Origin of the sequence: Bradyrhizobium sp. AZCC 1693 (assembly GCF_036924745.1) — a bacterium.
GTDB lineage: Bacteria > Pseudomonadota > Alphaproteobacteria > Rhizobiales > Xanthobacteraceae > Bradyrhizobium.
The window spans coordinates 6,753,079-6,809,518 of the sequence record NZ_JAZHSD010000001.1; the positions used below are offsets into that span (position 1 = coordinate 6,753,079).

54 protein-coding genes, 1 other RNA gene and 1 pseudogene (2 of these 56 running past the window's edge) are annotated in these 56,440 nt (G+C 63.2%); 36 read left to right on the plus strand and 20 right to left on the minus strand.

The features are described 5' to 3' along the window. Both V1293_RS32135 and V1293_RS32140 read left to right on the plus strand, forming a co-directional pair. Window positions 1-296 carry the 3' end of an AsmA family protein gene (locus V1293_RS32135; protein ID WP_334515295.1) on the plus strand. Its footprint begins 1,051 nt before the window's first position, so only the last 296 of its 1,347 coding nucleotides appear in the window; its start codon lies off the left edge, out of view; it ends in the stop codon at window positions 294-296. Then, complete coding sequence (locus V1293_RS32140) at window positions 211-2,604, plus strand: AsmA-like C-terminal region-containing protein (RefSeq protein WP_334515297.1); 2,394 nt, start codon at window positions 211-213, stop codon at window positions 2,602-2,604. Before V1293_RS32135 ends, V1293_RS32140 begins: the two co-directional genes overlap by 86 nt. A 35-nt stretch (window positions 2,605-2,639) precedes the next feature. Here V1293_RS32140 and V1293_RS32145 read toward each other — a convergent pair whose 3' ends face one another. Both V1293_RS32145 and V1293_RS32150 read right to left on the minus strand, forming a co-directional pair. Then, entirely contained in the window at window positions 2,640-3,350 is a 711-nt protein-coding gene (locus tag V1293_RS32145; RefSeq protein ID WP_334515299.1) for a hypothetical protein, read from the minus strand. A gap of 230 nt (window positions 3,351-3,580) precedes the next feature. Further along, window positions 3,581-5,158 carry an ABC-F family ATP-binding cassette domain-containing protein gene (locus V1293_RS32150; protein ID WP_334515301.1) on the minus strand — a complete coding sequence of 526 codons (1,578 nt, stop codon included), beginning with the start codon at window positions 5,156-5,158 and terminating at the stop codon, window positions 3,581-3,583. A 291-nt stretch (window positions 5,159-5,449) separates the two neighbouring features. On the opposite strand from V1293_RS32150, the gene V1293_RS32155 reads away from it, so the two are divergent. Beyond that, a complete protein-coding gene (locus V1293_RS32155; RefSeq protein WP_334515303.1) occupies window positions 5,450-6,025 on the plus strand; it encodes a tetratricopeptide repeat protein in 576 nt (191 codons plus the stop codon). 56 nt (window positions 6,026-6,081) lie between these two features. On the opposite strand, the gene V1293_RS32160 is transcribed toward V1293_RS32155, so the two are convergent. The 5 genes from V1293_RS32160 to ssrA all read right to left on the minus strand — a co-directional run bounded on the left by V1293_RS32160 (window position 6,082) and on the right by ssrA (window position 9,332). Continuing rightward, on the minus strand, window positions 6,082-6,339 hold the full coding sequence (locus V1293_RS32160; protein ID WP_334515305.1) for a ribbon-helix-helix domain-containing protein: 258 nt from the start codon (window positions 6,337-6,339) through the stop codon (window positions 6,082-6,084). Further along, window positions 6,336-6,554 (minus strand): DUF4169 family protein, encoded by a 219-nt coding sequence (locus V1293_RS32165; protein ID WP_334517007.1) that lies wholly within the window; start codon window positions 6,552-6,554, stop codon window positions 6,336-6,338. The genes V1293_RS32160 and V1293_RS32165 overlap by 4 nt, the downstream gene beginning before the upstream one ends. 272 nt (window positions 6,555-6,826) lie before the next feature. After that, the gene (fumC, locus tag V1293_RS32170; protein ID WP_334515306.1) at window positions 6,827-8,242 is read right to left on the minus strand and encodes a class II fumarate hydratase; all 1,416 of its coding nucleotides are present in this window, start codon (window positions 8,240-8,242) and stop codon (window positions 6,827-6,829) included. 72 nt (window positions 8,243-8,314) lie between these two features. Next, complete coding sequence (locus V1293_RS32175; RefSeq protein WP_334515307.1) at window positions 8,315-8,830, minus strand: SspB family protein; 516 nt, start codon at window positions 8,828-8,830, stop codon at window positions 8,315-8,317. A 144-nt stretch (window positions 8,831-8,974) separates the two neighbouring features. After that, window positions 8,975-9,332: a transfer-messenger RNA gene (gene ssrA, locus V1293_RS32180) on the minus strand. 153 nt (window positions 9,333-9,485) lie between these two features. Between ssrA and V1293_RS32185 the strand changes: the two genes are divergently transcribed. The 11 genes from V1293_RS32185 (at window position 9,486) to V1293_RS32235 (ending at window position 19,116) form a co-directional block, all read left to right on the plus strand. Further along, window positions 9,486-9,626: a hypothetical protein gene (locus V1293_RS32185; RefSeq protein ID WP_334515308.1), complete on the plus strand. Its 141-nt coding sequence runs from the start codon at window positions 9,486-9,488 to the stop codon at window positions 9,624-9,626. Between the two features lie 77 nt (window positions 9,627-9,703). After that, a complete protein-coding gene (locus V1293_RS32190) occupies window positions 9,704-10,204 on the plus strand; it encodes a tripartite tricarboxylate transporter TctB family protein (RefSeq protein ID WP_334515309.1) in 501 nt (166 codons plus the stop codon). 7 nt (window positions 10,205-10,211) lie between these two features. Further along, on the plus strand, window positions 10,212-11,777 hold the full coding sequence (locus tag V1293_RS32195) for a tripartite tricarboxylate transporter permease (protein ID WP_334515311.1): 1,566 nt from the start codon (window positions 10,212-10,214) through the stop codon (window positions 11,775-11,777). Between the two features lie 111 nt (window positions 11,778-11,888). Then, window positions 11,889-12,872: a tripartite tricarboxylate transporter substrate binding protein BugD gene (locus V1293_RS32200; RefSeq protein WP_334515313.1), complete on the plus strand. Its 984-nt coding sequence runs from the start codon at window positions 11,889-11,891 to the stop codon at window positions 12,870-12,872. Between the two features lie 174 nt (window positions 12,873-13,046). Next, window positions 13,047-13,841: a thymidylate synthase gene (locus V1293_RS32205; protein WP_334515315.1), complete on the plus strand. Its 795-nt coding sequence runs from the start codon at window positions 13,047-13,049 to the stop codon at window positions 13,839-13,841. Window positions 13,842-13,863: 22 nt separating this feature from the next. Further along, window positions 13,864-14,349, plus strand: coding sequence for a GNAT family N-acetyltransferase (locus tag V1293_RS32210; protein WP_334515316.1), 486 nt, complete (start codon window positions 13,864-13,866; stop codon window positions 14,347-14,349). Further along, the gene (locus V1293_RS32215; RefSeq protein WP_334515317.1) at window positions 14,349-14,861 is read left to right on the plus strand and encodes a dihydrofolate reductase; all 513 of its coding nucleotides are present in this window, start codon (window positions 14,349-14,351) and stop codon (window positions 14,859-14,861) included. Before V1293_RS32210 ends, V1293_RS32215 begins: the two co-directional genes overlap by 1 nt. A gap of 184 nt (window positions 14,862-15,045) precedes the next feature. After that, on the plus strand, window positions 15,046-16,185 hold the full coding sequence (gene hflK / locus V1293_RS32220; protein WP_334515319.1) for an FtsH protease activity modulator HflK: 1,140 nt from the start codon (window positions 15,046-15,048) through the stop codon (window positions 16,183-16,185). Beyond that, window positions 16,182-17,081 carry a protease modulator HflC gene (hflC, locus tag V1293_RS32225; RefSeq protein ID WP_334515321.1) on the plus strand — a complete coding sequence of 300 codons (900 nt, stop codon included), beginning with the start codon at window positions 16,182-16,184 and terminating at the stop codon, window positions 17,079-17,081. Before hflK ends, hflC begins: the two co-directional genes overlap by 4 nt. A gap of 94 nt (window positions 17,082-17,175) precedes the next feature. Further along, window positions 17,176-17,376 carry a DUF2065 domain-containing protein gene (locus V1293_RS32230; protein ID WP_334515323.1) on the plus strand — a complete coding sequence of 67 codons (201 nt, stop codon included), beginning with the start codon at window positions 17,176-17,178 and terminating at the stop codon, window positions 17,374-17,376. 267 nt (window positions 17,377-17,643) lie between these two features. Continuing rightward, window positions 17,644-19,116 (plus strand): Do family serine endopeptidase, encoded by a 1,473-nt coding sequence (locus tag V1293_RS32235; RefSeq protein ID WP_442894386.1) that lies wholly within the window; start codon window positions 17,644-17,646, stop codon window positions 19,114-19,116. A 212-nt stretch (window positions 19,117-19,328) separates the two neighbouring features. On the opposite strand, the gene V1293_RS32240 is transcribed toward V1293_RS32235, so the two are convergent. Both V1293_RS32240 and serB read right to left on the minus strand, forming a co-directional pair. Beyond that, complete coding sequence (locus V1293_RS32240) at window positions 19,329-20,231, minus strand: restriction endonuclease (RefSeq protein WP_334515327.1); 903 nt, start codon at window positions 20,229-20,231, stop codon at window positions 19,329-19,331. A 97-nt stretch (window positions 20,232-20,328) separates the two neighbouring features. Continuing rightward, window positions 20,329-21,231: a phosphoserine phosphatase SerB gene (serB, locus tag V1293_RS32245; protein WP_334515329.1), complete on the minus strand. Its 903-nt coding sequence runs from the start codon at window positions 21,229-21,231 to the stop codon at window positions 20,329-20,331. On the opposite strand from serB, the gene miaA reads away from it, so the two are divergent. From miaA to ilvC, 10 genes and pseudogenes are all read left to right on the plus strand, one after another. Next, entirely contained in the window at window positions 21,230-22,165 is a 936-nt protein-coding gene (gene miaA, locus V1293_RS32250; RefSeq protein WP_334515331.1) for a tRNA (adenosine(37)-N6)-dimethylallyltransferase MiaA, read from the plus strand. The two genes, serB and miaA, sit on opposite strands and share 2 nt — an antisense overlap. Window positions 22,166-22,233: 68 nt before the next feature. Further along, window positions 22,234-22,536, plus strand: coding sequence for a type II toxin-antitoxin system HigB family toxin (locus V1293_RS32255; protein ID WP_334515333.1), 303 nt, complete (start codon window positions 22,234-22,236; stop codon window positions 22,534-22,536). Next, complete coding sequence (locus V1293_RS32260; protein WP_334515335.1) at window positions 22,536-22,919, plus strand: helix-turn-helix domain-containing protein; 384 nt, start codon at window positions 22,536-22,538, stop codon at window positions 22,917-22,919. Before V1293_RS32255 ends, V1293_RS32260 begins: the two co-directional genes overlap by 1 nt. Window positions 22,920-23,287: 368 nt before the next feature. Then, the gene (locus V1293_RS32265) at window positions 23,288-25,063 is read left to right on the plus strand and encodes an acetolactate synthase 3 large subunit (RefSeq protein ID WP_334515338.1); all 1,776 of its coding nucleotides are present in this window, start codon (window positions 23,288-23,290) and stop codon (window positions 25,061-25,063) included. A 201-nt stretch (window positions 25,064-25,264) separates the two neighbouring features. Continuing rightward, window positions 25,265-26,251, plus strand: coding sequence for a threonine dehydratase (locus V1293_RS32270; RefSeq protein ID WP_334515341.1), 987 nt, complete (start codon window positions 25,265-25,267; stop codon window positions 26,249-26,251). 26 nt (window positions 26,252-26,277) lie between these two features. Beyond that, window positions 26,278-26,820: an acetolactate synthase small subunit gene (gene ilvN / locus V1293_RS32275; protein ID WP_334515343.1), complete on the plus strand. Its 543-nt coding sequence runs from the start codon at window positions 26,278-26,280 to the stop codon at window positions 26,818-26,820. A 2-nt stretch (window positions 26,821-26,822) separates the two neighbouring features. After that, the gene (locus V1293_RS32280) at window positions 26,823-27,518 is read left to right on the plus strand and encodes a class I SAM-dependent methyltransferase (RefSeq protein WP_334515345.1); all 696 of its coding nucleotides are present in this window, start codon (window positions 26,823-26,825) and stop codon (window positions 27,516-27,518) included. Between the two features lie 6 nt (window positions 27,519-27,524). After that, window positions 27,525-28,397, plus strand: a pseudogene (locus V1293_RS32285) (EamA family transporter); the annotation flags it as partial. 9 nt (window positions 28,398-28,406) lie between these two features. After that, window positions 28,407-29,009, plus strand: a complete 603-nt coding sequence (locus V1293_RS32290) for a LysE family translocator (RefSeq protein WP_334517009.1) — start codon at window positions 28,407-28,409, stop codon at window positions 29,007-29,009. 146 nt (window positions 29,010-29,155) lie between these two features. Further along, window positions 29,156-30,175, plus strand: coding sequence for a ketol-acid reductoisomerase (ilvC, locus tag V1293_RS32295; RefSeq protein ID WP_334515347.1), 1,020 nt, complete (start codon window positions 29,156-29,158; stop codon window positions 30,173-30,175). A gap of 242 nt (window positions 30,176-30,417) precedes the next feature. Here the strand turns inward: ilvC and V1293_RS32300 are convergent, their stop codons facing one another. Together V1293_RS32300 and V1293_RS32305 are read right to left on the minus strand one after the other, a co-directional pair. Further along, window positions 30,418-30,744 carry a hypothetical protein gene (locus tag V1293_RS32300; protein ID WP_334515348.1) on the minus strand — a complete coding sequence of 109 codons (327 nt, stop codon included), beginning with the start codon at window positions 30,742-30,744 and terminating at the stop codon, window positions 30,418-30,420. Window positions 30,745-30,754: 10 nt separating this feature from the next. Then, complete coding sequence (locus V1293_RS32305) at window positions 30,755-31,009, minus strand: PaaI family thioesterase (protein ID WP_334515349.1); 255 nt, start codon at window positions 31,007-31,009, stop codon at window positions 30,755-30,757. 388 nt (window positions 31,010-31,397) lie between these two features. Between V1293_RS32305 and V1293_RS32310 the strand changes: the two genes are divergently transcribed. Beyond that, window positions 31,398-33,428, plus strand: coding sequence for a beta strand repeat-containing protein (locus tag V1293_RS32310; RefSeq protein ID WP_334515350.1), 2,031 nt, complete (start codon window positions 31,398-31,400; stop codon window positions 33,426-33,428). Next, window positions 33,370-37,245 (plus strand): beta strand repeat-containing protein, encoded by a 3,876-nt coding sequence (locus V1293_RS32315; RefSeq protein WP_334517011.1) that lies wholly within the window; start codon window positions 33,370-33,372, stop codon window positions 37,243-37,245. Before V1293_RS32310 ends, V1293_RS32315 begins: the two co-directional genes overlap by 59 nt. Before the next feature lie 48 nt (window positions 37,246-37,293). Here the strand turns inward: V1293_RS32315 and V1293_RS32320 are convergent, their stop codons facing one another. Continuing rightward, on the minus strand, window positions 37,294-38,379 hold the full coding sequence (locus V1293_RS32320) for a DUF2336 domain-containing protein (protein WP_334515354.1): 1,086 nt from the start codon (window positions 38,377-38,379) through the stop codon (window positions 37,294-37,296). A gap of 457 nt (window positions 38,380-38,836) precedes the next feature. Between V1293_RS32320 and V1293_RS32325 the strand changes: the two genes are divergently transcribed. The 4 genes from V1293_RS32325 (at window position 38,837) to V1293_RS32340 (ending at window position 41,494) form a co-directional block, all read left to right on the plus strand. Next, window positions 38,837-39,688, plus strand: coding sequence for an SDR family oxidoreductase (locus V1293_RS32325; protein ID WP_334515355.1), 852 nt, complete (start codon window positions 38,837-38,839; stop codon window positions 39,686-39,688). 2 nt (window positions 39,689-39,690) lie between these two features. Continuing rightward, window positions 39,691-40,062, plus strand: a complete 372-nt coding sequence (locus V1293_RS32330) for a lysozyme inhibitor LprI family protein (protein WP_334515356.1) — start codon at window positions 39,691-39,693, stop codon at window positions 40,060-40,062. After that, on the plus strand, window positions 40,059-40,301 hold the full coding sequence (locus V1293_RS32335) for a hypothetical protein (RefSeq protein ID WP_334515357.1): 243 nt from the start codon (window positions 40,059-40,061) through the stop codon (window positions 40,299-40,301). Before V1293_RS32330 ends, V1293_RS32335 begins: the two co-directional genes overlap by 4 nt. A gap of 68 nt (window positions 40,302-40,369) precedes the next feature. After that, on the plus strand, window positions 40,370-41,494 hold the full coding sequence (locus V1293_RS32340) for an alpha/beta hydrolase family protein (protein WP_334515358.1): 1,125 nt from the start codon (window positions 40,370-40,372) through the stop codon (window positions 41,492-41,494). A 110-nt stretch (window positions 41,495-41,604) separates the two neighbouring features. Here the strand turns inward: V1293_RS32340 and V1293_RS32345 are convergent, their stop codons facing one another. After that, entirely contained in the window at window positions 41,605-42,222 is a 618-nt protein-coding gene (locus tag V1293_RS32345; protein WP_334515359.1) for a hypothetical protein, read from the minus strand. Window positions 42,223-42,455: 233 nt separating this feature from the next. On the opposite strand from V1293_RS32345, the gene V1293_RS32350 reads away from it, so the two are divergent. The 3 genes from V1293_RS32350 to V1293_RS32360 all read left to right on the plus strand — a co-directional run bounded on the left by V1293_RS32350 (window position 42,456) and on the right by V1293_RS32360 (window position 46,896). Beyond that, on the plus strand, window positions 42,456-43,142 hold the full coding sequence (locus V1293_RS32350; protein WP_334515361.1) for a TetR/AcrR family transcriptional regulator: 687 nt from the start codon (window positions 42,456-42,458) through the stop codon (window positions 43,140-43,142). A gap of 285 nt (window positions 43,143-43,427) precedes the next feature. Next, window positions 43,428-45,137 carry a sulfatase-like hydrolase/transferase gene (locus V1293_RS32355; RefSeq protein WP_334515363.1) on the plus strand — a complete coding sequence of 570 codons (1,710 nt, stop codon included), beginning with the start codon at window positions 43,428-43,430 and terminating at the stop codon, window positions 45,135-45,137. A 34-nt stretch (window positions 45,138-45,171) separates the two neighbouring features. Further along, window positions 45,172-46,896: a sulfatase-like hydrolase/transferase gene (locus V1293_RS32360; RefSeq protein ID WP_334515365.1), complete on the plus strand. Its 1,725-nt coding sequence runs from the start codon at window positions 45,172-45,174 to the stop codon at window positions 46,894-46,896. Between the two features lie 157 nt (window positions 46,897-47,053). Here the strand turns inward: V1293_RS32360 and V1293_RS32365 are convergent, their stop codons facing one another. From V1293_RS32365 to V1293_RS32385, 5 genes are all read right to left on the minus strand, one after another. Further along, on the minus strand, window positions 47,054-48,613 hold the full coding sequence (locus V1293_RS32365) for an ABC transporter permease/substrate-binding protein (protein ID WP_334515367.1): 1,560 nt from the start codon (window positions 48,611-48,613) through the stop codon (window positions 47,054-47,056). Beyond that, window positions 48,610-49,398, minus strand: coding sequence for an ATP-binding cassette domain-containing protein (locus V1293_RS32370; RefSeq protein WP_334515369.1), 789 nt, complete (start codon window positions 49,396-49,398; stop codon window positions 48,610-48,612). The genes V1293_RS32365 and V1293_RS32370 overlap by 4 nt, the downstream gene beginning before the upstream one ends. 117 nt (window positions 49,399-49,515) lie before the next feature. Then, the gene (locus tag V1293_RS32375; protein WP_334515370.1) at window positions 49,516-49,785 is read right to left on the minus strand and encodes a hypothetical protein; all 270 of its coding nucleotides are present in this window, start codon (window positions 49,783-49,785) and stop codon (window positions 49,516-49,518) included. Between the two features lie 286 nt (window positions 49,786-50,071). Beyond that, a complete protein-coding gene (locus V1293_RS32380; RefSeq protein WP_334515372.1) occupies window positions 50,072-50,914 on the minus strand; it encodes an amidohydrolase family protein in 843 nt (280 codons plus the stop codon). A gap of 34 nt (window positions 50,915-50,948) precedes the next feature. Continuing rightward, on the minus strand, window positions 50,949-51,287 hold the full coding sequence (locus V1293_RS32385; protein WP_334515374.1) for a monooxygenase: 339 nt from the start codon (window positions 51,285-51,287) through the stop codon (window positions 50,949-50,951). A gap of 188 nt (window positions 51,288-51,475) precedes the next feature. On the opposite strand from V1293_RS32385, the gene V1293_RS32390 reads away from it, so the two are divergent. The 3 genes from V1293_RS32390 (at window position 51,476) to V1293_RS32400 (ending at window position 54,135) form a co-directional block, all read left to right on the plus strand. Further along, a complete protein-coding gene (locus V1293_RS32390) occupies window positions 51,476-51,835 on the plus strand; it encodes a hypothetical protein (protein WP_334515376.1) in 360 nt (119 codons plus the stop codon). A gap of 117 nt (window positions 51,836-51,952) precedes the next feature. Beyond that, window positions 51,953-52,498 (plus strand): peptide-methionine (S)-S-oxide reductase MsrA, encoded by a 546-nt coding sequence (gene msrA / locus V1293_RS32395; protein WP_334515379.1) that lies wholly within the window; start codon window positions 51,953-51,955, stop codon window positions 52,496-52,498. Further along, on the plus strand, window positions 52,495-54,135 hold the full coding sequence (locus tag V1293_RS32400) for an acetolactate synthase large subunit (RefSeq protein ID WP_334515381.1): 1,641 nt from the start codon (window positions 52,495-52,497) through the stop codon (window positions 54,133-54,135). Before msrA ends, V1293_RS32400 begins: the two co-directional genes overlap by 4 nt. Before the next feature lie 126 nt (window positions 54,136-54,261). On the opposite strand, the gene glgA is transcribed toward V1293_RS32400, so the two are convergent. Both glgA and glgC read right to left on the minus strand, forming a co-directional pair. Continuing rightward, window positions 54,262-55,722, minus strand: coding sequence for a glycogen synthase GlgA (gene glgA, locus V1293_RS32405; RefSeq protein WP_334515384.1), 1,461 nt, complete (start codon window positions 55,720-55,722; stop codon window positions 54,262-54,264). After that, window positions 55,719-56,440 carry the 3' portion of a glucose-1-phosphate adenylyltransferase gene (gene glgC / locus V1293_RS32410; RefSeq protein WP_334515386.1) on the minus strand. 541 nt of this gene lie beyond the right edge of the window, so only the last 722 of its 1,263 coding nucleotides appear in the window; its start codon lies beyond the right edge, outside the window — the gene reads right to left on this strand; the stop codon is at window positions 55,719-55,721. The genes glgA and glgC overlap by 4 nt, the downstream gene beginning before the upstream one ends.

Genomic DNA, 56,440 nt, shown 5'->3' on the forward strand with positions numbered 1-56,440 from the left:
CTTCCGAGCAGGTCATGCTGGGCGGACGCCCGTTGCAGGACATCGCGGCCGAGCTGCATGGCGACGACAAATCCTGGAGCCTGCGAAGACTGGAGTTCCGCGCGCCCGGCGCGACCAGGGTTTCGCTCAGCGAGGCCAGTGAGAAGAGCGTTTCGCTGGACCGCTTCAAGGCCGCGCTCAGCGTCGAATCCTCCGATCCCGAGGCGCTGCTTGACCTGGCTGCAGGGCCGCGGCGAGATCGCTTATCGCAGCCAGAGGCCGCTTCGGCTGCGCGGCGATGTGACCGTGGCGCCTGAGGGCTTTGCCATCGACGCCATGAAAGCCGACATCGAGGGCGGCACGGTGGAGGGGCGGGTGGTGGTGTCGCACCGGCAAGCCATTCACGGCTCCCGGGTCGATGCGGAACTGAAGGCCGAGCGGCTCGATCTCGATGCCGCCACGGCCTTTGCGCGGTCGCTGGCTGGGCCGCAAGGCGAGTGGCCGGATGAGGCAAGGCTTTCGCTCGACATCGGCCGCGCCACCTCCGCCGGCCAGGAGCTGAGTCCGCTGCTCGCCAGACTGGCCTACTCGCCGACAAAAATATCGCTCGAGCAGTTGAAGATCGGCCAGCTTGAAGGCGTGACGCTGGATGGCGCGGGCAATTTCGACCGCGTCAACGCGACCGGATGGTTCGCGCTCAATTCGAGCGCCGCCTCGCTCAGCCGGTTGACCAGTCTGATCGTCCCCTTTTCGCCGGCGCTGGCCGCGCGGCTCAATGCGATGGGGGCCGGCCCGGGCCCGGCGCGCCTGAAACTGGCGCTCGACCTCACCAGGAATGCCGGGCAGTCCGATCGCGTCCAGGCGCGCGCCACAGCCGACCTCGACTCGGCGCTGCTCAAGGGCGTCACCACGATCACCGCAAGGCCGGCGGTTGCGGCCATCCAGGGCATCGATCTCACAGCGCTCCGGAGCAGCGACGTCGGAATCGAGTCGAAATTGTCGTCCGAGCAAGGCCGCGCCCTGCTGGTCCTGCTCGGCCTCGATCGCACGGTGGCGGCGGGCGACGGCCCGGCGCAATTCGAAGGCGGCGCTGCGGGTGCGTGGGGCGGGCCGTTGCGGCTCAAGGCAAAGATCTCGGGAACGGGACTTGAGGCCGAAGCGGAAGGCTCCGCCGAGCCTTGGGCACAGGAGGCCAAGGCCAGTCTCTCCTTGAAAGTTCGCCGCGCCGATTTCGGGCCGCTGCTCGATCTCAAGCCGGCGGACACGCTGGCGCAGAACATCGGCCTGTCGTCGCGCGTGCAACTCGCCGGCAACAGGCTGACGTTCGACGACCTCGACAGCAGCCTCGGCGGTTCGCGCCTGCGCGGCGGCCTGGCGGTGACGCTCGGCGAGGAGAAGGAGATCGAGGGCGAAATCGGCACCGACCAGCTCGCGCTGGCGCCGGCCTTTGCCCTGGCGCTCGGCGCCGCCGGACACGATGCCGCCGAGCCGCTCGGCACCGGGCTGGCGAAGGGCTGGCGCGGCAGGATCGCGTTTCAGGCGTTGCGCGGCCTGCTGCCGGGCGGAAGCGAGTTGCGGCCGGTGAGCGGCGTGGTCAAGAGCGACGGCCACTCGCTGACCTTCGATGCCATCAAGGGCAAGATCGGCGGCGGCGATGTCACGGCCAGCATGGATGCGAAGCCAGGCGCGAACGGCATTGCGTTGAACGCGAGCGTCCAGCTCTCTGATGTCGACGGCACGGCGCTGCGATATCGCAATCTCGCGATGCCCGCCGGCCGCGCGTCGATGCAGATGACGCTGACGAGCCAGGGCCGCAGCGCCTCGGCGCTGGCGGGCGCGCTGTCCGGCAGCGGAACGCTGACACTGGAGGCGGCCAGGATTTCAGGCCTCGATCCGCGCGCGTTCGAGGTCGCGGTCCGCGCCAATGACAGCGGGCAGGCCAAGGACGATGTCCGGCTGAAGCAGATCGTCGAAGCCACCCTGCCGGCCGGCGCGCTTGCGGTCCCTTCCGCGCAAATTCCGTTCACCGTCAGGGACGGCCGGCTTCGCGTGGGCGCCACGACGCTGGACGGCAACGGTGTAAAGGCCATCGTCTCCGGCGGATACGATATCGCCGCCGATCAGGCCGATATCCGCGCCGCCCTTTCCCTGACGATGACGACCGGGCGTCCGGAGATTCAACTGCTTGCCGTGGGCACGCCCGACGCGCTCAGCCGCAGCGTCGACGTTGCCCCCTTGTCGTCGTGGCTGGCGGTGCGCGCGATCGATCACGAGACCCGAAGGCTCGATGCCATCGAGCGTGGCGAACCGCCGCCGCCGGCGCCGCCGCCGATCGTGCTGCCCGCGGATGGACAAGCGCCGCTTCCGGAGGCGGCGCTCCCGCCTGCGCCGGCGACCACAAAGGGTCGCGAGCCACGGCGGCCGCCGGCAAAGAAGGCGGTCGCGCCGCGTCCGCCCGTGGTCAATGCGCCGCCGGCGCCCGTCGCCGGCCAGCCGCAGGTTGCGCCGCTGCCGCCGCCGATCGACGTCAGGCCCGCGCCGGGCACAGCCAAGCAGAAGCCGCCGCCGCGTCCGCCGCTGGCGCTGACCCCGCAGGTCGCGAATCCGCCGCCGCGCTCCAACTAGGGCGGGACACATTGGCGTGCAGCCCTACGCGAATTTCACCTGATGCCTTGAAATACGAGGTTTCGGATATGACGCGTCAAGGCAGGACCTTCACGTAGGAAGCATTCGCGCGACGAAAACTTCACCCGCATTTCGATTTCTGGAGGAATGATGATGTCCATCAGTATCACTGATGGCGTATCGGGAAACACGTTCTTGGCGTCTATGAACACCTGCTTCCGGTTCACATGGTCTCGCAGATCGTCGCTTTCAAATTGATAGTAATCAATTTTTTGATTTTCCTCTGGGGGAGTAATGAACTTCACAATTTCTGGATTTTCTGTTCGCGATTGCTCCCAATCGCGAAAAGCCCCCCGACCAGGAGGCATATCAACGGGCCGCCTGTGCTTAAGAAAGATCGTCTTCAGATACTGACGGCAGCCAAGCGCCGGTGGAATTGTCTCGCCAAGCCTCAGCGCAATTGTATTCCCGTGGGCGACTTCGTACTCAGGCGTAGCGGACCAAGCAATGTCGGCGAGTTTCCTGGGACTGGACGCATAATCGATCAGTGCCCGATCGATCGTGAAGGACGTCCCGCCGAAATGCAGCTTGATTACCCGGCCGTACTCTACCTGTGCGTAGGCGCCAAAAGAGAATGCAATCAGGATCAACGCCACGAGAACGGCAAGCGACCACATGGGACGAGAGAAATGCCTACTCGCCTCGTGCGCTGAAGCTACATTTTTATTCTGACTGACGATCATCATCTGTGCACTGAACTTTGGATCGGATGGCTAGGCTAAACCGCCTCCCTTGCACAAGGCCTATGGCTACCGGGTTTCGTTCGCACGATAGTTTACGGCCGGTAAAGGGCAGCAGATTGCTTTGGCCGCATTCTGGCCCTTCGCGTCGTTTCGCTGCCGTGAGGTAACAGCGTCGCTCTAAGGGCAGAGCAGGCATTGCTTTTGTCCGTCACGCCGGTTTGTGAGTACACGGCCTAGCCAAGTGCAATCTCTCGGCTGATCCCGATCGCCCGCATGAACGCCTCGTCGTGGCTCACCACGATCAGCACGCCGTCGAATCCTTTCAATGCATTTTCCAGTTCCTCGATGGAAGCGAGATCGAGATGGTTGGTCGGCTCGTCGAGCAGCAGGACGAACGGCGGCTGCGGACGTGCGAACACGCAGGCGAGACCCGCGCGCAGCCGCTCGCCGCCGCTAAGTGTTCTCGCGATCTGCAGCGCCGCCCGGTTACGGAACGCAAACCGCGCCAGCGCCGCGTGGGCCTCGTTGGCGGTAAGCTCCGGATTCAGGCGACGCAGATTGTCGAGAATGCTTAAGCAGGGATCGAGCAGGCCGATGTGCTGATCGAGCACGGCAATGCGGTCAGTGCGGCGGCCGATGTCGCCGCGCGCAGGTTTCTCTTCGCCGGTGATCAGGCGGAACAAGGTGGTCTTGCCACTCCCGTTGGCGCCGCGGATGGCGATCCGCTCGGGTCCGCGAACGTCGAATGACAGCGGTCCGAACAGATGGCGCTCCCCGATGGCCATCACCACTTCCTTGAAGGCGATGAGTTCGCGCCCGCCGGGCAGGTGGGTGCGCGGCAGATCGATCGAAAGCGGCGTCAGGATCTCGACTTGGGCCTTGGCCATCTCCAGCGCCTCGGCGCGCTCGCCGATCAGGCGGGCGGCGAGTTGGCTTGCGCGCGCGGCGCTGTTCTCGGCGCGCTCCTTCTCGCGGTCCATGAACATCTTGTCCTCGATGCCCTTGGCGCGCCAGGCGCGGCCGGCCTTGTCGCGGCGCGCCTTCTTTTCCCGCGCCTTCTGCAGCGTGCGCTCGGTATTGCGCAAGGCATCCGAGGCGCGCTCGAGATCGTCAGCGGCGCGGACGCGGGCCGCCTCGCGCGCTTGCGTAAAGGCCGACCACGCGCCGCCGAACAGGCTGATACCGATCGGCGTCAGCTCGACGATGCGGTCGACGCGTTCCAATAGCGCGCGGTCGTGGCTGGCGACGAGGACGCCGCCCTGCCAGCGTTCGAGCAACTGCGCCACGGCCTGCCGTCCGTCCGTGTCGAGATTGTTGGTGGGCTCGTCCAGCAGCAGCAGGTCCGGCGCCTCGATCAGGAGGCGCGCCAGCGCGACCCGCGTTCGCTCGCCGCCGCTCAAGGAGACGATCGGGCGGTGCAGGGGCAACGACGGCAACCCGGCTTCGGCCAACGCCGCCTGTATCCTCGTTTCAAGCATCCAATCCGCGTGCGTAGCGTCATCAAGCGAACCTTCGCCGCGTTCGAGCCGGCGCAGGCGGGCAAGGCCGCCGGCGACGCCGAGCACCTCGTCGACCGTCAACCGTTCATCGGTCAGTTGCGCGAGCATGCCGATCGAGCCGATGCGTTGCAGCGATCCGCCTGCCGGTTCGATCTCGCCCGCGATCAGGCGAAGCAATGTGGATTTGCCGCAGCCATTGCGGCCGACAACGCCGGTGCGCTCGCGCCCGATCGCGAGCGTCAATCCATCGAACAGCGAGCGTCCGTCAGGTGTGGCGAGGGAGATGGAATCCAGAACGAGAAAGGCAGGCATGGAGAGCTTCCGAAAATGGACTGAGTTCGCGAGGCGCGGTCAGCTTTGCGATGTCCATTTCTCTCTCCAGGGCTTCCAGGTTAAGGCTTCTCTGCGACTTCGTCGGGTTCCAGCCGCCGCGTGTGCGGGGAACTGCAACGATCAATCAATTAGATACGGGTTGCCGTCATTCGTCCAGCCACCGCAACGTGCGCTGCTTCTGCGCGCCTGGCGGGAATACTTCCCGCCCGGCGGGGTCTGTACCTGCGGCTGGACCATGGACTCGCTCAGGCAGGAAAACCGGAGGTTCGCATGAAATCGGCAATCAAGCTCGCAACGCTGGCACTGTTTTCGGTGGCTTTGACCGCTTCGCCGCCATCCGTTCCGGCCTTTGCCGCGGGCGGCGGCAGCGATCCGCCTTCGGCCAGCCCGCCGCCGCCGGACACCAGGCCCGCTCCCCGGTCGAGCTCCAAATCCAAGAAGAAGCCCACCAAGCAGTCGAGCGCCGACGATGCCGCGTTCCGGCAGGGATACCGTGCCGCTCACGCGACGATCTACGAGCGCAACGATTATGCTGCCGCTATCGAGCAGCTAAAGGCGCTCGGCCACGACGACAACGCTGGCGTCGCCAACCTGATCGGCTACTCCTACCGCAAGCTCGGCGACTACAAGCTGTCGCAGACCTGGTACGAGCGCGCGCTGAAGGCGGACCCGAACCATGTGCTGACCTGGCAGTATTACGGGCTGTGGCAGATCGAGCAGGGCAATCGCGATCAGGCGTCGTATCATCTAAGCCGGATCGCGGCGATTTGCGGCACGGGCTGCGAGGAGTATCGGTCGTTGGCTGCGGCGCTCGAAAAGCCGCCCGGCACCGGACTCGTTTATTGAGCGTTGCGATGAAGCAGGGCGGGCGCGCCTGCGACGCGCTCGCCCTGATCCAAGCCTTAAGCTTGCGGCCGCGGCCCGTCCGGCGCGGTGGTCGGCATGGCGCGGGTGCGGAAATAATCGAGCACGAAGAGACGGATCGCCGAGGACAGATTGCCCTGCTGGCGGTTACTGTCGATCTCGCCGACCAGCTCGGACAAGGTCATGTTCCGGAGCCCCGAGATTTCCTTCATGCCGTTCCAGAAAGCCTCTTCGAGGCTGACGCTGGTCTTGTGGCCGGCGACCACGATCGAGCGCTTGACGACGGGTGACTTCATGACGCGTCTCCGTCATCGAGCTTGTGCTGGTCCAAGAAATGCTGATCCAAGAGATGCTGATCCAAGAGATCGCCGGCGCGATCCTTGCGACGTCCATCGAGCGCGCGTTCGGCCTTGGTCCGGCCGAACCGTGCGCGGTTGGCATCGGCCTGCCTTGCCGATTGTTCCCGTTCGCTACGCTTCTTGAATCGCTTCAGGTTGATCACGTCTCCCATGTTCGCCTCCATCATCCGGCGGCTCGAAGGCATGATAATTCATAGGCTGGAAAAATGTCGTCGTGTCGTGCGCAGGCAAATTGGATGGTCATTCGGAATCCCCGTGTAGCGCTCTTTGATAGCATCAAAAAATAAATTTCACTCTGCGAAAACCGAATAATTCATGCTCCTACCATGCGTCAACGCAACCACAATAGATGATCAACCTCATTCTCTACGTATGATCCATAATAAATATCTCTGACCCGTAGTTTCCCGGGGGCGGCTTGCGATCAGCCCGGGTGTGTCATTTTGTCCGGCTGCACCAGGCGTTCGAATTCGGCGGCGTTCACAAAGCCGAGGCGCACGGCCTCTTCCTTCAATGTTGTTCCGCGCGCGTGCGCCGATTTGGCGACCTTCGCCGCGTTGTCGTATCCGATCTTCGGAGCCAGCGCGGTGACCAGCATCAGCGAGCGCTCCATCAATTCGCGAATTCGCTTTTCGTCGGCGCGTATGCCCACCACGCAATGTTCGGTGAACGAGCGCGCCGCGTCCGACAGCAGTTGAATGGAATGTATCATACAATATGCCAGCACCGGCTTGTAAACATTCAATTCGAAATGTCCCTGGCTCCCGGCAATGGTGACGGCTGTCTGGTTACCGAACACCTGGCAGCAAACCATGGTCATCGCTTCGCACTGGGTCGGGTTGACCTTGCCGGGCATGATCGACGAGCCCGGTTCGTTTTCCGGCAGGATCAATTCGCCGAGACCGGAGCGCGGGCCCGAGCCCAGCAGGCGAATGTCATTGGCGATCTTGAACAGTCCGGTCGCCACTGAATTGATCGCGCCATGCACCATGACATAGGCGTCGTTGGAAGCCAGTGCCTCGAACTTGTTGGGCGCGCTGCTGAACGGCTGTCGTGTGATTTTGGCGACGTGCCTGGCGAACAGTTTTGCAAATCCCGGTTTCGAGTTGAGGCCGGTGCCGACGGCTGTTCCGCCCTGCGCCAGCGGGAACAAATCCTTGACCGCGATGCGCAGCCGCGCGATGCCGCTTTCGACCTGCGCGGCGTAGCCCGAGAATTCCTGTCCCAGCGTCAGCGGCGTCGCATCCTGGGTGTGGGTGCGCCCGATCTTGACGATCTTTGCGAACGCCTTTTCCTTCTTGCGCAATTCGCGATGCAGTTCGCTGAGCGCCGGAATCAGGTCGGCGATGATGCGTCCCGCGGCAGCGATATGCATCGCCGTCGGAAATGAATCGTTCGACGACTGACTCATGTTGACGTGGTCGTTGGGATGAACCGGTTTCTTGGCGCCGAGTTCGCCGCCCAGCATCTGATTGGCGCGGTTGGCAATCACCTCGTTGAGGTTCATGTTGGTCTGGGTGCCGGAGCCGGTCTGCCAGACGACCAGAGGAAAGTGATCGTCAAGCTTGCCTTCGATCACCTCGCGTGCGGCGCGGATGATGGCGCCGGCGCGGCGCGCATCGAGCAATCCGAGTTCCCGGTTGGTCTGGGCGGCGGCGAGTTTGACGATGCCGAGCGCATGGACGATCGCGATCGGCATGCGATCCTGCCCGATCTTGAAATTCTGTCGCGAGCGTTCGGTCTGCGCGCCCCAATAGCGGTCGGCGGGAACGTCGATCGGACCGAAGCTGTCGGTCTCGCTGCGGGTGGATTTGTTTCCAGATGTTTCTGATCGAGCCATGCGAAGTGTCCGTTGCGCCGTGAAATGGCGGAACGTGTACACTACAGCGTAGCCGATTTTCTCGCGCTTGGATTATTTCTTGCGGAAACGATCCAGCCGCACCACTTCCGCGCCTTCGCCAGTCTTCGCCGGCTCGTCCTTGCTTTCCGCGGCGGGCTCCGGCGCGGCGACGGGCAGGGCGGAGGGAGCGGGAACGGCCGGCAGCTTCGCCGCCGACGCCTCGGCCGCTGTTTCTGCCGGTTCGAATTGCAGTCCGAACTGCACCGAAGGATCGAGGAAGCTCTTGATCGCCGCGAACGGAACCACCAGCCGCTCGGGGATGCCGCCGAACGACAGGCCGACCTCGAAACGATCCTCCGTCACCACAAGGTCCCAGAACTGATGCTGCAGGATGATCGTCATCTCTTCCGGATATTGCGCCAAAAGCCGCGGCGACAGCTTCACTCCGTCGGCGGTGGACAGGAAGGTGATGAAGAAATGATGCTCGCCCGGCAGGCCGTGTTCGGCGGCGTCGGTCAGCACGCGGCGCAGCACCCCGCGCAGCGCGTCGCGCGCCAGCACGTCATAACGGATGTGATCGGTCGCCATGGTCGTCCTGTTACGTTGAATGGCCGCCGGTCCCCCGACTCGCCCCTTTGTCCATGCTACCCCGGCGAGAGCCGCAGGTCAGCAGGCGCGACGGAGCGAATTTGCGGCAGAACGGCGTCATCGGCCGGAAATAAAAAAGAATAAAGTGGAGGCTTCTGTTGCCAGGTGCCTCCGAACCCCGCCTAGCGGAGCTTAACCCACCAGGACTTTAGACTTGGTCTTTCAAACTGCGTTACGCAGCCTGAGCAACCGGAGCATAGTTGTCGTTTGCAACTATTGCATAGCCCGATAACGGCGGAACCATACCGGGAAAAAACTCGCCCTTTACGCCCTCGTCGATCCTGGTTCGCCCCCGCCGAAACCCATCCTGAAAGGGTGGGCTTGGGTGGAGGCGCCGGGTACTGCCCCCGGGTCCGAATGGTTTATTACGACGGTCATTTATTTCCATAGCCGGCGAACCGGCACCCCCAATATAGGGTGCAAGTTTGGAGAAAAATAGGGCCGGGGGCGCTGAACGGGTGGGGAACGCGGGGTAATACTTTCGGTTTGATGTCGCCCAGTTGCGGTTTCGCCACGGAATCGACCATTCCCGAACCCGGCGTTTGCGGTCGCGTCCCGGCGCTGCATGATTTTTAGCCGCGCCAAGATGCGGGTCGTGGCGCTGATCGGCTATTTGTTCGAGAGTGCTGCGGCGCGCCAATCGCAAAAGTTGCGATCTGTGGCTTTGAGACTTGATTTGCCATCCGGCTCGGAAGCGTTTTGGGTTTTGCTGGCGTTGTCTGAGGAAACTCGCTAGGCAGTTTCCGGGACAAGCATCCAATCCAGGTTATCCAAGCAACGGGCTCGAAGCCCGCTTTGGGGGGAGGAGTATCCATGAACGACTCGCCGGGCCATACGCCGGTTGAATCTATCCTGCCGAAATGGGTCCGCGGCCCGCAGGATTTTATCGGCGGCCTTGCGCTGATGGGCATCGCGCTGTTCGCCCTTTGGGCGTCCAGCGACCTGCAGGGCATGCGCGGATTCTCGTTCGGCGCCGGCACCGCGCCGCGGATGTTCGGATTTCTGCTGCTGGGCCTGGGCGCTGCCGTCACCGCCGTCGGTGTTTTGACCGAAGGCACACACCTTGCGAAATACCACTGGCGGGGTCCGCTGTTTGTGTCGCTGGCGATCCTGTCGTTTGCCCTTACGATCCGGCCGATGGGAATGATCTTCGCCGCCATGACAAGCTTTATGATCTCGGCATGCGGAACACCGGAGACACGGTGGATAGAAACGCTGATCGTCGGCGCCTGCCTTACGACGTTCTGCGCCCTGTTGTTTCCTTACGCGCTCGGTCTGCCTTTGCAGCTCCTGCCGACATTCATGATCCGGTGAGGGCGTGATGGGTGATATTTTCTCAAACCTTGGACTCGGCTTCGGCGTCGTTTTCAACCTCGTGCAGTGGACGCCGGCCTTTCTCGGCGGGACGTCAATTCCGATTCCCGTCAACATTCTGCTGTGCCTGATCGGCGCACTGGTCGGCACGCTTGTCGGCGTGTTGCCGGGCATCGGCACCATCGCCACAGTGGCCATGTTGCTTCCGATCACGTTTGGCCTGCCGCCGGTGGGTGCGCTGATCATGCTGGCCGGCATCTATTATGGTGCGCAGTATGGCGGCTCGACCACGTCGATCCTGGTCAACATCCCCGGTGAGGCCGGGTCTGTGGTCACCGCGCTCGATGGCTTCCAGATGGCCAAACAGGGCCGCGCCGGTCCGGCGCTGGCGATCGCAGCCATCGGATCGTTCTTCGCCGGCTGCGTCGCGACCGTTCTGATCGCCGTGCTGGGCGCGCCGCTCACCAAGCTGGCGCTTGCCTTCGGACCTGCCGAATATTTCTCGCTGATGGTGCTCGGCCTGATCTTCGCGGTCGTGCTGGCGAAGGGTTCGGTGCTGAAGGCGATCGCGATGATCGTGCTGGGCTTGCTGCTGTCGATGGTGGGATCCGACATCGAAACCGGTGCCTCGCGCATGGCCTTCAACATTCCCGAACTGGCCGACGGTCTCGGCTTCGCCACGGTGGCGATGGGCCTGTTCGGGTTTGCGGAGATCATCCGCAATCTCGATGCCGGCGGCGAAAGCGATCGCGAACTGGTTCAGCAGAAGGTCACGGGCCTGATGCCGACCAAGAAGGACATGATCGATTCCACGCCGGCGATCCTGCGCGGCACCGTGCTCGGATCGATCCTCGGCATCTTGCCGGGCGGCGGCGCCGTGATCGCATCGTTCGCGGCCTATACGCTCGAAAAGAAGGTTTCGAAAACGCCCCAGAAGTTCGGCCGCGGCGCGATCCAGGGTGTTGCGGCGCCTGAAAGCGCCAACAATGCCGCCGCCCAGACCTCGTTCATCCCGCTCTTGACGCTCGGCATTCCGCCGAACGCGGTGATGGCGCTGATGGTCGGCGCGATGACCATTCACGGCATCGTGCCCGGTCCTCAGGTGATGCAGAAGCAGCCGGAACTCGTCTGGGGCATGATCGCCTCGATGTGGGTCGGCAATTTGATGCTGCTCATCATCAACCTGCCGCTGGTCGGCATCTGGGTGCGGCTCTTGCGCGTGCCGTATCGCCTGATGTTCCCGTCCATCGTGATCTTCTGTTCCATCGGCATCTACTCGGTGAACAACGCCCCGGTCGACGTCGTGCTTGCCGGTGCGTTCGGGCTGGTCGGCTACTGGCTGATCAAGCACGATTTCGAGCCGGCGCCGCTGTTGCTCGGCATGGTGCTCGGGCCGTTGATGGAAGAGAACCTGCGACGGGCGCTTCTGATCTCGCGCGGTGACTGGTCAGTGTTCCTGACCCGCCCGTTGTCGGCGGTGCTGATGGCGATTGCCGCCGCCCTGCTCGTGCTGGCCGTTCTGCCAACGCTGCGCAAGAAGCGCGACGAGGTGTTCGTCGAGTCCGAGAACTAACCTGCGGCGGTGCGCCGCAGGCCGAGGTCTGTTCGACCCCGGGTGAAATGCTAAAGAGCAAATGCCGGCTTGGGAGAGCCGGCATTTGTTTAAGGGCTGAAGGATTTCATCATGAACTGGTATGGACGCTCGCTTGCGAGCGGTTGCCTGGCTGCGCTTGCCGGGTTGGCATTGATGGCGACGCCGGCGCTGGCGCAGGCCTATCCGACGCGCAGCATCACCATGATCGTGCCGTTCGCGGCAGGCGGTCCGACCGATGTCATCGCGCGCATCGTCACCGGCCATATGGCGCAGACGCTCGGTCAGGCCATCATCATCGAGAACGTGGTCGGCGCCGGCGGCACCACCGCCACCACGCGAGCGTCGAAGGCTACGAATGACGGCTATACGCTGATCACCGGGCATATGGGCACGCATGCGGCGTCGGTGCCGCTTTATCCCAAGCTCGCCTATCACCCGGAGAAGGACTTCGAGCCGGTCGGATTGCTCGCCGGCACGCCGATCCTGATCCTGGCGCGCAAGGATCTGGCGCCAAAGGACCTCAGGGAATTCATCGCCTACGTCAAGGCGAATGAGACCAAGGTCAACGCGGCGCATGCCGGCGTCGGCTCGGTCTCGAACGTATCGTGCGAACTGCTGAACTCGGTCCTCGGCGTCAAGCCGATCGGCGTTCCCTTTAACGGCACGGGACCTGCGATGAACGCGCTGGTGGCGGGGCAGGTCGACTACATGTGCGACCAGATCGTCAATGCCGTGCCGCAAATCAACGGCGGCACCATCAAGGCCTATGCCGTGGCGACGCCCGAACGTAACCCGTCGCTGCCCAATGTTCCCACCACCACGGAGGCTGGCCTGCCGGCCTTCCAGGCCCAGGCGTGGAACGCAATCTTCGCGCCGAAGGGAACGCCTGCGGATGTCGTCGCCAAATTGAACGCCGCGGTCGTCAAGGCACTGGATGACGAGGGCGTGCGCAAGCGCCTGCTCGATCTCGGCAGCGTCATCCCGGCTACCGCGGATCGCACCCCAGCGGCGCTGGGAACCCTGGTGAAGAGCGAAATCGTGAAGTGGACGCCAGTGCTCAAGCCGGTGAATTAATCCCAACAATCAAGCGGATAGGCGAGGGGCGGGACGCGGGTTCCGCCCCTTGTCGTTTGCGCAAGGGATGATCATTTTTCCGGGTATAATCGGTGCGCGAAGCCGAATCGGCGTGTCGATCGGATGTCCCGGCCGCTAAATTCGCCGTTCTGATAAAGGCCTGAAGCACCAGCCATGAACCAGTACCACGACCTGCTCGAACGGATCCTCTCTGACGGCGCGGAGAAGCACGACCGCACCGGCACCGGCACGCTGTCGATCTTTGGTCACCAGATGCGGTTCAACCTGGCGGCCGGGTTTCCGATGCTGACCACCAAGCGGTTGCCGCTGAAGGCGATCGTGCACGAATTGCTGTGGTTTCTCGCCGGCGACACCAACATCAAATACCTCAAGGAAAATGGCGTTTCGATCTGGGATGAATGGGCCGACGCCAATGGCGATCTGGGCCCGGTCTACGGATCGCAGTGGCGCTCCTGGCCGGCGCCTGATGGCCGCAGCATCGACCAGATTTCCAACGTCATCGACATGATCAGGCGCAACCCGGATTCGCGACGGCTTATCGTGAGCGCGTGGAATCCGGCCGACGTCGACAAGATGGCGCTGCCGCCCTGTCACTGCCTGTTTCAGTTCTATGTCGCCAACGGCAAGCTTTCCTGCCAGCTCTATCAGCGTTCCGCCGACGTGTTCCTCGGCGTGCCCTTCAACATCGCGTCCTATGCGTTGCTAACCATGATGGTCGCGCAGGTGACGGGATTGAAGCCCGGTGATTTCGTGCACTCGCTCGGCGACGCGCATCTCTACTCCAACCACCTCGAACAGGCGCGGCTGCAACTGACGCGGCCGACGCGCCCGTTGCCGGTCATGAAGATCAATGCTGACGTGAAGGACATCTTCGCGTTCCGTTACGAGGATTTCGCGCTCGAAGGCTACGATCCGCACCCGCACATCAAGGCCGAAGTCGCCATATGAGCAGCAGCGGTGTGAGCATCTGATGTCCCTTCTGATCCGCCGCGCGCGGCCGGACGAAGCAGGCCTAGTCCTGTCCTTCGTGCGCGAACTCGCCGAATACGAAAAGCTGCTTCACGAAATGGAGGCGACGGAGGCCGACATCGATGCGGCGCTGTTTGGCGCCAATCCGCGATTGTTCTGCGAGATCGCCGAATGGGACGGCGTCCCCGCAGGCTTTGCGGTCTGGTTCGTCAATTTCTCGACCTTCAGCGGCCGCTCCGGGATCTACCTCGAAGATCTGTTCGTTCGCCCCGCGCTGCGCGGCAAGGGTATCGGCAAGGCGCTGCTGGTGCATCTCGCCAGGAAATGCGTGGCGAACGGCTGGTCGCGTTTGCAATGGTCGGTGCTGGACTGGAACACGCCGTCGATCGAATTCTATAAATCGCTCGGTGCGGAACTGATGGACGCGTGGACGGTTTGCCGGGTCGGCGGTCCCGCGCTGACGGCGCTGGCGCAAGGGGCGCGGTAATGGAGATCGTTCTCATCGTTGCGGTCGCGGAGAACGGCGTGATCGGGGCAGGTGGCGCCATTCCGTGGCGGCTGAAATCCGACATGGCGCGGTTAAAGGCGCTGACAATGGGAAAGCCCGTGGTGATGGGACGCAAGACCTTCGCCTCGATCGGCCGGCCGCTTCCGGGGCGGACCAATATCGTGGTCACCCGCGACGCGGGTTTTCGCGCCGATGGCGTGGTGGTTACCCATTCCTTCACCGATGCGAAGGCGATCGCTACCGGCGATGCGCTGCGACGTTTCGCCACTGAAATCGCCGTGATCGGCGGCGCGGAAATCTATGCCCAATGGATGGACAGCGCCGATCGCCTGGAGATCACCGAGGTGCATGCCCGGCCTGACGGCGACACGCGTTTCCCGGCCGTCGATCCTGCTGCATGGGAGGAGGTGGCGCGCGTGCGGAATCCGGCCGGTTCGCACGACAGCGCCGATTTCTCCTATGTGACATTTCGTCGGCGCAGGAAGCGCTAATCGCCGCATTAACCTCGCCAACCAATGTTTGCATTGACAATTGTGGCGTCAGGCATAGCTGCTTCGAGAGGTAAGCTTGCGTTGTAAGGGACCTAGCGGTCCCCTATAAAGCCGGGCGGATATGCGAGGCTTAAGGCATCCTGCCCAACAGGCGGACCCGGGCCCCCCGCAGAGGAGAGTTTATATGCCGTGGAAGAATCAAGGCGGGGGCCCATGGGGCCAGGGTCCCAAGGGACCATGGGGCGGCGGTCCGCAATCGGTCGGGCCAAGGCCCCCCGATCTGGAGGACCTTCTGCGGCGCGGCCAGGACAAGCTGCAGCAGCTTCTGCCGGGCGGCCATTTCAGCGGCATGGGCATCGCGCTGGTGCTGGTCGGCGCGCTGGCGATCTGGGGATTGTCCGGATTCTTCCGCGTGCAGTCGGAAGAACTCGGCGTCGTGCTGCGCTTCGGCAAGCACGTGCGCACCGTTGACCCCGGCCTGAATTATCATCTGCCCTATCCGATCGAAAGCGTGCTGCTGCCGAAGGCGCTGCGCGTCTCCACCATCTCGATCGGAATGACGCTGATCGACGATCCGGCGCGGCGCGGCCGCACCATGCGGGACGTGCCGGAAGAAAGCCTGATGCTGACCGGCGACGAAAACATCGTCGACGTCGATTTCACCGTGCTGTGGCGGATCAAGCCCAACGGCGTCGGCAATTTCCTGTTCAACATCCAGAATCCCGAAGGCACCGTGAAGGCGGTGGCCGAAAGCGCAATGCGCGAGGTGATCGGGCGCTCCTTGATTCAGCCGATCCTCACCGGCGCCCGCACCACGAACGAGCAGGGCGTGCAGGAATTGATGCAGCGGACGCTGGATCACTACGGCTCCGGCGTTCAGATCACGCAGGTGCAGATGCAGAAGGTCGACCCGCCCGCGCAGGTCATCGACGCGTTCCGCGACGTGCAGGCCGCGCGCGCCGACTTCGAGCGGCTGCAGAACGAGGCGCAGACCTATGCCAACCGCGTCGTCCCCGACGCGCGCGGCCGCGCTGCGCAGATCCTGCAGGTTGCCGAAGGTTACAAGGAACAGGCGGTCGCCGAGGCCAAGGGCCAGAGCGCGCGCTTTACGAAGGTCTATGACGAATACAAGAAGGCGCCCGACGTGACGCGGCAGCGAATTTATCTGGAGACGATGGAGCGGATTCTCGGCGGGTCCGAGAAGCTGGTCTATGACGGCGGCAACTCCGCACAGAGCATCGTGCCGTATCTGCCGCTCAGCGAATTGACGCCGCGCCGTCCGGCGCCCACGGCTGGCCAGCAGCAGAGCGGAGGCACGCGATGAGGTCTCCGGTTGCAGGTGTTGTCACCCTGATCCTGCTGTTCCTCTTGGTGATCGTCGGCTACAGCTCGATCTTCACGGTGTCGCAGACCGAGCAGGCGCTCGTGGTCCGGCTCGGCCGGCCGGTCGACGTCGTGTCGGAGCCGGGCCTTAACTTCAAGGCGCCGTTCATCGACACCGTCATCAGCATCGACAAGCGCATCCTCGATCTGGAAAATCCGTCGCAGGAAGTCATCGCTTCCGACCAGAAGCGGCTCGTGGTTGACGCCTTCGCCCGCTACCGGATCAAGAACCCGTTGCGCTTCTATCAGAGCATCGGCTCGATCCAGGCCGCCAACATCCAGCTCACCACGCTCTTGAACGCGGCGCTGCGCCGCGTGCTGGGCGAGGTCAACTTCATCACGGTCGTGCGCGACGAACGCGAGGGCCTGATGACGCGCATCCGCGACCAGCTCGACAGAGAGGCCGATCAGTACGGCATTCAGTTGGTCGACGTGCGTATCCGCCGCGCCGATCTGCCGGAGGCCAACAGCCAGGCGGTCTATCAGCGCATGCAGACCGAACGGCAGCGCGAGGCGGCTGAGTTCCGCGCCCAGGGCGGCCAGAAGTCGCAGGAGATCCGCTCCAAGGCCGATCGCGAGGCCACCGTCATCATCGCCGAGGCCAATTCGACCGCCGAGCAGACCCGCGGCGTCGGCGACGCCGAGCGCAACCGCCTGTTCGCCGAGGCCTATGGCAGGGATCCGGAATTCTTCGCCTTCTACCGCTCGATGACGGCCTACGAGACCGGGCTTCGCTCCAACGACACCCGCTTCCTGCTGCGGCCGGATTCCGAGTTCTTCCGCTTCTTCGCCAATCCGTCGGGCCATCCGCCGGTGGCCGCGGCGCCGAAGCCTTAGAATTTCAGGCCGGAATACACGCGTTACGGCGAAGCGGGCCCGCTTCGCCGGCATAAAAACAAAAGGCGCTTGAATAGCGGGGGGTTGTTTTCCGATGAGGTCCATAGCGTTCACCGACTTCCTCATCGGTGTGGCCCTGCTTTTCGTGTTCGAGGGCCTGATGTTCGCCGCGAGCCCGGCCTGGATGCGCCGGGCGATGAAGAGCGCGCTGGCAACGCCGGACAATATCCTGCGGATCGTCGGCATCGTCTCGGCGATCGTCGGCCTGCTCCTGATCTGGTTCGTGCGGCGGTAGATATTCACCGCCATTCCGGGTTCGCTTCGCGCCCTCAGCGACAAGCGCTACGCGCTTGCGCGGGGAATGGCGGCAATAAACGGCCCGCAACTAGCTGTGGCGTCAACGCAATCGTGAGCCGCCGGGGGCCGGTTTTTCGCCGGAATATCAAGCGCAGATGCTTGCGCCTCGGACCCGTTCGGGCGCACTGTGGACCCGAATTCGACCCTTTGGAGACAAGCCGACATGACCGGTGCCAGACCCGCCTTGAGCCGCCGCCTGTGCCTGATGGGGATTGCGATCTCGCTCAGTGCCGCCAGCTTGCTGGCGTCGGCGCCGGCCAGCGCGCGCGGGCCGGACGGCATCGCCGACATTGCCGAGAAGGTGATCGACTCGGTCGTCAATATCTCGACCTCGCAGAGCGTGGAGGTCAAGGGCGGTGGCAGCGGCAGGGAGGCGATGCCGCAATTGCCGCCGGGGTCGCCGTTCGAGGAATTCTTCGACGACTTCTTCAAGAACCGCCGCGGCGGTTCGCCGAAGGGCGGCGACAAGAGCGGCGACATGCAGCCGCCGCGCAAAACCAATTCGCTCGGCTCCGGCTTCATCATCGATGAAACGGGCGTCGTCGTCACCAACAATCACGTCATCGCGGATGCCGACGAAATCAACGTGATCATGAACGACGGCACCAAGATCAAGGCCGAGCTGGTCGGGGTCGACAAGAAGACCGATATTGCGGTCCTGAAGTTCAAGCCGGTGAAGCCGCTGGTCGCGGTGAAGTTCGGCGATTCCGACAAGCTGCGGCTCGGCGAATGGGTGATCGCGATCGGCAACCCCTTCAGCCTCGGCGGCTCCGTCACGGCCGGTATCGTATCGGCGCGCAATCGCGACATCAGCCAGGGCCCGTACGACAACTACATCCAGACCGACGCCTCCATCAACCGCGGCAATTCCGGCGGACCGCTGTTCAACCTCGAAGGCGAGGTGGTCGGTGTCAACACGTTGATCATTTCGCCGACCGGCGGTTCGATCGGCCTCGGCTTCGCGGTGCCGTCGAAGACGGTGGCGGGCGTCGTCGATCAGCTCCGGCAGTTCGGCGAACTGCGCCGCGGCTGGCTCGGCGTGCGGATCCAGCAGGTCACCGACGAGATCGGCGAAAGCCTCAACATCAAGCCTGCCCGCGGCGCGCTGGTGGCCGGGGTCGACGACAAGGGGCCGGCCAAGCCCGCCGGCATCGAGCCCGGCGACGTCGTCGTCAAGTTCGACGGCAAGGACGTCAAGGACCCGAAGGATCTCTCGCGCGTCGTCGCCGACACGGCGGTCGGCAAGGAAGTCGACGTGATCATCATCCGCAAGGGCAAGGAGGAAAGCCGCAAGGTCACGCTCGGCCGCCTCGAGGATACCGAAAAGGTGCAGCAGGTCGCCGCCAAGACCAAGGAAGATCCCGCCGAAAAGCCCGTGACGCAGAAAGCGCTCGGCCTCGATCTCGCCGCGCTGAGCAAGGATCTGCGCACCAGGTACAAGATCAAGGACAGCGTCAAGGGCGTGATCGTCACCGGCGTCGATGGCAACTCCGACGCCGCCGAAAAGCGCCTCTCCGCCGGCGACGTCATCGTCGAGGTGGCGCAGGAAGCGGTCACTAACGCGGCCGACATCAAGAAGCGCATCGATCAGCTCAAGAAGGACGGCAAGAAGTCGGTGCTGCTGCTGGTCTCGAACGGCGAGGGCGAATTGCGCTTCGTCGCGCTGAGCGTGCAGTAGGGCGCTAACGTCGACGTGACTTTGCTGGCTGCTCCGTATGATGGCGTCGTCCCTGCGAACGCAGGGACCCATAATCACAAACCTGTGTTGTTGAGAGAAAGCCGTCGACCATCTTTCCAAGATAACATCCGCCGCGGCGTATGGGTCCCTGCGTTCGCAGGGACGACGTAGAGTCTTTATCCCCCACGAACTCCCCGCGTACTCAAAGTGCCTCACGTCAGCGAAACCACGGCCAGAAAGTGGATTGGTTCAAGGCGAAGCTTCGATCGCTTGACTTCAGGTATCTTGCTGTAGTGCTGCAGCCAGAGTTCAAGAAAGCGATCGAGGTCGACGAGCTCAATGTGAACGGCGCCATTGCCGGCTTCGCGGCGCGCCTCTCTTGAGAAGCCACCGGAAGAAACAAACAGGCCGATTTCCCGATCGCCCCGGATGATGCCTCGAAGTGCCGCGACATCTTCACGCGAAGCTGTCTGAACTCGATGCTTCACCTGAACCCGGATGTGCGGCGTCTTCGCGCCCAGCGGATCGATATAGGCAAGGATATCCGTCCCTCCGTCCGAGCCCGGTTTTGAAACGGTGCTGGTGGCGTATCCCATGCCTTCAAGCAGTGCCGCAACGAGGTTCTGAAATTCGTAGCCCGAGAGGGTGTCGAGATAGGTGTCTATCTCTTCGCGGGCCTTTTCCTTGGCATCTTCGAACAGAACCGAAGTGTCGAGTGGCGGCGTTTCGTCGACTGCGTTTGCAATTCCAGCGTCCGTCTTTGCCTTCTGATGGCTCCAGCGCCATTCGCGGTAGCGGGATCGCATCAGCCGCTTGAGTTCGTAATCCGGCAGGGTCACAAACTTCTGACCCTCGTCCGTCACCCGCCACCGTCCGTCTGACTTGACGAGCAATACGGCTTTCGTCGCGGCGACAGAGTGGAAATGCAGGGCGGCTCGCCACCGGGGTAACCCCGACCCTTTCATCGTCTCCTTGTCGAAGTCATCCAGGGGCAGCTTTGATTCGATCTCAGCGTAGATGTCGCGGGGACGCATGCCGTCCGGGTGAGCCCTTAGAAGTCCAAGCACGAATTTGATAAATGAAACGCCACGATCAACCGTCTTAGGTTGGCTCATTGCGACCCCTTAAGATGCCCTTTTGTGCAAGCTACTTAAGGTTGCTCATCGTCGCAATAGGTTCACGTTGCTGGCGTGAGCAGCAAACCAATTTCAATTAGTCCGCGAACTCCTCGCGCCGATAGCCCTGCGCATATAACAGCGCGGTGAGGTCGCCATAGTCGATCCGCGCGGCGGCGGCGGCGGCGACCGCGGGCTTGGCGTGATAGGCGACGCCGAGCCCCGCCGCCTGGATCATGCCGAGATCGTTGGCGCCGTCACCGGTCACCAGCGTGTCGATTTCGTCGAGGTCGAAGGATTCGCGAAGCTCGATCAGCGTTGCCAGCTTGGCGGCGCGGCCGAGAATCGGCTCGGCCACTTCGCCGGTGAACTTGCCGTCGCGAACCCCGAGCTCGTTGGCGCGGTTCTCCTGGAATCCGATTTTTGCGGCGACCGCATGGGTGAACAGTGTGAAGCCGCCCGAGATCAGGCAGGTGTAAGCGCCGCTGGCACGCATGGTCATGACCAGCTCCCGGCCGCCCGGCGTCGGCGTGATGTGTTTTGCCAGCACCTCGTCGACCACACTGACCGGCAGATCTTTCAGGAGCGCAACGCGCTCGCGCAGCGCCGGCTCGAATTCGATTTCGCCGCGCATCGCCCGTTCGGTGATCCCGGCGACATGCGCCTTCAGCCCGGCGAAATCGGCCAGCTCATCGATGCATTCCTGGACGATCATGGTGGAATCCATGTCCGCCAGAAAAAGCTTCTTGCGCCGTGCCGCGACAGGCTGCACCACAATGTCGATCGGCAGGTCACCGCGCGCCGCTTGCAGGCGGGTTTCGATCGCCTTGATGTCATCAGGGCTCTTGATCTGATAGTCGAAGGGAATGTCGACCGCCACTTCGTCGAACAGCCATTGCGCCGTTCCGGGCGAGGGGAGAACGGCCAGCGCGCCGTCGACAATGGTACTGTCGAGCGCGGGATTGGCCGGGTTGCAGATGAGGGTGGCGACGAGGGACATGCAGGCGTATCAGCTAGATTTGAGCAAGGCCGTGCTTATCGCAGGGCCGACCGCCAGCGGCAAGTCGGCCCTGGCGCTCGAATTGGCGCAAAAGACCGGGGGAATCGTCATCAACACCGATTCCATGCAGGTCTATCGCGATCTCCGCATCATCACGGCGCGGCCGACGGTAGAGGAAGAGGCGCGCGCCCCGCACCGGCTCTATGGCCATGTCGACGCATCAGTCAATTTCTCGGCCGGCGCCTGGGTGGCGGATGCCGCAAAGGTTCTGGCGGACGCACGCGCGGCAGGACGCCTGCCGATCTTCATCGGCGGCTCCGGCCTGTACTTCAAGGCGTTGACGCGCGGCCTCTCCGCGGTGCCGCCGATCCCGGCGGAAGTACGCGATGCCGTTCGCGCCCGGCTGGAACGCGATGGCGTCGAGACGCTGCATGCCGAGCTGGCGCGGCGCGATCCCGTCTCGGCCGAACGCCTGAAGCCGCGCGACCGCACGCGGATTGCCCGCGCGCTGGAGGTCGTGGAGGCCACCGGCCGCGCGCTGCCGGACTGGCATGGCGAAGGCCTGCCGCCGCTGCTGCCGCCGGGTGAGTTCACCGCGCTGTTCCTCGCGCCGGAACGCGATCAGCTTTATGCGCGGATCAATGCGCGGTTCGGCGCGATGCTGGACGCCGGCGCGCTGGAGGAAGTCGCCGCGCTGGCCGCGCGAAAGCTCGATCCGCTGCTGCCGGCGATGAAGGCCCACGGCGTGCCCGCCCTGATCCGCTACCTCGGCGGCGAGATCACGCCCGAACAGGCCGCCGAAATCGGCCGCGCCGACACCCGCCATTACGCCAAGCGGCAGTTCACCTGGTTCAGGCATCAACTGCCAGAATTCGAGTGGGTGAAGCCGGAGGCGGTGAGGGGGTGGGTGGAAGGTATCGTTCCGCGAGGCTAAAGGCGCGGATTGTTCTAATCTGTTCCCATGGTGGGAATTTTTGATTGATCCCATGACGGGAACATGCTATGGCTACGAACGTAATAGCAAGGAAGGCACTTCAGGTCTTTTGGAAGCGTTACCCTCAGGCCGAGATACCGCTCGGCACCTGGTATCAAATCGTTTCCAAAGGCGAGTGGAGTGGGCCTGCAGACCTGAAGAGAGCGTTCGGAAATAATGTGGACTTTGTCGGAGACAACAGAGCCATCTTCGATATCGGCGGGAACAAGTATCGCCTTGTCGTCCACTTTTCCTACAAGTTCAAAACCGCCCTCATCAAGTTTGTCGGTACGCATGAAGAGTATGACGGCATAGATGCGGAGACGGTGTGATGATGGATGTAAAACCTCTCCACAATGAACGGGATTACGACTGGGCGATCCGCGAAGTATCCCGTTATTTCGAATCCGAACCCGAGCCCGGCACCGCCGATGGCGATCGCTTCGAGGTTCTATCCACCCTCATCAAGGCGTACGAAGACAAGCACTTCGCAACGAAGCATGGCGATCCCGTCGACATTCTGCATTTTGCGATCGAATCCATGGGCAGGTCGCAAGCGGAATTGGCCGGCTTGATTGGCCGAAATCGCGCATCCGAAATATTGAATCGCGTCCGCCCCTTAACACTGGATATGATCCGCGCCATTGGCCAGGAATGGAATCTTCCAGTCGAGGCCTTGGCAGCTCGGTATGATTTGGCCCCGACCTACGCTTAGTTTCGGGTGCGCCGGAGGTTCGCTCTCAAGGACGGCACGCAGCCTCCCCGCATGGCCGTACGCATAAAATTCCCCCTCGCCGAACGGCCGGAACGCCGCTAAGCTGTAAAAATCGCGCTGAAAGCGTCCTTCCCTTGACTTCCGGGGACCGGGCGGTATAACCGCGCAACCTTTGGGAAGTCCGAGACGTCGAATGCGCAATATTATTACCAAACTCCTTATCGTAGTCGTAGCCAGGCGCACCGCCGGGGGTGGCTGAGGCCATCCCAAATTCAGGCGGTGTGCATGGGGCCTCTCGGGCCCTTTTTTTATTCCCTTAAAAATCGAAACCGAAGAAAGCCGCGCCAGCAGCGCATCCGGAGCAGACCATGACCGACAAGAGCCACGATCCCAATCAGATGACCGGCGCCGCGATGATCGTGCGCGCGCTCATCGATCATGGCGTCCAGCATCTGTTCGGCTATCCCGGCGGCGCGGTGCTTCCGATCTATGACGAGATTTTCCAGCAGAGCGACGTCGAGCACATTCTGGTGCGGCACGAGCAGGGCGCGGGCCATGCGGCGGAGGGTTATGCGCGCTCGACCGGCAAGCCCGGCGTGGTGCTGGTGACGTCGGGTCCCGGCGCCACCAACATGGTGACGCCGCTGACGGATGCGCTGATGGATTCGATTCCGCTGGTCTGCATCACCGGGCAGGTGCCCACGCACTTGATCGGCAATGACGCGTTCCAGGAATGCGACACCGTCGGCATCACCCGTCCCTGCACCAAGCACAACTGGCTGGTGCGCGACGTCAACGATCTCGCAAAAGTGCTGCACGAGGCGTTCTATGTCGCGACCACGGGTCGTCCCGGACCGGTGCTGGTCGATGTCCCTAAGGACGTGCAATTCGCGGTCGGCACCTATCATCCGCCGCGCAAGGACGACGTGCACGTTTCCTACACGCCGCGCGTGAAGGGCGATGCCGCGCAGATCCGGAAAGCCGTGGCCCTGTTGGCTTCCGCCAAGCGGCCGGTGATCTATTCCGGCGGCGGCGTCATCAATGCCGGGCCGGAGGCGTCCAAGCTGTTGCGCGAGCTGGTCGAGGTCACGGGATTCCCGATCACCTCGACCCTGATGGGCCTCGGCGCCTATCCGGCCACGGGCAAGAACTGGCTGGGCATGCTGGGCATGCACGGCACCTACGAGGCCAACATGACGATGCATGGTTGCGACGTCATGCTGTGCGTCGGGGCGCGCTTCGACGACCGCATCACCGGCCGCGTCGATGCGTTCTCGCCGGGCTCGAAGAAGATCCACATCGATATCGATCCGTCCTCGATCAACAAGAACATTCATGTCGATGTGCCGATCATCGGTGACGCCGGCAATGTGCTTGGCGACCTGCTGCAGGTGTTCAAGGCGGAAGCGAAGAAGCCCGACATCAAGAGCTGGTGGCAGGAGATCGCCACCTGGCGTGCGCGCAATTCGCTCGCCTACAAGAAGAGCAACGACGTCATCCTGCCGCAACACGCCATCCAGAAGCTGTTCGAGGCGACGCGCGGCCATGACACCTACATCACGACCGAAGTCGGCCAGCACCAGATGTGGGCGGCGCAGTTCTTCGGCTTTGAGGAGCCGCACCGCTGGATGACGTCGGGTGGTCTCGGCACCATGGGCTACGGCCTGCCGGCCGCGCTCGGCGTGCAGGTCGCGCACCCCGATAGCCTCGTGATCGATATCGCAGGCGACGCCTCGGTGCAGATGACGATGCAGGAGATGTCGACGGCGGTTCAGTTTGAACTTCCGATCAAGATCTTCATCCTGAACAACCAGTACATGGGCATGGTGCGGCAGTGGCAGCAGCTCCTGCACGGCAACCGGCTGTCGCACTCCTATTCGGAAGCGCTGCCGGATTTCGTCAAGCTGGCGGACGCCTTCGGCTGCGTCGGCCTGCAGGCGATCAAGCACGGCGATCTCGACGGCGCGCTCAAGGAGATGATCAAGGTCAAGCGCCCGGTGCTGTTCGATTGCCGCGTCGCTGCGCTCGAAAACTGCTTCCCGATGATTCCGTCCGGCAAGGCGCATAACGAAATGCTGCTGCCGGCGGAAGCCACCGACGAAGCCACCGCCGCGGCGTTTGCCGGCGGCAAGGCGCTGGTGTGAGGACGACGATGAAGCAACAGCGAGCGCTCTTTCTTTGCCTCTCCCCGCTTGCGGGGAGAGGTCGCGCCGAAGGCGCGGGTGAGGGGGACTCTCCGCGAGTCCGTCTCTCACCGTCCTCGCGGAGGCTGCCCCTCACCCCAACCCTCTCCCCGCAAGCGGGGCGAGGGAACTTATCGCGCACGCGGATAGTGCGGGGCTCCCATGTTTGACCTCAAAGAGCTCGAACGCGCGCACGAGATCGTGGGGCAGGCGGTGCCGCAGACGCCGGCGCATGCCTGGCCGCTGCTTGGCGACCGGCTCGGCGCTGATGTTGTGGTCAAGCATGAGAACCACACGCCGACCAGCGCTTTCAAGGTACGGGGCGGACTGGTCTACCTCGACCGCCTGAAGCGTGAACGGCCCAACACGCCCGGGATCATTTCGGCGACGCGCGGCAATCACGGACAGAGCCTTGCGTTTGCGGCCAGCCGTCACGGCGTGCCGGTGACGATCTATGTTCCGCACGGCAATTCGGTCGAGCAAAATCGCGCGATACGCGGATTTGGCGCCGAGCTTGTCGAATACGGCGAGGATTTTCAGGCGGCACGCGAGGAAGCCTATCGGCGCGCGGAGACGAATGGGTTGGAAATCGTGCCGGCCTTCCATCCCGATCTTGTCCTGGGTGTCGCGACCTATGCGCTCGAACTATTGCGAAAGGCGCGTGATCTCGACGTTCTCTATGTTCCGATCGGGCAGGGCTCCGGCATTTGCGGCTGCATCCTCGCGCGTGATCTGCTTGGCCTGAAAACGGAAATCGTCGGCGTGCAGTCGACCGAAGCGCCGTCTTACGCACTGTCGTTCGCGGCCGGCGCCGTCGTAACGACCAAAACCAGCAACACGCGCGCCGACGGCGTGGCGACACGCATTCCTGATGCCGATGCGGTCGCGATCATCTGCAAGGGCGCTTCCCGCGTCCTGCAGGTGACTGACGACGAAATCGCCTCGGCGATGCGGGCTTACTGGACCGATACCCACAATCTTGCGGAAGGCGCCGGTGCGGCTGCGCTGGCGGCGGCTCTGCAGGAGAAGAAGAAACTTCAAGGTAAGCGGGTCGGCCTAGTGTTGAGCGGCGGCAACATCGATTTTGACCGGTTTCGCCATTGGCTCGGGCCGGATGCCGTTACCGCAGATCAACGGGCGATGACGTGACCGAGAAAGAATCCAAGGGGACGACAATGAACCAGCCCGCATCCGCCTACTTCCTGGAAGAGCGGCACGATCCCAACGAGACGCACACGCTCTCGGTCCTGGTGCAGAACGAGCCGGGCGTGCTCGCGCGCGTGATCGGGTTGTTTTCCGGCCGCGGCTACAACATCGAAAGCCTCACGGTCTCTGAAACCGAAAGCCAGAAACATCTCTCCCGCATCACCATCGTCACCACGGGTACGCCGATGGTGATCGAGCAGATCAAGCACCAGCTCGATCGCATGGTGCCGGTCTATCGCGTGGTCGACATGACGATCACCGGCCGCTCGATCGAGCGGGAACTCGCCATGGTGAAAGTGCGCGGCGGCGGCGACCACCGGGTCGAGGCGCTGCGGCTGGCGGACGCCTTCCGCGCCCGCGTGATCGATGCCACCACCGAGAGTTTTGTGTTCGAGATCACAGGCAATTCTTCCAAGATCGATCAATTTATCGACCTGATGCGCCCGCTCGGCCTTGTCGAAGTGTCGCGCACCGGTGTTGCCGCGATCGGGCGCGGGCCTGAGGGGATGTGAACATGCTGGCGCGTGACTGGTATTACACTCAAAGGCGGCAGCTCGGGCTCGATTCTGCGGTCGCCTCGATCTACGACCGGCATGACGACTCTGACCTTCGCGCCCGCGCGGCGCTGACCATGCTCGGCGTGCAGAAGGGCTGGCGGGTGGCCGATATCGGCTGCGGCAACGGCGTGCTGGCCTGCGAGGCGGCGCTGATCGGCGCCGAGGTCGACGCCATCGATATTTCGCCCGCGATGCTGGCGCTCGCCAACATCCAGGCCCGCGACCGCAAGGTCGCGATCCGCACCCAGCCGGCCGGCATGCTGAGCTTCGCCTATCAGCCGAATTCCTATGATCTGATCGTCAGCGAATTCACGCTGCATCATTTGCCGGATTTCTGGAAGGCGGTGGCGCTGGCAAGAATCTACGCGGCGCTGAAGCCCGGCGCCAATTTCTACCTGCGCGACATCGTGTTCGTCAGCACGCCCGACGGCACCGAGCGCGATGTCGAGCAGTGGGCCGATTTCACCATCAAGAACCACGATTTCCAGCGCGAGGGCGTGGTCACCCATATGCGCGACGAATACTCGACCTTCGGCTGGGTGATCGAGCGCATGCTGACCGATGTCGGCTTCACGCTGGAATCGGTCGACTATCACGCCCCTCTCCACGGCACTTACCTCCTGCGCAAACCAAAGCCGGACCAACAGAGCTAGAAAAAAATGAAACCGGCCGATGTCTGCATCGCCGTGCTGGTCGCGGTGATCTGGGGCCTTGCCTTCGTGGCAAGCCGGATCGCGCTGAACGAATTTTCGCCGGAACTGATGACGACGCTGCGCTTTTCCATCGCGGCCTTGCCGTGCCTGTTCGTGGCGCGGCCGAAGGTTTCATGGACGGTATTGGCCTCGATCAGCTTCACGCTGTTCCTCGGCCAGTTTCTCGCCCAGGCCTTTGCCATCGCCCACGGCGTTCCCGTCGGCCTTTCCAGCGTGATCGTGCAGAGCCAGGCGCTGTTCACCATCGGCTTTGCCGCCTTGTTGTTCCGTGAACGGCCGAGCGCGTGGCAGACGGTCGGCATCGGTGTTGCCACGATTGGCTTGCTGATGATCTGCGGCACCGTCGGTTACGATTTCAGCATCAGTGCCTTCGCCATACTGATGATCTCGCCGCTCAGTTTTGCGGCCGGCAATCTGCTGCTCCGGCGCGCGCCTGATGTGCCGATGTTCGACCTGTTCGCGTGGCTGTGCCTGGTCGCGGCGGTGCCGTTGCTGGCGCTGACGCTGGTCGGCAACGGCCCGCAGCCGACCTGGCATGCGCTGACCCATATGTCGCTGACCGGCCTGATCTGCATGATCGGCCTCGGTGGCGTCTCCACCAGCATCGCCTACTGGCTGTGGGGCAGGCTGCTGCGGGATTACCCGGCCGCGCAGGTGGTGCCGTTCGCGCTGCTGGTGCCGTTCGTCGGCTCGGCTGCGTCGAGCGTGGCGTTCGGCGAAACCTTCGGGCCGCTGCGGCTCGCCGGAATGGTCACCGCCGTTGGCGGTATTGCCATCATGCTGCTGTCGAAGCGGCCGAAGATGATGCCAAAGATCGCGCGAGGCCCCATGTCACATTCGCTTTTGATCGCCTTCGTCATGTTCGCCACGGTGATGTTTTTCACGCCGGGCCCGAACAACATCATGCTGCTGTCGTCGGGGCTGACCTACGGCTTTCGCCCCACCATCCCGCACATCATGGGCATCACGGTCGGCTTCGCGTTCATGATCGGCGCTGTCGGCCTCGGGCTCGGAACCATCTTCATCGCCTACCCGGTGCTGCAGACCATCCTGAAATATGCCGGGGTGGCCTACCTGGTCTATCTGGCCGCCCATATCGCGATGTCCGAGCCGCCGTCGGCGGAGCAGGACGACAGCCGCCGGCCGATGACGTTCTGGGGCGCGGCCATGTTCCAATGGGTCAACGCCAAGGGCTGGGTGATGGTGATCGGCACCATCACCGCCTATGCGGCGATCGCCGCCTACCCCTGGAACATCGCGATCCAGGTCGGTTTGAGCCTGCTCCTGGGCATCCTGTCCTGCACCGCCTGGGCCCTGTTCGGCACCGCGCTGCGGCCGGTCCTGACCTCCCGGCGGGCGGTGCGGGCCTTCAACATCGTCATGGCGGTACTGCTGCTGGCGTCGCTCTATCCGGTCTTCATGGACGCATGATGCCGCACCGCGCCATGCATAAACGGGTTTCCTTTGACGCGGAAAATGCTCTAGACAACGCCGGAAATTCGCGGGCGACCGGCGGTCCTATTCCTCCAAATGCCTGATTAACCGGCCGTTTTGGCCATCGATTAAGGAAACGACCCATGCGTGTTTATTACGATCGTGATGCCGACCTGAACCTGATCAAGGGCAAGAAGGTCGTCATCGTCGGCTATGGCAGCCAGGGCCACGCCCACGCGCTGAACCTGAAGGACTCCGGCGTCAAGGAAGTGGCCATTGCGCTGCGCAAGGGTTCGGCCTCGGCCAAGAAGGCGGAAGCCGCCGGCTTCAAGGTGATGGAAGTCGCCGAAGCCGCCAAATGGGCCGACCTCGTCATGATGCTGACCCCGGACGAACTGCAGGGCGACATCTACCGCGAGCACCTGCACGACAACATGAAGAAGGGTGCGGCGCTCGTCTTCGCGCACGGCCTCAACGTCCATTTCAACCTGCTCGACCCGCGCGCCGACCTCGACGTGCTGATGATCGCGCCGAAGGGCCCCGGCCACACGGTCCGCTCGGAATACCAGCGCGGCGGCGGCGTGCCCTGCCTGATCGCGATCGCCAAGGACGTCTCGGGCAACGCCCATGACCTCGGCCTCAGCTACGCCTCGGCGATCGGCGGCGGCCGCGCCGGCATCATCGAGACCACCTTCAAGGAAGAGTGCGAGACCGACCTGTTCGGCGAGCAGGTGGTGCTCTGCGGCGGCCTGGTCGAGCTGATCAAGGGCGGCTACGAGACGCTGGTCGAAGCCGGCTACGCCCCTGAGATGGCCTATTTCGAGTGCCTGCACGAGGTGAAGCTGATCGTCGACCTGATCTATGAAGGCGGCATCGCCAACATGAACTACTCGATCTCCAATACCGCCGAGTACGGCGAATACGTCACCGGTCCGCGCATCGTGACGTCAGAGACCAAGGCTGAGATGAAGCGCGTCCTCGCCGACATCCAGGGCGGCAAGTTCGCCCGCGACTGGATGCTGGAGAACAAGGTCAACCAGACCTCGTTCAAGGCCACCCGCGCCAAGCTCGCCCAGCATCCGATCGAGGAAGTCGGCGCCAAGCTCCGCGACATGATGCCGTGGATCAAGAAGGGCGCGCTGGTCGACAAGACCAAGAACTGATGGTGTCGTTCCCCGGATGCAGCGCAGCACGCAAGTGATGCGCTGCTGGTCCGGGGTCCATCTCGCGAAGCGGTCCCGGCTCTGCGGCGCATCGCTAACGCGCTGCACCGCGTCCGGGACACGGGAGCATCCAGTGGCCGGTTCGACAATGCACTACCGGCATACCAAATCTTAAACCTTGATCGGCATTATCCGGCGAGATCGCGAACGCGGTCTCGCCGTTTCTTCGAAGAATTGCTGGCTCAATCATATTCTTCAACGCGCCGCGCCGAGTGCGCCGCCGAGCCGAAACGAAGAACTGACGCTTCATGCACATTCTTGGTGCGAAGCAATTCAACAAATACATTAGCGACGGAAAAGCCAGCGTTTACCGACTCAAAGCTCGGTTGCTTAATCCGCATTCTGGTCAGCGAAACGAGATCGACAGCCGTTGAGCCGCGGGGCTGGCTATTGGCTTTCGCGCTTCCGAACATCTCGTGTGCTGGATCAGCAGCGAACCGAACCTCAACCTTGCATCTCCTGGCAGCGATGCGCGTTCCGTCGTCGGAACATGCCGCACTCTCCAGCATTGCGTGGCTTTTATTTGGCCGGGAAGTCGACGCCGCGAAGCGTCACTGTCGCGATAGCGCACGCCGTCTCCACCTCATCGGCCACCGACACCACATCAACACGCGCCACGCCAATCGTGCTTCCAACCTGAAGCGCGCGGGCGCGCGCGATCAGCGCGGTGCCCTTCGCCGGGGCGAGGAAGCTGACCTGCAGGTTGACGGTCACCGCAAACCGGCCGGACGGCATGGCGGTGGTGGCTGTCTGATGCCAGACAGCTTTGAACACCCGGAGGTGCGAATGCTTCGCCCAGAGGGCGTCGATCTGCCCCGGCGGCTGGGTTTTGAATGGGTCAGGGGCGGCGGCGATGGCTGGCTGGATCGTGCGCTGGATCGTTTGTGACCGGTTCGGACCTTGCGCCGCGAGGACCGACTCCGGTTACGCGCCTTGGCGCGCCCACAAGTCGGGCACGGTCCTCAATGCGCCAATGCCGCTTGACGGTGAGAAAGTGTTTTAATACTATTACAAGTAGAGACTAGAAATGGTGTTTAGAACTTTTTTCTAGAGCCTGCTTCGGCTCGTTGCCAGCCACTGCACTTCCAATCCCCACCCGCTCGTCAGCCGTGTTCGCGCCGCGTCACGGCACGCATTTCCACGCCCATCTCAGGAGATTGCAATGGCTATCATCAATGGCACCAATGGAAGCGACACGCTCAACGGCATGCCCGGCGACGATTTCATATTCGGTCAGGGTGGCAGTGACGTTATCGCGGGCCTGGGCGGCGCGGATTTTATCGACGGCGGCGCGGGTGCCGATACGGCGACCTACGCGGCGTCGCTGGCAGGGGTCAATGTCAGCCTGGCGACGGGGCAAGGCAGCGGAGGCGATGCCGAGGGCGATACGCTCGCCAATATCGAGAACCTGACGGGATCTGCGTTTGACGACACGCTCGAAGGCAGTAGCGGCAACAACGTGCTCGCGGGCGGTGACGGCACGGACACCGTGTCCTATGCGCATGCCGCGGCCGGTGTCACGGTCAGTCTCGCGCGCACGACGGCGCAGAATACCGCCGGCGCCGGCAGCGACACGCTGAGCGGGTTCGAGAACCTGACCGGCTCCCATTTCGACAATAGCCTGACCGGTTCATCGACGGCGAATACGATTCTGAGCTTTGAGGGCAATGACGTCCTTGCCGGTCTCGGCGGCGCGGACATCCTGGACGGCGGCGCCGGCAACGATACGGCGACTTATGCCGCGTCGCAGGCGGCGGTCGATGTCAGCTTGATGACCGGCATTGCCACCGGCGGGGACGCGGAAGGCGATACGCTCGTCAATATCGAGAACCTGACCGGATCAACTCACGACGACGTGCTGGAAGGCGACGACGGCAACAATGTTCTCGCCGGCGGCGGCGGCAACGACACGGTATCTTACGAGCATGCTGCGGCCGGCGTCACGGTCAGCCTGGCGCTGACGACCGCGCAAGACACCATCGGTGCCGGCAGCGATACGCTGAGCGCGTTCGAAAATCTCACCGGCTCTCATTTCGACAACATCCTGACCGGCTCGTCCCAGGCAAATGTCATCGTCAGCTTCGAGGGCAACGACACGCTGGACGGCGGCGCAGGTGCGGACACGCTGATCGGCGGCGCGGGTAACGATATCTACATCGTCGACAGCGCCGGTGACGAGGTGACGGAAGCCGCGGATGAGGGAACCGACACAGTTCGATCGTCGATCAGCTACACAATCGGCGCCAATGTCGAGCACCTGACCCTGACCGGGGCAGGGAATGTCAGTGCGACCGGCAATGCCGCCGGCAACATCATTGTCGGCAACAGCGGCAACAACACGCTTGCGGGTCTTGGAGGGGCTGACGCCCTCGACGGCGACGCCGGCACCGACACCGCCACTTACGCAGCGTCGGCTGCGGGGGTGAATGTCAGCCTCGCGACGGGACTGGGCGTTGGCGGCGACGCCGAGGGCGATACGCTGGTCAACATCGAGAACCTGACCGGGTCGGGCCAGAACGACATCTTGGAAGGCGACGGCGGCAATAACGTTCTTGCCGGCGGCGGCGGCAACGACACGGCATCTTACGCGCATGCCGCGGCCGGCGTTACGGTCAACCTGGCACAGACGACCGCGCAGAACACGATCGCTGCCGGCATCGATACGTTGACCGGGTTCGAGAACCTGACCGGATCCGCATTCAACGATACGCTCACCGGAAGCAGCATCGCCAATATCCTGATCGGCGGTCTGGGCAACGATATCATCAGTGCGAGCGGCGGAGCCGACCGGCTCGACGGGGGCGGCGGCAACGACAGCCTGACCGGCGGTACCGGAGCGGACGTTTTTTTCTATGCCTCCGGCGGCGGGGCTGATGTCGTCACGGACTTCAGCCACGGTCAGGGCGACCGGATCGACGTGACGGATGTGATCGGCATTCTTAGCCTGGCGGACATCCAGTCGCGCGCCACCCAGCAGGGGCGCCAACACGGTCATCGATTTCGGCAATGGCGATACCCTTACATTGCAGAATTTCACCTTGGCTGCGCTTGTCGCCGGCGACTTCGTATTCCCGAACAGCATCGTCGGCACGCCTGCGCGGGATACGCTGATCGGGACCAGCCAAGCGGATGCGATCTTTGGTCTTGGCGAGAACGACCGGCTCCAGGGCCTCGGCGGCAACGACCAGCTTGATGGCGGCACCGGCTTCGACCGGGCGATCTACACCGATGCCGCCGGCGGCATCACCGTTAACCTGGCTGCCGGCTCGGTCTCCGGCAACGGTGTCGGCGTTGACACACTGACCGCGATCGAGGGGATCGTCGGAAGCGACTTCGCCGACACATTCAATGCCGTGGGATTCACCGGTTCCAGCGAAATCCCCGGCGTGCAAATCGGCTTGAGTGAGTTCGAGGGGCGCGGCGGCGATGACGTGATCCTCGGAAACACGAACATTCAAGGCTTGCGGCTGACGCGGGTGAGCTACCTCAGCGCGACCGCTGCCGTAACTGTCGACATTGCCGCAGGAACGGCGGACGGTAATGCCTCCGTCGGGCACGACACGTTTTCCAATGTCTATGCAGCCTGGGGATCGGCCTTCAACGACGCGCTGCGCGGCAGCGACAACGGAGCCGGCACCTTCGAGCTGTTCGAGGGACGAGCCGGCGACGACTTTATTGACGGTCGCGGCGGTTACGATCGGGCCGACTACACCAATGATCTCGCGACGACGTCGGGCATCACCGTTCATCTCGCGGCGGGGACCGTAACAGGCGACGCCACCGTCGGAACCGACACGCTTCGCGCGGTGGAGGCGGTCCGCGGTACCAATTTCGACGACCTCTTCGATGCGACCGGCTTCGGCGATGCCGGCGCGGTCAATGTCGGCTCTCTCGGAACGTTCAACGACTTCGCAGGCGCGGGGGGCAACGATACCATTATCGGCAACGGCAACACCCGCCTCAACTACCAGCTTGCCGCGGGACCTGTCACGGCCGACCTCGAGACAAGCGCGATCGGCACGACCAACGCCATCACCGTCGCCGGCAGCGCCACGGCGCTTGGCGAGGGGACCGACAGCTTCACCGGTGTGAACGCGGTCCAGGGCTCGATGTTTGGCGATACGCTGTTGGGCAGCAGTTTCAGCAACACACTTATCGGTCTTGGCGGCGACGACTATCTCGACGGCCGGGGTGGATTCGATACGGCAGGATACAACAGCCTATCCACCGTGACCGGCGGGATCAGTGTCAATCTGGCGGCGGGAGTAGTGACGGGGAATGCCTCGGTCGGCACGGACACGTTGCGTTCGATCGAGAGCATCCAGGGGACCGGCTTCGCCGACGTTTATAACGCTGTTGGATTTGGTCAAGCCGGCGCGCTGAACGTCGGCAACAACGGCACCTTCAACCAGTTCGAGGGCCTCGCTGGCGACGACATCATCACCGGCAATGGCAACACGCGGCTGATCTATTCCAATGCGACTTCCGGCGTCACGGTCAATATGGCGGCGGGCACCGTGACCGGCGATGCCTCGGTCGGCACCGACACCTTCACCGGCGTCAACAGCGTGACAGGAGGTAACTTCGTCGATACCTACAATGCGACCGGCTTTGTCGGCTTCAATTCGTTCCAGGGCCAGGGCGGCAATGACACCATCACCGGTAATGGCAACACGCAGATCTTTTTCGTCAACTCCACGGCCGGCGTGGCGGTCGATCTCGCTGCCGGAACGGCCAATGGCGACGCCTCGGTCGGCACCGACACCATTAGCGGCGGCGTCAATAATGTCTTCGGGTCGAACTTCAACGACACGCTACTGGGCAGCAGCAGCAATGACTTCCTTAACGGGGGTAACGCCGGCAACGACACGCTTGACGGCCGCGGCGGCAACGACAACCTGACCGGCGGCGCCGGGGCGGATACGTTCGTCTATGCGATCGGCGGCGGGACGGACTTCATCACCGACTTCAGCCACGCCCAGGGTGACAGGATCGACGTGACCGGGGTGCCCGGCATCTTCAGCCTGGCGGATATCCAGTCGCACGCCACCCAGCAGGGCGTGAATACGGTCATCAACTTCGGCAACGGCGATATCATTACATTGCAGAACGTGGTGCTGGCCAATCTTGTGGCCGGGGATTTCGTATTCCCGAACAGCATAACCGGTACTCCTGCTCCGGATGTGCTGATCGGAACCAGCCAGGCGGATGCGATTTTCGGTCTGGCGGCGAACGACCGGCTTCAGGGGCTCGGCGGCAACGACCAACTCAATGGCGGGCTCGGCTTCGACCGGGCGGTCTACACGGACGCCACCGGCGGCATCACGGCCCATCTCGGCGCCGGCACGGTCTCCGGTGCCGGCGTGGGCAATGACACGCTGACCGATATCGAGGGTATCGTCGGCAGCGACTTCGCCGATAGCTTCACTGCGACAGGTTTTACGGGATGGAGTGCGATTCCCGGCACCCCGGTGGGCCTGAGCGAGTTCGAAGGGCGAGGCGGTGACGACGTGATCACCGGGTTGGTCAATGCGTCAGGCCAAACCCTGGGCCGCATTTCCTACGTGAGCGCGACGGCTGGGGTTACGGTGGACCTGATCGCCGGTACTGCCGATGGCGATGCTTCCATCGGTCACGACACCTTCTCCCTCATCAACGCGGTCGTCGGGTCGGCATATGCCGACATCATGTATGGCAGCAATAATCCGAACGGCACGTTCGAGCAATTTGAAGGTCGCGGCGGAAACGACTTTTTCGATGGTCGTGGCGGATTTGACTATGCCGTGTACAACAATGATCCCCTCACGGGTGCGGGGATCACCGTCAACCTCGCCTCCGGAACAGTGTCCGGCGACGCGAGTATCGGCACCGACACGTTGCGCGCAATCGAGGCTGTGCGCGGCACCAGTTTCAACGATGTCTATGATGCAACCGGTTTTTCGGGTTCGAGCGCCAATGCCGGCTCCTCTGGCACGTTCAACCAGTTCGAAGGGATGGCCGGCGACGACACCATCACCGGCAACGGCAATACCCGGCTGCAGTACATTCTGGCCGCGGACGGGGTGACCGTCGACATCGCGGCAGGCACAGCACATGGCACGGCGCCGGGAGATGTTGCAAACGTCGGCACCGATACGTTCACCGGCGTCATTGCCGTCATGGGCTCGATGTTCGGCGACACGCTGCTGGGCGGCAGCGGTAACGAACAGTTCCTCGGCCTTGCCGGCGATGATTACATCGATGGCCGCGGTGGCTTCGATTTTGCGCAATACAGCAACCTCACAAATGTGACGAGTGGAATCAGTGTCGATATGGCCGCCGGCATCGTGACCGGTGATGCCTCGAGCGGCACCGATACGCTGCGCTCGATCGAAGCCGTGCAGGGTACCATCTTCAACGATGTCTACGACGCGACAGGCTTCGGTGGCGGCGGTGCGCTGAACGTCGGCAGCAACGGCAGCTTCAACCAGTTCGACGGTATGGCGGGCAACGACACCCTCACCGGCAATGGCAACACCCAGATCGTGTACGCCAACGCAACCGCCGGGGTCAGCGTCGATTTGTCCATCGGCATCGCCGCTGGCGATGCGTCGGTCGGTACCGATACCATTACCGGCGGCGTCAACCGCGTTCTTGGTTCGAATTTCGGCGACACTCTCATCGGTACCGGAGGGACCGAGTTCCTGAACGGCAACGGCGGCAACGACACGATCAGCGGAGGTGGCGGCAACGATGTCCTGACCGGCGGCAGCGGCAACGACAACTTCGTCTTCACGTCAGGTTCAACCGCCGGCGCGACCATCACGGATTTCGCCGGCAACGGCGCCGCGGTGGGGGATACGCTCGAATTCCACGGCTTTGGCGAGGCCTCAGACGGCGCAGCCCTGACCTGGCTTTCGGGCAACCAATGGCAGGTTCATTCCGGGCTGGACGGTCACGACGAAATCATCACGATCAATGGAGCCACCGCCAGCAGCATCCATGCCAATGATTATCAGTTCCTGACGTAGGCGTCATTGCAACGGAAACGCCGGTCGGCGTTTCCGTTTGCGGCGCGGCTACTTCTCGATCCTGTTGTGGAGTTGCCAGAAGCGCACGGTGCGCTGGGCCGTCTCCATCGACAGTTTGCGGTAATCGCGCTCTGCGATCTCCAGCGTCTGCTCGTTGACCGAAGGCATTACCGGCCGGTTGCGCAGGATCGACTCGACCGTCGGCCAGTTCAGGCGGGCCGACCGGCAGGGAATGAGGAGCAGGTCGGCGCGGGGGCCTTCCATCAGCCGGGCCATCATTTCGACTGGCATCTCATTGAGAAGTGCGATCGCAACCGTGACCTCGTCGAACTTCTTCGATTCGGCGAAACTATAGACCGCCGCGTCGTCCAGCTCGTTCAGCCCCTTCATCAGCTTCACGTACTCCTCGGCGACGCCGAAGCTCCGCCCCGGGGGCGGCGCCTCGCGGGCGATTATGTTCAAGACCTTCTTGATCTCTTCCTGAAGCGCAGGCGGGGCGATGGCCAGCAGGCGGGCGCGAACCGCATCCTTGGCGCGTCGCAGCAGATCGCGCATGCAATTTTCCGGCAAATCGCCGCGAAGGCCGAGAATCTCGACCAGTTCGTCGTCGGCGGAGGCGCGGGCGACGATGTTGGAATAGCCCCCTTCGGAAAACTGCGCGCCGGCATTGTTGGCCAGTTTGCGGATCACCTGGCCTTCGCCGCGATCGACGATGACGTCGGTCACCGCCGCGGGCAGGTTGGGCCGGCCGGAAATGGCGAGCAGGTGATCCTGCCCCTTGCTGCTGGCGATCTCGACCAGCACGTCGGTCCCGAGCCGGCTGGAATTGGCAAGCACATTGCCGGCGACCTCGATCTCGTCGTCCCAGGCCAAATGCTGGATCACCTCGAACGGCGCGTAGTCGAGCGGCGCCAGCCGCTTGGAGAGTTCGGCCTTGGCGCGCGTTTCGACGCGCGCGATCAGGAGGCAGAGCACGTCGTCGAAGACCTTGACCTGGTCGTCGCTGAGGCGTTCTGCGTCATTGAGGAAGAGATCGGTGACCTGTCGCAGGGTTTCCACCCGTTTGGCGGATGAACCGCCTCTGACGGCGTCCTCGAGTTCGGCGATGATTGAATGCGCCGGCTGTTGCACCATTGTGGGCAGCCTGTTGGTTGTTGAAGGGTTGGCGCCCACAATGACGAACCGAGCCTTACGCTCGCGTTAAAGGGCGGAACCGGTACAAATACAGATCGACTGCACGTGAAACAGGCAATGGATTGGCGGCGGCCGTCGTGGGCACACCGGCATCGAAGCACGCCGCGCATTGCAAATGCCGCGTTCCGAATTGCTTTACCAATGCGATCGGGACGCATGCGGGCGATTTCACGCGATAAATCGCCGATGTCGAACCGGATCGGGCATGTGCCGCGGCTTTCGGTATTCCGGTCCGGCTGCTATCCTCTCCAAACAGTTCCCGGGAAAAATCGAATAGCAACTTGCCGAACAAGATGCCGTCAAGGCTGGCCGTACCCGCGGAGGAAGCTCACGAAGCGGGCGCTTAAGCATTCCTTCACGACGAACTTCATTAAACCTCTCACAAGGGCTCAAGGTCATGAGATCTGTTGTCATCACCGGCGCGTCCACCGGCATCGGCTGGGCCAGCGCCAAGCTGTTGCTCGACCGCGGCTTTCGCGTGTTCGGCAGCGTGCGCAAAGAGGCCGATGCCGACCGCCTCAGGCGCGAGTTCGGGGCAAACTTCACGCCATTGATCTTCGACGTCACCGATGAGGCCGCCGTGCTGGCCGCCGCGCGCGAGGTCCGGGGCGCCCTCAATGGCGAAACGCTCGCCGGCCTCGTCAACAATGCTGGCATTGCTGTCTCGGGCCCGGTGCTCGAACTCGCCGCCGACGAATTCCGCCGCCAGATGGAGGTCAATTTCATCGGCCCGATCATTGCGACCCAGGCTTTCGGGCCGCTGCTCGGCTCCGATCCGGCCCTGAAGGGACCGAAGGGACGGATCGTGATGATGTCCTCGGTCGCCGGCAGGAACGAGAATCCGATGACCTCGGCCTATTCCGCCTCCAAGCACGCGATCGAGGGGCTGTCGGAGAGCCTGCGCCGCGAACTGATGCTGTTCGGAATCGACGTCATCATCATTGCGCCGGGCGCGGTAAAGACGCCGATCTGGGACAAGGCCAAGGAGGTCGATATCTCCGCCTACAAAAACTCGCCGTATTTTCCGGCGCTGGAGAAAACCCGCGCCTTCATGCTCGCCATTGGCGCGACCGGATTGCCGGCCGAGACAATTGCCGAAAAAGTGTTCGGGGCATTGACGCTGCCGAACCCCAAGGTGCGCTACATGATCGCGCCGGATCCGATGCGGCAGTTCATGGCGGCGGTGTTGCCCAAGCGCACCCTCGATCGGATCATCGCCAAGCGCCTCGGGCTGACGCCGCAGGGATGAGCATGATCGGAAGAATGGCGCTTGGCGCCGCTGTGATGCTTGCGCTGGGCTTAATCGCCCATGCCGGCGATCAGGGCGACCCCGAACAATCCTGCGACGGTAACACCTACCAGATGGTCGAATGCCTGAAGGCCAAGACGGCGCAATGGGACAAGCGATTGAACATCGCTTACCAGAAGGCGCTGCAGGATGCGGTGCCGGCGCAGCGCGATCCGTTGCGCGCCGCGCAGCGGCTGTGGATCCAGTATCGCGACGCCAATTGCCTGTATTACGGGATGGGCGAGGGCACCATCGCGCGGCTCGACGCCGGCGAATGCATGCGCAGCATGACGGAAGCGCGCGCCAAAGAGCTCGAAGGCCTCGGCCACCGGTGACGACGGGAAAGAGCAGAGCGGAGCTGACGCAAATCGCCGACGACGCGCTTCGCAGCCAGCCGGGATGCGAAACGGCGTCCGTGCCCGCCGTGCGCGGGCTTCCCAACATTCGCGAGGGCCGCAACTGGGAAATCCCCAATGTCGTTCTCGGCGACAGCCTGATCAGCGACGTCGACCGCGCCGTCATGTCAGTGCATCGCCGGCTGGGGCGGAAATACCACCTGCTTGCGGGCGACTAGTTTCGTTCGTGCTCGCTAACCGAGTAATATGATAGGGCTAGAGAGGGACCTCAGCTCTGGAGCCTCACGTGCGAATCTTGATAGCGCTGCTTCTGTCGTTCGTCACCAGTGCGCATGCCGATGACCGCGGGCTCTTGCCCGGCCTGATCAGCGCGCCCATGCTGTTGCCTGTCAGGATTTCCGGCAACGATTTGACGCTGGACAGCTACGTCATTCGCCCGGATCGTCCCGGCCGATTTCCGTTGGTGATTATGACTCATGGCACCCCAGGCGGATGGGACGACGCGTTCTTCCGCAATATAGCCAGACGTACTCCCACTACCTTCAACGCACCGGCCGTCGCCCTGGCCCAGCGTGGCTATGCGACCTTGTCCATCATGCGTCGTGGCTTCGGCCTGTCCGGAGGGGGCTATTCCGAGGAACTGCTAAGGCCCTGTGACTACCTTGCGGCCGAGCGCGTTGCTGCGGATGATATCGTTGTGGCGATTGCGACGGCCCGACGTGAGTCCTGGGTCGACCCTGACCACATCCTGCTGCTCGGCCACTCGACCGGCGGACTAGCCGTGCTCGCCGTAGCGGAGCGAAACCCCGTGGGAGTGGTGGGCATTCTGAACTTCGACGGCGGTTACCGCTCGATGGCCAAGCCGGGCGAAGCCTGTAGCCCTGATCGTCTCGTCGGCACGGTGGCGGCTCTCGGCCGCACCGCCCGTGTGCCCGCGCTCTGGCTCTATGCCGAAAATGACCGATCATATAGTCCCGAGTTGGCGCACCAGATGCTCGCCGCATACACGGCCGGCGGCGCGCCAGCGCGATTGCAAATCCTGCCGCCCTTTGGAGCAGACGGTCACGACCTCATCATCAGGGCTGCGGCAGACACTTGGCTCCCCGTGGTCGAGACGTTCCTTGCCGAGCTAAAGCTGCCGACCGCGGTTACAATCGATCTGCCGGAGCCTGCCCCGCTTCCCTCACCGGCAGGTCTTTCGCCCGCCTGCCAGAAGGCGTTTGCCGGCTACGTGACCACTCGCAGCGACACCAAGGCATTTGCTATTGATGACAAAGGAGGCTGTGGCTTGGCCCCCGCCAGCCGGACGGCTGCGGAAGCGCGCGACAAGTCCGTGGCGGAATGTCAAAGCAACAGCCCCGGCACAACGTGCCATGTATATGCTGTCGGCCAGCGCGTTGTCGAAAACTGAGCGACGCGATATGCGGCGACCGTCACAAGTCGCCTTACGATGCGTCTGAATCTGGCCCTTCGCGATATATGTTGCGCCAGCACACCAGCTTGGTCGCTTGGGGGTCTGGATCATCCGGTCCGCACGGTCCGTTGCGCCCGCGGCGCCATTGCGATCATCCGCAGCGCGAACACGGCCAGTAGCGGAATCAGGAACAGCGCGTAAAGCGGCATGTCGGGAATCCGCTTGCCGAACGACACCATGAACTGGAACAGCAGGTAGTAGCCGCCGGCGAGGTGCAGCCGGCGCCAGGCGCGTGCGCCGATCGCGGTTGCGGTGCGGTCGAACGAGGTCACGGTCATCGCGATGATGAAGGCGTAGCCGATGCCGCCGAAGATGTAGGACGCGATCGAGGTCGCCGCGGCGTAGCCTGCGGGATCCATCACCGCGAAGGCGGCGATCGCGACGGCGTGGATGGCATGCGAGGCCGCGAAGCTGACGCCGAGATAGCGGCGGTTGCGGCGCAGCCACCGGGTCCACGCGTTCGGCCACATCAGCGCCAGCGCTGCGGCCGAAAAGGCGAGGCAGAACAGCACCAGCGAGGTCCGTGCGGTGAAGCGGATCACCATCCGCACGCCCTCGACCTCAAAACCCCGCATGCCGGCGATCCAGATGCTTAAGGTTAGCAGGGTCAGCGAGAGCAGCGCGAACAGCCGCCAGCCATCGAACCAGTTTTGACGCGTCGGCATGTATTGCTCCCTTGATTGCCACTGTCATTGCGAGCCAACGGGTCGCGCGAATGCGCGCCCGATGACAGGCTCCGCGAAGCAATCCATCTCGCCAGCTCAAGAAAAATGGATTGCTTGTGCGCCCGCAATGACGCGGATGCACAATGTAATCATCAGTTACATTCGCTGTGCGGATCAGGTCAATCCGTGTAATCGGTGCTTACATTCACAAGACGGTGATGCTAGGAGAGGGCATGCGTCCAGCCGGCAAATCTTCCGCTGCCAAAACCGCCGCCGCCAAACCGCGCCGCCGCGTCGCGCGAGCGCCCGCTCCAAAGCCGTACCACCACGGCGATCTCCGGCGGGTCCTGATCGACGCCGCGCTGCAACTGGTCGGCGAAGGCGGGGCGGAGGCGGTCAGCGTCCGCGAGGCCGCCCGCCGCGCCGGCGTCTCGCCGGGAGCGCCGTTCCGGCATTTTCCGAGCCGCGACGCCCTGATGCAGGCGGTGGCGGAGGAGGCGCAGCGGCGGTTCCGTGCCGAGATCGAGGCGGCGCTTGCCGCGGCGCCGGCCGGCGATCCGCTCGGCCGCTTTCGCTGCCTCGGACTGGCCTATCTGCGCTGGGCGATGCGCAACCCGACCCATTTCGAGATCATTTCCAGCCGCCGCTTTTTCGATCATGACCGGGCGGCCGCCATCAGCCGCGACAATACCGAACTGATCGAGCTGACCGAACGCACGCTGGCGGAAGCCTTTGCGGCAGGCCAACTCCGGCCGGCGGACCTCAAGCAGGTCCAGATCGCCGGCCGGGCGCTGGTTTATGGCTTTGCCCGGATGAATATCGACGGCCATTTTCCGCGCTGGGGCGTCGCAGGCCCCGAGGCCGAGCAGACCGCCGAGGCCATCCTCGATCTCTTCATCGAGGGCATTGCCAAGCCCTGATGCCGTCATTCCGGGGCGATGCAAAGCATCGAACTATGGTGCGCAATTGCGCACCTGAGAATCTCGAGATTCCCCGATGTGCAATTGCACATCTGAGGTCTGGTCCTTCGGACCATCCCGGAATGACTACCCCGTAAGCGCCCCCGCAGCGGCAAATTCATTGCGCGTTCATGATGATTCCACTACGTTTTTATGACACGGCACAGGTTCCGGCTGGTCGTGCGTCTCCTGGTCTGTTGCCAGCCAAGGCTTTGTATTGCGCCGGGTCATGTTGCGTTGCCTCCCATGGCGCCCGCGCCAAATCCAGGGCCCTCCACTGCCACCCTTGTTGCCGGCTTAGCCGCCATTGGGTTCGGGCGGCTTTCGGCCGTCGCTGCACCGCACATGGCGGCGCTGGCGATCATGCTGCAGACCGAAGCCGATTTCGGCGGCCGCATGGGTTTTGTGCTGGCCTGGGGCATCCTGAACTTCTCCTTTATCGCGCTGCTGCGGCGCCCGGCGCTGTCGGGCGCGCTGTCGCTGACGCTGGTCGTGCTGCTGGTGCTGCTGTCGCGGCTCAAGCATGACGTCGTGCAGATGACCGCGAACTTCGTCGACCTGATGGTGATCGATCGCGATACCGCGGCCTACCTGTTCACGATCTTTCCGAACTTGCGCTGGAACGTGGTCGGCGCCGCGGTCGTCATTCTGCCGCTGATGTACGCGCTGTGGTGGCTCGATCCGTTCCGCATCCGCCGCCTGCCGGCGGCCGCGGGCCTGCTCGCCTGTCTTGCCGCGCTGACCGGGCAGGCCATGACCTGGCCGGACGAAGCCTGGCGCGGCTATTATGACGACGGCTATCTCTCCAAATTCGCCCGCTCGGGCGTCACGGCGGTTTCCGACTTTGCCAAATACGGCTTCATGGAATCGGAGGCCGTAACCGCCGAGCGGCTGAAGATGCCACTGATGGATTCGTGTCATGTCGCCGGCCGCCGCCCGCACATCATCATGATCCATGACGAGTCGAGCTTCGACATCCGTCAGGCCAGTGGCGTCAACGTGCCGCCGGGCTACGGCAGCCACTTCAAGTCCTTTGACGGCCGCGAGCGCAAATTCATGGCCGAAAGCAGCGGCGGCGCAAGCTGGATGGCCGAGTACAACGTGCTGGCCGGCCTGTCGTCGCGCTCGTTCGGCCGCTTCTCCTATTTCGTCACCCGCATCGCGTCGGGGCGGGTCGAGCGGGGACTGCCGCTGGCGCTGCGCCGCTGCGGCTATAACACCCTCTCGCTCTATCCGGCCTACGGCGCCTTCATGGGCGCGCGCGGCTTCCAGACCTCCACGGGCATCCAGCACTTCTATGATGCGCGCGATCTCGGCGCGAAGGGCATCGAGCCGGACAGCTTCTTCTACGACAAGGCCGTCAGGCTGATCGCCGAACAGCCGGCCAATACGCCGCTGTTCACCTTCGTCTATCTCGCCGCCAACCATTTCCCATGGGAAACCAAATTCCGCCCCGACCTGCTGCCGTCCTGGCGCAAGCCCGGCAACGCGCCGGTGGTCGACGAATATCTGCGCCGCCAGACCATGAGCGCCGGCGACTATGCGGGCTTCGTCGCCAGCCTGAAGAAGAAATTCCCGGCGCAGCCGTTCCTGATCGTTCGCTACGGCGACCATCAGCCGGAGTTCTCGTCGAACCTGCTGGATCCCGGCCTGGACGAGGCCAGGCTTGCCCGCAAGTTCGACACCTACGACCCGCGCTACTTCACCACTTATTACGCGATCGACGCCATCAATTTCGAGCCGGTGCAGAGTTCTGCGATTATGGACAGGATCGACGCGCCCTATCTGCCGTTGGTAATCCAGGAAGCCGCCGGCATTCCGCTCGACCCGTCCTTCGAGGAGCAAAAGAACATCATGCTCCGCTGCAAGGGTGTATTCTACGCCTGCAAGGACGGCGCCGAGGCGCGCAGGTTCAACCGGTTATTGATCGAGGCAGGTTTCATCAAGGGGCTTTGAGGACGCCGATATGGCAGCCGTTGCGGGACCCGGAATGAGCGAAAGCACCCTCGCAGGATCGTGCGGCGCCGGATTCTTTGCTCTCGCTGGCCTGATCGTTGCTGTCCATCTCGCGGGGCTCGTGGTCCTGCTGACCACCGAATATGGGCCGTTTGCGATCACGCTGTCCGTGCTGGCGTGGGTGTTCGTGAACTGCTTCCTGCTGGTGGTGCTGCAGCGGCCCGGAATCTGCGCCGCACTTGCGCTCGTCTTCATCGTGATCCTGATCACGCTGTCGCGCTTCAAGTTCGGAATCCTGCAGTTAACGCTGACATTCCTCGACTTCCTGATCATCGACCGCGATACTTTTTCGTTTCTGCTCTCGGTATTCCCGCGCTTGCAGATGCAGTTGATCGTGGCGGGGCTGGTTGCGGCTCCGTTGCTGTGGGCTCTCTGGCGTTTCGATCCGTTCCGCGTGCGCCGCCGCTTCGCGCTGACGGGCGTGGCGGCGACGGCCGCGCTGATCGCAGCGATGGCGGTTGCATCGCCGGAGCAGGCATGGGAGCCGTTCCAGGGCGTCAATCATATTTCCAATCTGGCGCGCTCGGGCGTGGTGGCGGTGTCGCGGCTGGCGTCGACCGGATGGATCGAAGCCGATCCGCCGGCGAACGGCCCGCTCAGCCTCGCGCGGGACGCCCGCGCCGCCGGGCTGCCTGGGATACCATCAGGCGAGGCGTGCGATGCCACGGCAAAGCGGCCGCACATCATCATGCTGCTCGACGAGTCGAGCTTCGACGTGACCTCGGCGCCCGGCATCAAGGTGCCGGCCGGCTACACCGATTATTTCAAGTCGAGCGACGGCAAGCAGCGGACCATGATCGCGGAATCGACCGGCGGCCCGACTTGGTACACCGAATTCAACGTGCTGACCGGCCTGTCGGCGCGCTCGTTCGGCGATCTGAAGTTTTACGTTACCCGGATCGCCGCCGGCCGGGTGACGCGCGGACTGCCGCAGGCCCTGCAGCGCTGTGGCTACAAGACGATCTCGCTCTATCCGACCTATGGCGACTTCCTCAGCGCGCGCGCCTTCCAGAAGGGCACAGGCGTCGAGCAGTTCATCGACATGGCGGATATGGGCCTGAACGAGGACATGCAGCCCGACAAGTTCTATTTCGATCAGGCCTTGAAGGTGTTTGAGCGCGAGCAGCCGCAGCAGTCGCCGATCTTCATGTTCGTGTATCTCACCGCCAATCATTTTCCATGGTGGAACGTCTACCGGCCCGATTTGACGCCGAACTGGACCCCGCTGGGAAATGCGGCGGAGACCGACGAATACATTCGCCGTCAGACCATGACGGCAAATGACTATCGCGAGTTTACCGAGCGGCTGAAGCGCGACCATCCGGATCAGCCGTTTCTGGTGCTGCGTTTCGGTGATCATCAGCCGGCGATCTCGCAAAAGCTAATCGAGCCCGGGATCGATCAGGCGTCGCTGGGGAAGCGGTTGATGACCGCCGATCCGCGCTACTTCTCCACCTACTATGCGGTTGACGGCATCAACTACCGGCCCGACCTGTCATCGGCGCTTGAAACTCTCGATGCGGCGTATATCCCGATCGTGCTCCAGGAAGCCGCCGGCATTCCGCTGGATACGTCGTTTGCAGAACAGAAGAGCATCATGCTCCGCTGCAAGGGCACGTTCTACGCCTGCAGGAAAGGCGCGGAAGCGCGCCGGTTCAACCGCCTGCTGATCGACGCCGGCATGATCAAGGGGCTGTGAGGTTCTCTCTCCGTCATGGCCGGGCTTGACCCGGCCATCCACGTCCTTTGCCCGCGGCCTATCGCCGTCATTGCGAGCGAAGCGAAGCAATCCATCTTGCCGCGCGGGGATAGATGGATTGCTTCGTCGCTTTGCTCCTCGCAATGACGGTGGGCTCCTACTTCTTCTCCACCTTCTCCCACAGCCACTGCGCCACCGCGTCCGGCGAGCTCGTGGCGTCATTGCCGGCGGCGCGCAGATTGGCCTCGCGCATGGTGGCGATGTCGATCTTTCCGAGCAGCGGCGCGAGCGCCTTGCGCAAGCCCTCGTCATTGGCGCGCCTCGGCGCCAGCAGCATCATTGCGTCGTAGGGCGGGATCGCGCGCCTGACGTCGCCCAGAACAACCAGATCGTATTTCGCGATCAGCCCGTCGCTGGTGTAGCCGGCGATCACGTCGACTTCGCCGGAGGCCACCGCCGCATACATGAAGTCCGGCTGCATCTGCCGCTGGCCGCGGAACGACAGGCCGTAGGCCTTGCGCAGCGCGGTCCATTCGGGGCGCGAGAAGAATTCATAGTCGCCGGCGATCGACATGCTCGCCGCGCGCGAGGCGAGGTCGGCGATGGTGCGGATGCCCAATTGCTCGGCGCGCTTGCGCGGCATCACCAGCGCATAGGCGTTCTCGAAGCCGAGTTCGCCCAATAGCGTGATGTTCTGCTTCGCCAGCATCGTCTTCAGTTCGGCCAGCAGCACCTCTCGCGGCCTGATGTCGTTGCGGTGGAACTGGTTGGCCCACAGCGTGCCGGAATAGTCGACATAGACGTCGATATCGTTGCTCGCCAGCGCCTCGAAGATCACGTTGGAGCCGAGGCCTTCGCGCGTCGTCGCGGGAAGCGAGGCTGCTTTCAGCCGCTGCGCCATCAATGCCGACAGCACATATTGCTCGGTGAAGGTTTTGGCGCCGACGATGTAGTTGGTCTGCGAGCGCAACATCGTGGGCACCAGCGTGGCCGCAACAAGCGCCGCAATTCCGGCGCCGCCCAGCGCCGCACGCAGGCGGCTGCGGTTGCGCAAGCCGGTTTCGATCAGCGCCAGCAATTGATCGACGGCCAGCGCCAGCACCGCGGCGGCAAGGCAGCCGAACAGCACGAACACCCAGTTCTGGGTCTGCAGCCCTGCAAAGATGTAGTTGCCGAGGCTGGTCTGGCCGATCGGCGTCGATAGTGTCGCGGTGCCGATCACCCAGACCGCGGCTGTGCGGATGCCCGCCATCATCACCGGCAGCGCCAGCGGTAATTCCACCGTGAACAGCGATTGCCGCGGCGTCATGCCGACGCCCTGCGCCGCTTCCAGGATCGCGGGCTCCACGCCCTGCAAGCCGGTGATGGTGTTGCGCAGCACCGGCAGCATCGAATAGAGCGCGAGCGCCAGCACCGCCGGCAGGAATCCGAACGCAGAAAAGCCAAAGCCGAACCACGACAGCGAGAGCGCCGCGAGCGCCAGCAGCAGCGGATAGAATAGCGCCAGCAGCGCCAGTCCCGGCACCGTCTGCACGATGCCGGCGAGCCCGAGCAGCGCGCCGCGCAGCACCGGCCGGTGACGCGAGAGGATGGCGAGCGGCAGGCTGACGAGTAAGCCCAGCGCCAGCGCGGTGACGCTGACGCGGACATGACTGCCGAGATAGTCGGGCAAATGGCCCAACGCTTCCGCCCAGCGCGGATCGGTGAAGAGGCTCATGCCGCACCGTCCGGCGGCAGCAAGGCGCCGAGCCGTTCGGCCTGCCGCCGCGGCGTGCGCAGCAGTTCGCCGACGTAAGCGTCGCCGCTGTCGGAAAGCTTCGATGGTGTGCCCTGCGCCAGCAGCCGGCCGCCTCCCATCACCGCGATGCGGTCGGCGAGCAGGATGGCTTCGGTCATGTCATGGGTGATCATGACCGTGGTCAGGCCGAGCGTGCGATGCAGCTCGCGAAAATCGTCGCCGAGCGCATCGCGGGTGAGCGGATCGAGCGCGCCGAACGGCTCGTCCATCAGCACGATGCGCGGTTTTGCGGCAAGCGCGCGCGCCACGCCGACGCGCTGGCGCTGGCCGCCGGAGAGTTCGTGCGGCAGCCGGTCGCGGTATGGGGCGCGGTCGAGCCTGACAAGGTCGAGCAGCTCATCCACCCGCGCGGAAATCTCGGCGGGCGGCGCGCCCGTTAGTCTCGGCGTGATGCCGATATTGTCGGCGACGGTCAGATGCGGAAACAGCCCGCCGCTCTGGAACACATAGCCGATCCGCCGCCGCAGCAGGATCGGATCGACCTGACGCACGTCCTCGCCTTCGACAGTAATCGAGCCTGAGTCGGCTTCGATCAGCCGGTTGGCGAGCCGCAACAGCGTTGTCTTGCCCGAGCCCGAGCCGCCGACGATGGCCAAAAATTCGCCCTCCGCGACCTCGAGCGAGACGTCGTCGACGGCGACCACGCGGCCATCGTCGAAGGTCTTGCCGACATGGGCATAGGCGATCAGTGGCGTAGTCGGCATTCGGTGCGGTCCCAACCCTTGGCTGTTCCTGGCGGATACAGTGATAGCCGATAAATGGCCGGCCGCGAATGAGTCCCGCGCTGAAGCAAGCCCGATTTCAGACAGCTGACAGGGGTTTCAGCGCGAGAACACGGTCTTCAACTGCACCAGGAATGTCACCAGCCACGCGCACGCATACATGCCCGCGAGACCAAGCGCCGTTCGGCGATCGATCAAGGACAGGCCTGTCCACCACCATATCCGGTAGAGCCATAGTCCTGCCGTGGCTACGCCAAGCAGGCAGACCAGCATCTTGAGAAAGGACGAGTTCGCGACACCTAAAGCGCCAAACAAAAGTGTCGCTGGAACGAGAAACATGGTGCAGGCGGATATCAAAGTCTCGTTCATGGCTCCTCAAGACATCTACGAATCGCAGGCTGGATATGCAGTTTGCAGCAACCCGTACCCTTCTGGAAGGGACACCGATTCGACTACCTCGCGCCGCGTTAATGTCCAACGACCGCCCGCGGAGTAGACAAGCTTCGCGGGCGCGGTCGACGCGCGGCTGCCTGGAGTATGCCGGATTGAAGCTTCAGTCCTGGATCGTCGCTCGCTTGATCCGGTCCCCCGCGCTTGCTCAGCTTTTGGGGTCAGGCAACACCAGCACAGCGAAGCCGATCTCTATTGGCCGGTGCTAACCCTTCTTCGGTGACCAGCCATAGGCCTTGGCGCAGGCACCTCCCATCAGCATTGCCCGCTCGGTGTCGCTCAGCCGGTCTGTCTTGAGGAAGGGCTCGACGGCCTGCTCGTAGTTGACGACTGCGAACGCGCGCGTCCAATCCGTGCCCCACAGGCAGCGATCGAAACCCCAGGCATCGAATACGCGGGCAAGCGGGTCCCAAATGTCCGGGAAGGGATACGGCTCCCGCGAAAGCGTACAGGCGCCGCTGACCTTGATCACGGCGTTTGGGCGCTTGGCGAGTGCCAGCACCTTCGGGAGGTCGGCCCAGGGCTGGGGCGGCGCAGGCGATACGCGTGGCTGCAAGATGCCCAGATGGTCGATGATGAATCGCGTGTCGGGATGGCGGTCGATCAGCGCAGTGCCCGCGTCCAGATTGTCCCAGCACAGGATGTTGAGTGGAAAGTCGTAACGAACGGCCGCGCGCGCAATCCGGTCGAGGCCGGGATCATCAGTCGCGCGCTTCTCCTCCTTCCTCAGCATGATGCGGATTCCGACCGCGCCCGGCGTCTTCTTCCAGTCGGCGACGACATCGGCCACATCAGGATCATCAGGGTCGACCGGCTTGACGATGGCGAGCCGGCCGGGATGGGCCCGCTGCACTTCGACGGCGTAGCTGGCGTCGTAGCGGTACAAGGAAAAGGCGGAGATGAAGATCGCGCCGTCGACGCCGACCTTGTCCATCGCCGCCACCATCTCGTCACCCGTGACGTGATTCGGCCAGTTCGGCACGCTGTGCCAAGGTCGCTTCGGTGTGTTCGCCTCATAGGCGTGGACCTGGGAGTCGATAATCGTCATCGGATCAGTTTCCCTTGCGCAGCGATCAGGTTGATCAGGCCACGACCTCAATCGCCTTGCCGTTGACGCGGGTCTCGCCCTTCAAATTGTCGACCGTCACGTATGTGTCGTACCAGGTGAGGCGAGGCCGGACCCCAAAGCGCTCGGTCAAGTCCGCGATGCGCGCCTCTGTAAACCAGGCTTCCGCCGATTCACGGCTGTCCCAGAGATAAACGCCGCCGGTGCCATTTTCACCATTCAGGTAGTCCTTTCGGATCAATCCTTTCCTGGCGAGGCCGCGATAGGTCGGCGCGGTCGAAGTGCCTCCTTTCACCGCCAGTTCCTCGGAGCGCTTCGGCAAATCGAACTGAACGACAACGATGCAATTGGGCATGGATGGTTCCTCCCGTCAGGCCGGCAATCATGCGCTGGATTTGGGTACACGGTCAAAGGCTGACCTCGCGGCGACGACCGCTTCTGGCGCAAGGCGGCCATTCCGCAAGCGAACCGGAAGCAGTTGCGCTGGAGGCGTGCACCCAGATTTGAATCGCGTCGCAACAGCCGGCCGTCTATGGTGTGTTGATGTCACGCCTCGTGTTTCTGTCGATTGCTATCGTCCTGTCGCTGCTGCCGGTCGTCGCGCCGGCGGCGCCGGTTCATAAACGTCCGGCGCCACGCTGGCACGGCTATGGCTTCCTGCCGGGCTATCAACAACCACCGAATAACAGCCTTCCAGCTTACAAGCAGAAAGCTGTGGTTTCGCGCATGGCGCGGAACAACCGGCGTCCCTGGTATATCGATCCAATCCCGAGTTATTACGGGTACGATGGCGACTGGCACTATTTCGGCCGGCCCGGCTTTTACGGTGGTCGCTACAATGGCGGCAGCTTCGGCCCTTGCTGGACGCGGACGCCGATCGGGCCGATCTGGAATTGCGGCTGATCAAGCTGTCGATAAGACCGCGCGCCTGTGCATTGTGCTTTTGCATCGTTCGGCCTCATTATGCGTCCTTGATACAGTTCGGGAACGACGCCCGCAGCGTATCCAGGGAGGACAGACATGACAGTTTCGACGGAACGCGCAGTCTTGGCCGGCGGCTGCTTCTGGGGTGTGCAAGATCTGCTACGCCGCTATCCCGGCGTGATTTCAACCAGGGTGGGCTACACCGGCGGCGAGGTGCCAAACGCGACCTATCGCAACCACGGCAATCACGCCGAAGCCATTGAGATCACCTTCGACCCGCAGACCATCAGCTATCGCAAGCTGCTGGAATTCTTTTTCCAGATCCATGATCCCTCGACGCTGAACCGCCAGGGCAACGACCGGGGCGCGAGCTACCGCTCGGCCATCTTCTACACCAGCGAGGAGCAGAAGCGGGTCGCGGAAGACACCATCGCCGATGTCGATGCTTCCGGCCTTTGGCCGGGCAAGGTTGTCACCGAAGTGGCTCCTGCCGGACCGTTCTGGGAGGCCGAGCCCGAGCATCAGGATTATCTGGAAAAATATCCTGACGGCTACACCTGTCACTTCATTCGGCCGGAATGGACGCTGCCGCATCGGGCGGAGAAAGCTGCAACAGGCGCGAGCGGAGTTTCGGCCGCATGACAAAAGCCTCCGATCTGCTGGTGGCCGCCCTTGAGAACGAGGGCGTCCGGTACATCTTCGCCATTCCCGGCGAGGAAAATCTCGACGTGCTGGAGTCGCTGCGGCGCTCGAAGATCAAGCTGGTATTGACGCGGCACGAACAGGCGGCCGGCTTCATGGCGGCCACCTACGGGCGTCTCACCGGGCGCGCGGGCGTCTGCCTGACGACGCTGGGTCCCGGTGCGCTCAATCTGACGACGGCTGCGGCCTACGCGCATCTGGGCGCGATGCCGATGGTCATGATCACAGGACAGAAGGCGATCCGCAGCAGCCGCCAGGCGCGCTTCCAGATCGTCGACATCGTTGCGACCATGCGGCCGCTCACCAAGATGGCGACGCAGATCGTCTCCGCGCAGAGTATTCCGACCCTGGTTCGCGACGCCTTCCGGGTCGCGCAGCAGGAGCGGCCGGGCCCCGTGCATCTCGAACTGCCCGAGGATATCGCGGCCGACGAAACCGCGGCCGACATCGTTCCCCCGCATGTCGTCGAGCTTCCGGTCGCGCCTGCAGCGGCCATCGAGCGCGCCGCAACCATGATCATGGCTGCCCATAGGCCGCTCGTCATGCTGGGCGCCGCGGCGAGCCGGCCCCAACTCGCCGAGCCGCTGTCGGCGTTCGTGCGACGATGCAGGATTCCATTCTTCAACACCCAGATGGGGAAGGGCGCGGTCAATGCCGGCTCCAATCTCTATATGGGCACGGCCGCGCTGTCGGAGCGGGATTGGGTTCACGAGGCGATCGACCAGACCGATCTGATTATTTCGATCGGCCACGACACCGTCGAGAAGCCGCCTTTCCTGATGGGCCATGATGGACCGCAGGTTATCCATGTCGGCGCCACGCCGGCGACGGTGGAACAGGTCTACTTCCCGCAGGCGGAGATCATAGGCGATGTCGGCGCGAGCCTCACGAGCCTGGCCGATCGCCTCGAAGGCAACCTCCCCAATGGTCAGGCATTGCTGGGTTTGCGGGAAGGGATCCTTGCCCACCTCGCCGAGCGGTCGACGGAGGATCGGTTTCCTCTGACGCCGCAGCGCATCGTGCACGACGTCCGCCAGGTCATGCCGCCCGACGGCATCGTTGCCCTCGACAACGGCATGTACAAGATCTGGTTCGCCCGCAACTATCGCACCAGCGTCGCCAACACGCTGCTGCTCGACAACGCGCTGGCGACCATGGGTGCGGGTCTTCCTTCGGCGATCGCAGCATCGCTGATCCACCCGGACAGGCGCGTGCTCGCCGTCTGCGGCGACGGCGGCTTCATGATGAATTCGCAGGAGCTTGAGACGGCCGTGCGGCTCAAGCTGAATCTCGTCGTGCTCGTGCTCGAGGATCGAGCCTACGGCATGATCCGATGGAAACAGGAAGTCGACGGATTTTCCGACTTCGGTCTCGACTTCGGCAATCCTGATTTCGTCGCCTATGCGAAGTCATACGGCGCCAAGGGCACCCGCGTCGGCAAGGTCTCGGAGCTCTCGACGATGCTGGAAGCTGCTTTCAGCGAGGGCGGCGTACATCTCGTCGTAGTACCCGTCGATTACAGCGAGAACATGCGCGTACTTGTCAACGAGTTACCCCCGGTAGTCCAGGCCAAATGAAAAGCCCTGCGTCGGTCTCGTGCGCGAAAGCTTATTTGCGACCACGTCGTGCGGCCAAATTCGTTCCAAAGCCGGATATGACAAACGGCGCTTATGGAGGAAAGCAGACGCTCGGCAAGTGCGGTGTCACTGTTTCCGGCGGCCCGCGATGACATCACGATACAGGGCGGCGTAGCGGCTTGCCCGATTGCGCCATGATACATCCGTCGACATGCCATTGTGCTGCAACCTTCGCCAGGCTTGCTGGTCGTGCCACAAGATATTGGCTCGGTGCAGGGCGTCAGCGAGAGCTTCGGCCGTGACTGGCCCAAACTTGAAGCCGGTTGCAGCGCCACCGGCTGTGTCGGCCTCTTTCACGTCAATGACAGTATCGGCAAGGCCGCCGACCTGCGATACGATCGGGATAGCGCCATATCGCAAGGCGCAAAGCTGGGTCAAGCCGCATGGTTCGAAGCGTGACGGCACGACGAGGGCGTCCGCGCCGGCCTGAATGAGATGGGCGAGAGCTTCGTCGTAGCCGATCACAACCGCTATCCGGCCCGCGTTCGCTTTTGCGGCCGCCTGATAGCGATCCTGAAGATCCGGATCTCCGCTCCCGAGCAAGGCCAATTGCATCCCTTCGCCGAGGATCGTCGGGACGTTCTCGAGAAGGATATCCAGTCCCTTCTGCCAGGACAGTCGGCTCACCACGCCCAGCAGCAGGGCGTTTGGGGATGGATCAAGACCAAGCCGGTGCTGGAGGGTCAATTTATTCGTCGCACGGGACTCCAGCTCTGTCGCGCTGAAACGAATGGCGATGTCGGGATCGGTTTCGGGGTTCCAGACGGAAATATCAATGCCGTTGAGGATGCCGCTCAAGACCTGTGATCGTTCGCGCAGCAACCCACCCAGGCCCATGCCTCCCTCATCTGTCTGAATCTCGCGCGCATAGGTCGGCGAAACCGTGGTGATGCGATCCGAAAATTGCAGGCCCGCTTTCAGGAAGCTGATCGTACCGTAGTATTCGACGCCGTGAATCGCAAAAGACTCAGGTGGTAGGCCGAACGCATCGAGCATTTCATACGGAAACTGCCCCTGGTAGGCCAGATTGTGAACCGTCATCACGGTGGCGGGCCGGGGACGATTGGCATAGTGCAAATAGGCGGGCGCAAGTCCGGCCTGCCAATCATGGGCGTGCACGACATCAGGCACGAACGACGGAATGGCGCCCTGGCCGATTTCGGCCGCCATCCGCGAAAGCGCGGCAAAGCGCACGCCGCTGTCCGGCCAATCCTTGCCGTCCGGGGTGACGTAGGGGTTGCCGGGCCGCGCAAAGAGATGCGGCGCATCGAGGACGAGCAAGTCGAGGTTCCCATGCGAGCCACCGAGCAGGCGGACTGGTCCGCCAAAAAAATGCGGCGCATGGAGGAGCTCCTCCGCTTCTGGAAGCGCCTTGATGACATCGGGATATCCCGGCACCAGGGTCCGCGTTTCGATGTCGTACGCTCGCAACGCGGTCGGGAGCGCGCCGACGACGTCGGCAAGGCCCCCCGTCTTGACGATCGGATAGATTTCGGAGGCGACCGCAAGAACGCGAAGCGACGTCATGCATCGAGCCTGTCGATCATCGGCTGCGTAATGAGAGTGATGCCGTGCGGGGTGGTTCGAAACCGTTTCGCATCGAGTTCGGGATCTTCGCCAACAACGAGACCTTCCGGGATTCGAACGCCGCGATCGATCACGACATTCTTCAACCGCGCACGCCGGCCCACATTCACGTAAGGCATGACGACGGCATTTTCCACGTTTGCATACGAATTGACGTGCACCCCGGTGAAAAGCAGGGAGCGGCGCAATGCGGCGCCAGATATGATGCATCCCCCGGAGACAAGCGAAGTCACCGCCTGTCCGCGCCGCTCATCCTCATCGTGAACAAATTTGGCGGGAGGCGTGATCTCCGCATGGGTCCAGATCGGCCATGCACGGTCGTAAATATCGAGCTCGGGGACGACGTCGGTGAGGTCAATGTTGGCGGCCCAGTAGGCATCCACGGTGCCCACGTCCCGCCAATAGGCCCGTGGATCGTCGTCGGACCTGACGCAGGAGGTGGAGAATTGGTGCGCCACCGCCCGGCCGTTCTTTACGAGGTAAGGAATCACGTCCTTGCCGAAATCATGGCTCGAATTCGGGTCGTTCGCGTCACGCCGCAACTCGTCGAACAGGAATTTCGAATCGAATACATAGATCCCCATGCTGGCCAATGACTTGTCGGGTTTGCCGGGCATCGGCGGCGGATCGGCCGGCTTCTCGAGAAAGGACAGGACGA

Bases quoted from the DNA above. Each gene is read 5' to 3' on its own strand.
- V1293_RS32145 (WP_334515299.1), bottom strand. From the start codon at position 3,350: ATGATGATCGTCAGTCAGAATAAAAATGTAGCTTCAGCGCACGAGGCG.
- V1293_RS32150 (WP_334515301.1), bottom strand. From the start codon at position 5,158: ATGCCTGCCTTTCTCGTTCTGGATTCCATCTCCCTCGCCACACCTGAC.
- V1293_RS32155 (WP_334515303.1), top strand. From the start codon at position 5,450: ATGAAATCGGCAATCAAGCTCGCAACGCTGGCACTGTTTTCGGTGGCT.
- V1293_RS32160 (WP_334515305.1), bottom strand. From the start codon at position 6,339: ATGAAGTCACCCGTCGTCAAGCGCTCGATCGTGGTCGCCGGCCACAAG.
- V1293_RS32165 (WP_334517007.1), bottom strand. From the start codon at position 6,554: ATGGGAGACGTGATCAACCTGAAGCGATTCAAGAAGCGTAGCGAACGG.
- fumC (WP_334515306.1), bottom strand. From the start codon at position 8,242: ATGGCTCGATCAGAAACATCTGGAAACAAATCCACCCGCAGCGAGACC.
- V1293_RS32175 (WP_334515307.1), bottom strand. From the start codon at position 8,830: ATGGCGACCGATCACATCCGTTATGACGTGCTGGCGCGCGACGCGCTG.
- V1293_RS32190 (WP_334515309.1), top strand. From the start codon at position 9,704: ATGAACGACTCGCCGGGCCATACGCCGGTTGAATCTATCCTGCCGAAA.
- V1293_RS32195 (WP_334515311.1), top strand. From the start codon at position 10,212: ATGGGTGATATTTTCTCAAACCTTGGACTCGGCTTCGGCGTCGTTTTC.
- V1293_RS32200 (WP_334515313.1), top strand. From the start codon at position 11,889: ATGAACTGGTATGGACGCTCGCTTGCGAGCGGTTGCCTGGCTGCGCTT.
- V1293_RS32205 (WP_334515315.1), top strand. From the start codon at position 13,047: ATGAACCAGTACCACGACCTGCTCGAACGGATCCTCTCTGACGGCGCG.
- V1293_RS32210 (WP_334515316.1), top strand. From the start codon at position 13,864: ATGTCCCTTCTGATCCGCCGCGCGCGGCCGGACGAAGCAGGCCTAGTC.
- V1293_RS32215 (WP_334515317.1), top strand. From the start codon at position 14,349: ATGGAGATCGTTCTCATCGTTGCGGTCGCGGAGAACGGCGTGATCGGG.
- hflK (WP_334515319.1), top strand. From the start codon at position 15,046: ATGCCGTGGAAGAATCAAGGCGGGGGCCCATGGGGCCAGGGTCCCAAG.
- hflC (WP_334515321.1), top strand. From the start codon at position 16,182: ATGAGGTCTCCGGTTGCAGGTGTTGTCACCCTGATCCTGCTGTTCCTC.
- V1293_RS32230 (WP_334515323.1), top strand. From the start codon at position 17,176: ATGAGGTCCATAGCGTTCACCGACTTCCTCATCGGTGTGGCCCTGCTT.
- V1293_RS32235 (WP_442894386.1), top strand. From the start codon at position 17,644: ATGGGGATTGCGATCTCGCTCAGTGCCGCCAGCTTGCTGGCGTCGGCG.
- V1293_RS32240 (WP_334515327.1), bottom strand. From the start codon at position 20,231: ATGAGCCAACCTAAGACGGTTGATCGTGGCGTTTCATTTATCAAATTC.
- miaA (WP_334515331.1), top strand. From the start codon at position 21,230: ATGCAGGCGTATCAGCTAGATTTGAGCAAGGCCGTGCTTATCGCAGGG.
- serB (WP_334515329.1), bottom strand. From the start codon at position 21,231: ATGTCCCTCGTCGCCACCCTCATCTGCAACCCGGCCAATCCCGCGCTC.
- V1293_RS32255 (WP_334515333.1), top strand. From the start codon at position 22,234: ATGGCTACGAACGTAATAGCAAGGAAGGCACTTCAGGTCTTTTGGAAG.
- V1293_RS32260 (WP_334515335.1), top strand. From the start codon at position 22,536: ATGATGGATGTAAAACCTCTCCACAATGAACGGGATTACGACTGGGCG.
- V1293_RS32265 (WP_334515338.1), top strand. From the start codon at position 23,288: ATGACCGACAAGAGCCACGATCCCAATCAGATGACCGGCGCCGCGATG.
- V1293_RS32270 (WP_334515341.1), top strand. From the start codon at position 25,265: ATGTTTGACCTCAAAGAGCTCGAACGCGCGCACGAGATCGTGGGGCAG.
- ilvN (WP_334515343.1), top strand. From the start codon at position 26,278: ATGAACCAGCCCGCATCCGCCTACTTCCTGGAAGAGCGGCACGATCCC.
- V1293_RS32280 (WP_334515345.1), top strand. From the start codon at position 26,823: ATGCTGGCGCGTGACTGGTATTACACTCAAAGGCGGCAGCTCGGGCTC.
- V1293_RS32290 (WP_334517009.1), top strand. From the start codon at position 28,407: ATGTCACATTCGCTTTTGATCGCCTTCGTCATGTTCGCCACGGTGATG.
- ilvC (WP_334515347.1), top strand. From the start codon at position 29,156: ATGCGTGTTTATTACGATCGTGATGCCGACCTGAACCTGATCAAGGGC.
- V1293_RS32300 (WP_334515348.1), bottom strand. From the start codon at position 30,744: ATGCTGGAGAGTGCGGCATGTTCCGACGACGGAACGCGCATCGCTGCC.
- V1293_RS32310 (WP_334515350.1), top strand. From the start codon at position 31,398: ATGGCTATCATCAATGGCACCAATGGAAGCGACACGCTCAACGGCATG.
- V1293_RS32320 (WP_334515354.1), bottom strand. From the start codon at position 38,379: ATGGTGCAACAGCCGGCGCATTCAATCATCGCCGAACTCGAGGACGCC.
- V1293_RS32325 (WP_334515355.1), top strand. From the start codon at position 38,837: ATGAGATCTGTTGTCATCACCGGCGCGTCCACCGGCATCGGCTGGGCC.
- V1293_RS32330 (WP_334515356.1), top strand. From the start codon at position 39,691: ATGATCGGAAGAATGGCGCTTGGCGCCGCTGTGATGCTTGCGCTGGGC.
- V1293_RS32345 (WP_334515359.1), bottom strand. From the start codon at position 42,222: ATGCCGACGCGTCAAAACTGGTTCGATGGCTGGCGGCTGTTCGCGCTG.
- V1293_RS32350 (WP_334515361.1), top strand. From the start codon at position 42,456: ATGCGTCCAGCCGGCAAATCTTCCGCTGCCAAAACCGCCGCCGCCAAA.
- V1293_RS32355 (WP_334515363.1), top strand. From the start codon at position 43,428: ATGGCGCCCGCGCCAAATCCAGGGCCCTCCACTGCCACCCTTGTTGCC.
- V1293_RS32360 (WP_334515365.1), top strand. From the start codon at position 45,172: ATGAGCGAAAGCACCCTCGCAGGATCGTGCGGCGCCGGATTCTTTGCT.
- V1293_RS32365 (WP_334515367.1), bottom strand. From the start codon at position 48,613: ATGAGCCTCTTCACCGATCCGCGCTGGGCGGAAGCGTTGGGCCATTTG.
- V1293_RS32370 (WP_334515369.1), bottom strand. From the start codon at position 49,398: ATGCCGACTACGCCACTGATCGCCTATGCCCATGTCGGCAAGACCTTC.
- V1293_RS32375 (WP_334515370.1), bottom strand. From the start codon at position 49,785: ATGAACGAGACTTTGATATCCGCCTGCACCATGTTTCTCGTTCCAGCG.
- V1293_RS32380 (WP_334515372.1), bottom strand. From the start codon at position 50,914: ATGACGATTATCGACTCCCAGGTCCACGCCTATGAGGCGAACACACCG.
- V1293_RS32385 (WP_334515374.1), bottom strand. From the start codon at position 51,287: ATGCCCAATTGCATCGTTGTCGTTCAGTTCGATTTGCCGAAGCGCTCC.
- V1293_RS32390 (WP_334515376.1), top strand. From the start codon at position 51,476: ATGTCACGCCTCGTGTTTCTGTCGATTGCTATCGTCCTGTCGCTGCTG.
- msrA (WP_334515379.1), top strand. From the start codon at position 51,953: ATGACAGTTTCGACGGAACGCGCAGTCTTGGCCGGCGGCTGCTTCTGG.
- V1293_RS32400 (WP_334515381.1), top strand. From the start codon at position 52,495: ATGACAAAAGCCTCCGATCTGCTGGTGGCCGCCCTTGAGAACGAGGGC.
- glgA (WP_334515384.1), bottom strand. From the start codon at position 55,722: ATGACGTCGCTTCGCGTTCTTGCGGTCGCCTCCGAAATCTATCCGATC.